The following is a 55,842-nucleotide window of genomic DNA, read 5'->3' on the forward strand; positions in this document are numbered from 1 at the left end:
CTGGCGCGCGTCTCCAACCAACGCTCAACCGAGACCCAGCGCCGCGCGGGCATGCTGTGCGCCGAGCTGCAATTTGGCCGGGTCGAGGACATTCTGGATAGCGGCCTGCACCAATACCTGGACCATTTCCTGGACCGCATCAACGATTTGGGCAACCGGATCAGCCAGGACTTCCTGGTCCCGCTGTCGGCATAACACGGAGACAGCCCCATGAAACAGTTCATCACGCACATCACGCATTACCGCTACACGGCGCCGGTTACCTACAGCATCCAGACGCTGCGCATGACCCCGCGCGACGACGAACACCAGCGCGTGCTGCGGTGGCACATCGAAGCGCCCGGCGCGTTGGAAAAGCAGGTGGACGCGTACGGCAACATCACCCACACGCTGACCTTGAACCGCCCGCACACCGATATCGAACTGCGTGTGGTCGGGCAGGTGCAGGTGGCGCCGCTGACGCGGGGCCTTTTAGGTAGCGAAGACAGCCGCCTGCCCGTGCACGCCTATTGCGTGCAGACGCCGTTGACCCAGGCGGACGACACCATTCTGGCCTTCGTGCGCGGCGTGCTGCCCAATGGCCTGGGCACCCAGGACGACATCCTGGCGCTGGCCAACGCCATCAGCGACCGCGTGGCGTACGAACCCGGCACCACCGACGTGACCACGGCCGCCAACCAGGTGCTGGCGATGGGCCACGGCGTCTGCCAGGACCACGCCCACCTGTTCCTGGCCTGCGTGCGCGGGTTGGGCGTGCCCGCGCGCTACGTCAGCGGCTACGTGCACACCACCACCGAACACTCGGCCAGCCACGCCTGGGCCGACGTGTTTTTGCCCGACATCGGCTGGACCAGTATCGACGTCACCAACCGCCAATTCGCGTCCGACAGCCATTGCCGCCTGGCCGTGGCGCGGGATTACGATTCCGCCTCGCCCGTGCGCGGCGTGCGCAGCGGCGGGGGTGAAGAATCCATGGAGATCAGCGTGCAGGTGCAGACGTCCGGCCAGCAATAACCGCCGCGCCCACGCCGCAATACAATGCGGCGTGGTTTCTTTGAATGATCGATCATGACCTATTGCGTAGCCGCCCGCCTTGATGCCGGCCTGGTTTTCCTTTCTGACTCCCGCACGAACGCCGGCGTCGACCAGATCAGCGTCTTCCGAAAAATGACCGTGTTCGAGCGCCCGGGCGAGCGCGTCATGGTGCTGATGAGCTCGGGCAACCTGGCCGTCAGCCAGGCGGTGCTGCATGCGCTGGCGCGCCAGCACGACGAAGGCGGCGACACCATCTGGAACGCGCCCGACCTGTTCGAGGCCACCCGCTGCGTGGGCGCGGCGGTGCGCGAGGTCTACCGCCGCGAGGCGCCCGCGTTGCAGGAACAGGGCGTGGAGTTCAACGTCAGCCTGATTTTCGGGGGACAGATCGGCACGGAAGGCTGCCGGCTGTTCCAGGTCTACGCGGCCGGCAACTTCATCGAAGCCAGCCAGGAATGCCCGTACTTCCAGATCGGCGAAGCCAAGTACGGCAAGCCCATCCTGGACCGCGTGCTGCGCCCGGACACGTCGCTGGACGAGGCCGCCAAGTGCGCGCTGATCTCCATGGACTCGACCTTGCGGTCAAACATCTCAGTGGGCCTGCCGCTGGACCTGCTGGTCTACGACACCGACACGCTGCGCGTGACCCACTTTGCCAGCATCGACGAACGCAACGAATATTTCCGCATGATCCGGGGCACCTGGGGCGAGCGCCTGCGCCAGGTCTTTGCCGAAATCCCGGACCCGCTGTGGACCAACCCCAATGACCCCGGTTCGCTGGTGCCACCCAGCCGCGTGCACCAGCCGCTGCGTGTTGAACCCGTCAATGCGCCCCCGGCCAGCAGCTACCCCGCGCCGCAAGTGCTGGCCGAGGACCCGGGCAAGGATCAGGCCAGTTAAGCGGCAAGCGGCAAGCGGCAAGCGGCAAGCGGCAATCCCCGTTACATCACCCGCAATCCGCGCCAGCCGAGCGGCAATCCGCGTTAACCCGCCTTTCCGCCCGCTGAAACCTGGCTTGAAAAACGGCGAATTCTCATCCTTGTTCCGACGGGCCACACTGGGGTCCATCAAAAAACCACAAGGAGCGAGACATGCCCCATCATTTCGCGCGCGTGGCCGATCGCGTGGCCGATCGCGCCTCCGTTCGCGCCTCCCTTCGCGCGACCATTCGCGCCTCTATTCGCGCCTCTATTCGCGCCGCCTGGCCGGCACTGGCCCTGTCCTGCCTTGCCTGGGGCTCCGCCAGTGCGCAAGGCGCTTACCCGAACCACCCCATTTCGCTGGTCGTGCCGTTCGCCGCCGGCGGGCCGACGGATGTCGTGGCGCGCAGCCTGGGCGCGTCCATGGCCAAGACGCTTGGGCAAAGCGTCATCATCGAAAACCGCACCGGCGCGGGCGGCACGCTGGCCTCGCAGCATGTGGCGCGCGCGGCGCCGGACGGCTACACGTTCCTGATCCACCACAACGGCATGGCGACTGCCCCGGCCCTGTATCGCAAGCTGTCGTTCAACCCGCTGACCGACTTCGCTTACGTCGGCCAGGTGGCGGACGTGCCCATGACGCTGCTGGGCCGCAAGGACTTGCCGGCCGACGGCATGGCGGGCTTTATCAAATACGCGCGTGAAAACGGCAACAAGATCAACCTGGCCAACGCGGGCCTGGGCGCGGTGTCGCAGCTGTGCGGCATGCTGTTGCAGGAATCGCTGGGCGTGCAGTTCACCACCGTGCCCTATGCCGGCACGGCGCCCGCGATGACGGCGCTGCTGGGCGGCCAGGTAGACGTGCTGTGCGACCAGACCACACAGACCATCCCGCAGATCAAGGCCGACCGCGTCAAGCTGTTCGGTGTCACCACACTGGACCGCATCAAGACGCTGCCGGACGCGCCGACGCTACAGGAAGGCGGCTTGAAGGGCTTTGAGGTGAAGGTGTGGCACGGCGTCTATGCGCCCAAGGGCACGCCGCCAGAAGCCATCAACAAGTTCAACGCGGCGTTGCGCGCGGCGCTGAAGGACCCGGCGTTCTCGCAAAAGATGGCAGAGCTGGGCGCCGAGATCGTGCCGGAATCCAAGCAGACACCCGAAGGCTTGCAAACCTGGCTGCAAGCCGAGGTGGACAAGTGGGGCACCGTCATCCGCAAGGTAGGGGTGTACGCGGATTAAAAAAAAGGGGGGCATTTCTGCCCCCCCTTCTGCTTGCCGGATACCGCTTAGCGCTTAGCGCTTAGCGCTTAGCGCTTAGCGCTTAGCGCTTAGCGCTTAGCGTTTACCGTTTACCGCTTACAGCGCCAGTTCCTTCCACACCGCCAGCGGGGCTTCCGCGTGGTTCAAGGTGTAGAAGTGCAGTCCGGGCGCGCCGTTGTCCAGCAGGGTCTGGCACAACTCGGTCACCACATCCACGCCAAAAGCGCGGATGGATGCCTTGTCGTCGCCAAACTCGGCCAGGCGCAGGCGGATCCAGCGCGGCACTTCGGCGCCGCACATTTCCGAGAAACGCAGCAGCTGGGTGTGGTTCGTGATGGGCATGATGCCCGGCACGATCGGCACCTTCACGCCCTTGGCCTGGGCCCGGTCGACAAAGTCGAAATAGGCGTCGGCGTTGAAGAAGTACTGCGTGATGGCCGCATCCGCGCCCGCGTTTACCTTGGCCACGAAATGGTCCAGGTCAAGCGACGGGTTGGCGGCCTGCGGGTGCATTTCGGGATAGGCCGCGACTTCAATGTGGAACCAGTCGCCCGTTTCCTCGCGGATGAACGACACCAGTTCGTTGGCGTAGCGCAGTTCGCCCGCATCGCCGCCCATGCCCGAAGGCAGGTCGCCACGCAGCGCCACCACGCGCCGCACGCCTTCGTTCTTGTAGGTTTGCAGAATGTCGCGCAGATCCTGCCGCGTGGCGCCCACGCAAGACAGGTGGGGCGCGGCATCGCAGCCCAGGTTACGCAGCGTGCGCACGGCGTCGGCCGTGCCGGCGCGCGTGGAACCACCCGCGCCGAAGGTCACGCTGACGTACTTGGGCTGGATGGCCAGCATCTGCTTGGCCGCGCGAACCAGCCGTTCCTGACCAGCCAGGTCACGCGGCGGAAAGAACTCCAGGCTGAAAGCAGGGGAAGTCGAGTCAGACATTAGGGGATCAGTTTGGTAAGCAGGCCAGAGATGATGCTGTACAGAATGGCACCGCCCACGGCCCACCAGAACCCGTTGACCTGGAAGCCCTTCAGCACGGAGCCGACGAACCAGAACAACAAGGCGTTGATGACGATAAGGAAGAGCCCAAGGGTGACGATCGTGATGGGCAGCGTCAGCAGCACCAGCACCGGCTTGACCAGCATGTTCACCAGACCCAGCACCAGCGCGGCGATCAGCGCAGACCCGAAACTGGCCACGGCAATGCCGGGCAAGAGGTAAGCAACAGCCAGCAGGGCCACCGCGTTCAGAATCCAGACGAGTATCAATGTCACCATGTTCGAACTCCTGTATTGACGCTCCGCGGCCCTGGCTTCGACAGACAAAAACAGGGAAATCCGCGGTTCGGAAAACCCGCGCCAACATGGCGCGGGTCTTTCCTATTGTGCTTTCAACCCATCAATAACGGTAGTGCTCGGGCTTGAAGGGGCCTTCGACCGGCACGTTGATGTAGTCGGCCTGATCCTTGCGCAGCGTCGTCAGCTTCACACCCAGCTTCTTCAGGTGCAGGCGGGCAACCTTTTCGTCCAGGTGCTTGGGCAGCACATAGACTTCGCCCGACTTGTAGGCTTCGTTGCGCGTGAACAGTTCGATCTGGGCGATGGTCTGGTTGGCGAACGAAGACGACATCACGAACGACGGGTGGCCGGTGGCGCAACCCAGGTTCACCAGGCGGCCCTGGGCCAGCAGGATGATGCGCTTGCCGTCCGGGAAGATCACGTGATCGACTTGCGGCTTGATCTCTTCCCACTGGCAATCGGCCAGGCCGGCAACGTCGATTTCGTTATCGAAGTGGCCGATGTTGCAGACGATCGCCTGGTCCTTCATGGCGTTCATGTGCTCACGCGTGATGACGTGGTAGTTGCCGGTGGCGGTGACAAAGATGTCGCCATGCGCGGCGGCCTCGTCCATCGTCACGACCTTGAAGCCTTCCATCGCGGCTTGCAGGGCGCAGATCGGGTCGATTTCGGTGACCCAGACCTGCGCGCGCAGCGCGACCAGCGCCTGGGCGCAGCCCTTGCCCACGTCGCCGTAGCCGGCCACGACGGCGATCTTGCCGGCAACCATCACGTCGGTGGCGCGCTTGATGCCGTCAACCAGCGATTCGCGGCAGCCGTACAGGTTGTCGAACTTGGACTTGGTGACCGAGTCGTTGACGTTGATGGCGGCAAAGGCCAGCTCGCCCTTTTGCGACATCTGGTACAGGCGATGCACGCCCGTGGTCGTTTCCTCAGTCACGCCCTTGATCTGCGCCAGGCGGGTGGAATACCACTTCGGATCACGCTTGAGCGTTTCCTTGATGGCGGCAAACAGGATGCGTTCTTCGTCGCTGCCCGGGTTGGCCAGCACCGACAGGTCTTTCTCGGCCTTGGTGCCCAGGTGCAGCATCAACGTGGCGTCGCCGCCATCGTCCAGGATCATGTTGGCGTGCTGGCCATTGGGCCATTCGAAGATCTTGTGGGTGTACTGCCAGTACTCTTCCAGCGTTTCGCCCTTGACGGCGAAGACCGGCGTGCCCGACGCGGCGATGGCGGCGGCGGCGTGGTCTTGCGTGGAGAAGATGTTGCACGAGGCCCAGCGCACTTCGGCGCCCAGGGCCACCAGCGTTTCGATCAACACGCCGGTCTGGATGGTCATGTGCAGGCTGCCCGCGATGCGCGCGCCCTTGAGCGGCTGCGCGGCGGCGAACTCTTCGCGGATGGCCATCAGGCCGGGCATTTCGGTTTCGGCGATGGCCAGTTCACGACGGCCCCAGCCTGCCAGCGACAGGTCGGCAACCAGGTAATCGGAGAAGGATTTATCAGTTACAGCGTTCATGGTGTGTAGGCTCCACGTGAATTTCGAACGGCGCACGATATGGCCGGACAACGCGAATACACCACGACAGTCGAGTGCTCGCCTTTCCCGCCATATGCGACAAAGGTGAGCGCCGTTGCTGTAGCGACGCGCAAGGCGCGGCGCTTGAACAAGGATTCCTGAGCCTGGCGAGCCGGGTTCCGCGTAGATGTGCACGATGTGCCGTGCAAGGCGGTAACCACGGGGTCGTCGCAACGCTCCTCAGGATTGCCGGGGATTGTACCGGTTTGGCCGGGGGTGCGGAAACCCGTCCCTGAAAAAAAACGCGCGTCATCCCGCCTGCGCGGGCGTGGGCCGGGAGGTCGATGCCGGCGGCAGCGGCTTCAATGGCACCAGGGCATCCAGCAACGAGGTCGCCACGGCATCCCAGCTGCGGGTCAACGCGTGCGCGCGCACGGCGTGGCGGTCCAGCGGCAAGGCGGCGCGGCAAGCATGCGCCAGGTCGTCGTCCAGGCAGCCGGTCACGCCGGGCGTCACCACCGCCAGCGGCGCCTCGCTGCGAAAGGCCGCCACGGGCGTGCCGCAAGCCATCGCTTCCAGCATCACCAGGCCAAACGTGTCGGTCAAACTGGGAAAGACGAACACGTCGGCGGCGCCATACAACGAAGGCAGCGCATCGTCCTGTTGCATCCCCAGGAATACCGCATCAGGAAAGCGTTTTTTCAGCCGAGCCTCATCCGGGCCGGCGCCCACCACGACCTTGCTGCCCGGCAGGTCCAGCGCGAGGAACGCGTCCAGGTTCTTTTCCCGCGCGACGCGGCCCACGCTCAGGAAAACCGGGCGGGGCAGATGGGCGAAAGCCTGGCTGGCGCTGGGTTGGAATTTGCGCGGGTCCACGCCGCGCGACCAGACGCGCAAGTTGCTCAAGCCGCGCCGCACCAGCACATCGCGCACCGTGGGCGTGGGCACCAGCACGCATCGCGACGGCCGGTGAAACCAGCGCAGATACCGCCACGGCAAGGCGGCGGGTATGCCCATGCGCGCTTGCAGGTAGTCGGGGAACATGGTGTGGAACGACGTGGTGAACGCCCAGCCGCGCGACAGGGCCATGCGTCGCGCCGCCAGCCCCAGCGGGCCTTCGGTGGCGATGTGCAGGGCGTCGGGGATGGTGTCGCCCAGGATGCGGCGCAGTTGCCGCCCGGGTTGCAGGCAGAGCCGCAGATCCGGCTCGGATGGCGCCGGCACGGTGCGGCTGCCTTCCGGGCTGACCACGATCAGTTCGTGACCCCATTCCTGCAGGATCTGCCGCATGGTCGTCCAGGTGCGGACGACGCCGTTGACTTGCGGATGCCAGGCATCCGTGACCAGGACGATGCGCATGATAGGGCCGGAAGTGGGCGATACCGCGATTTAGCCCGCTTCATGTGACATGACCAAGACGGCGGCGATGATCGGCCGCTGGGCGCGGTCACCCGCGCCGCAATACGCGTTTCAGTTATTGCGCCGGGGATACCCCTGCGCCTTGATGCGCACCCAGACGTCGCGCTTTTCCTCTTCCGTCATGAACACCCAGTTGGCCACTTCCATGGCCGTGCGGCCGCAACCCCGGCAGATGTCATCGAACAGCGTCGAGCACACGGCCACGCAGGGGGAGTCGGTTGCCTTGAAGACGCGTTGCGCGTCGTCGGGGTCGGGTAGTTCGGAAAGGTTGGCGAAGTGGCGATTCATGGGGCGAAGGTTACCACCAGGGTTGTGTCCCTTTTTGGATAGCCCTATCGCCCGCCAAGGCTTGGTTGACGCCTGCCGCCTACCGCCATCCGAAGAAGGCGCCGGCCTCTTGCAGCAGCGCGTCGGGGCACTCTTCCGCCAGGTAATGCGCCCCCGGCAAGGGGCCGCCCGACACGTCATCGGCGATGGCGCGCCATAGCGCCAGCACGTCAAAATTCTTGCCCACCGCGCCGCGTTCGCCCCACAGCGCCCGCACGGGCATGCGCAGCCTTTCGCCGTTGGCGCGGCCGGCGCGGTCATGGTCCAGGTCCACCGTGGCGGATGCGCGATAGTCTTCGCAAAGACCGGTGGCCCAGCCCGGCAGGCGCGCCGCGCGTTCGTATTCCGCCATTGCCTCGGCGGAAAAATGCGCCAGCCCACCGGGTCGGCCGCCCATCACCGACCGCAGATAGAACACCGGGTCATGCTCGATCATCGTCTCCGGCCCGGGCGCGGGCTGAATCAGCCAGAACCAATGGAAGTACGCCTGAGCGAACGCGCGCGTCGTGCCCTCGTACATGTCCAGCGTCGGCGCGATATCCAGCAGCATCATGCGCGACACGGCCTCGGCATGGTCCAGGCCCATCCGGTGCGCCACGCGCGCGCCGCGGTCGTGCGCCAGCACGTCGAAGCGCGCATGGCCCACCGCTTGCATCAGCCCAACCATGTCGGCCGCCATCTCGCGCTTTGAATGCGCAATGTGGCCGGGCGAGGCCGCAGGCTTGGTGCTGTCGCCATAACCCCGCAAATCGGCCGCCACGCAGGTGCGATGCCGCGTCAAGGCCGGCCACACGCGGTGCCAGATGGCGCTCGTTTGCGGGTGGCCGTGCAGCAGCAGCAACGGCGGGCCCGCCCCGTCGATGCGCGCGGCGATCTCAACGCCATTGGTCTGGATACGGCGCACCGGCAAGTCGAAGAATGCGGTCATGGATACTGCCTCCTTGTGGATTTATCGTGCTGCCCGGTCCAGGCGGTCGCGCACGGTGCGCGCCACATCCTTCATCCACGGATGCCGCGCCCAATGGGCCGCCTCAAACCGTTCAACATCGGGCAATTGCAGCAGCGACGCGCCCACCATGTCCTGGCCTTGCGCGTACATGCGGCGATGGCGTTCGGGCAGCGCAAAGCCTGCCGTCCAGCCATCCGCCGCGCGCACCTGCCCCGCCATGACGTCGATGGTCACGCGGTTGCCGCCCGATTCCTGCGTATTGGACACCCGCGCGAGCAAGGCGTCGACTTCCAGGGCGGGCAGGCTGACCAGCAGCAAGCCGTTGTTGACCGCGTTGAAGTAGAAGATCTCGCCAAAGCTGGGCGCGATCACGGCGCGGATGCCAAATTGCTGCAAGCCCCACACCGCGTGTTCGCGGCTGGAGCCACAGCCAAAGTTGGGTCCGGCCACCAGCACCGACGTGCCCGCGTAGGCGTCCTGGTTCAGCACAAAGTCCGCGCGCGGTGCGCCATGCTCGTCAAAGCGCAGGTCGTACAGCAGGCCACGGTCCAGCCCCGCCTTGTCGATGATGCGCAAAAACTGCTTGGGCATGATCTGGTCGGTGTCCAGATTGGAAAACGGCAGCGGCGCGGCCACGCCTTCGATCAACGGGTTCATTTGGCAAGGCTCCATTCACGGACATCGACAATGCGGCCGGCCAGCGCGGCGGCGGCGGCCATGGCGGGGCTCATCAGGTGCGTGCGCCCTGCCCGCCCCTGGCGGCCTTCGAAATTACGGTTGGTGGTGGACGCGCAGCGCTCGCCGGGCCGCAGCACATCGTCGTTCATGGCCAGGCACATCGAACAGCCGGGTTGCCGCCATTCGAAGCCCGCTTCGATCAGCACCGCCGCGAGTCCTTCGGCCTCGGCTTGCGCGCGCACCGCGCCCGAGCCCGGCACGACCATGGCGCGCACGCCATCGGCCACTTTTCTGCCGCGCGCCAGGTCGGCCACGACACGCAGGTCTTCGATGCGCCCGTTGGTGCAGGACCCGATGAAGACGCGGTCCACCGGCACGCCCGCAATCGGCGCCCCCGCTGCCAGGCCGATGTAGTCCATCGCCTTTTCCAGCGCCAGCCTTGCCAGCTGATCGGGTTCGGCTTGCGGGTCAGGCACGTGGCCCGTGATCGGCAGCGCCTGGTCGGGGCTGGTGCCCCACGTGACAAACGGCGCGATGTCGGCGGCGTTGAACGTGTGTTCCACATCAAAGGCCGCATCCGAGTCGCTGCGCAAGGTGGCCCAGTACGCACGCGCCTGCGTCAGCAGGTCGCCATGCAGTTGCGGCGCGTGCGCCGTCACGTAGGCGTCGGTGGTGGCGTCCGGCGCGATCAGCGCGGCGCGCGCGCCGGCCTCCACCGTCATGTTGCACAAGGTCATGCGGGCCTCGGCGGACAGCGCCTCGATAGCCTGGCCGCTAAATTCCACCGCGTGCCCGCGCGCGCCTTGCGCCCCGATCCGATGCACCAGATAAATGACCAGGTCCTTGGCGGACACGCCCACGCCCAGCGTGCCGTCCACGCGGATGCGCAGGTTGCGCGCCACGCGGTACACCAGCGTCTGCGTGGCCAGGATGTGTTCAACCTCGGACGTGCCGATACCAAAGCCCAGCGCCCCCAGCGCGCCGTAGGTGGTCGTGTGGCTGTCCCCGCACAACACCACCATGCCGGGCAGGATCATGCCGTGCTCGGGCGCGATCACGTGTTCGATGCCCTGCAACGGGTCGGTCGTATCGAACAGCGCAATGTGCTGCGCATCGCAATTGCGCTTCAAGTTCACGGCCTGGCGCGACGAGGCTTCATCGGCAATCACGCGCAACGCCGACGGCACGGGATGCGTGGGGATGATGTGGTCCACCACCGCCATCTGCTGCCCTGGCCGCAACACGGCCCTGCCGCGCGCGGCCAGTCCGCTGAAGGCTTGCGGGCTGGTGTATTCGTTCATGATGTGCAGATCGACGTACAGCAGGATGTGCTCGTCGTCGATGCGGGCCACCTCATGGCTGGCCACCAGTTTGTCGTACAGCGTCATGCCGGGCATGTCTTGCTTCCTTATGTCTTGCTTGATTGCTTGATTGCTTGATTGCTTGATTGCTTGATTGCCTGAAGCGGGGCGCCCGCCTTGCCAACGGGCGGGTCTTGCTGCGTCTTGCTGTGTCTTCTGTGTTTTCTGGGCCGGCTCAGTCGGCCGGCTCAGTCAGCCGACTCAATTCGCCTGGATGCCGGCGTCCTTTACCACCCCTGCCCAGCGCGTCATCTCGGCGGCCACCATGTCGTCCGTCTTGGCGGGCGTGGAGACCAGCGGGTCAAAGCCTTCGCGCTGCATGCGCGCCTTGAGCTCCGGCGATTGCAGCGCCTGGGCCAGCTTTGCGTTCAAGGTGTCGATCACCGGCTGCGGCGTACCGGCCGGCGCGCTGATGACGAACCAAGTGTTGAACTCATACCCGGGCAAGCCGGATTCCGCGATGGTCGGCACATCGGGCAACAGCGGCGAACGCGTGGTGCCCGTCACGCCAAGCGCACGCAACTTCTTGCCGTCCACCTGCGGCTTGGCGGCCGACAGCACCGGAAAGCTCATCTGCACTTGCCCGCTGATGGTGTCGACCATGGCCGGCCCGCCGCCCTTGTACGGCACGTGCAGAATCTGCGTCTTGGACACCGACTTGAACAGCTCCGCCGCCATGTGGAAGGTGCTGCCCGTGCCCGCCGAGCCAAAGCTCAGATCGTTGGCGGGCCGCGCGCGCACATAGGTCAGCAGTTCACCGACGTTCTTCACGGGCAGGGCGTTGGTCACCGTCAGCACATGTTGCGACGTACCCACCGTGCCCACCGAATGCAGATCCTTCTTCGTATCGAACGGCATGTCCTTGAACAGCGCCGGGTTGATGGCCAGCGACATCGTGTTGATGGCCAGCGTGTAGCCGTTGGGCTGCGCGCGCGCCACGGCGGCCATGCCGATGTTGCCCGACGCGCCCGCGCGGTTTTCAACGATCACGCTTTGCCCCAGCGCGCGCGCCCACGCGTCCGAGATCAGCCGCGCGGCGATATCGACGCTGCCGCCGGGCGCAAAAGGCACAACCAGCGTCACGGCGCGGTCGGGAAATGCGTCGGCGGCGGCAGCCGGCAGGCTCCAACAGGCGCCAGCAACTAGCGCCGCGCACCAGGCGCGGGTGGTCGGTTTGATCTTCATGCGTTGTCTCCTCGATTGGCCGCGTTGATGGGAGGTCCCGTGCGGCTCTGCTTGGGTGAGGCCAGTGTATAAGCGGGGTCGATTCTTATAATTCGCGGTAAAACGAATTCTTTATTAAATTGAATTTATAAATAGCCCCACGCGCCTGCCCGCGCTGCCTGCCATGGACGCCCTTTCCGATCTCGCTTTCTTTTCGTTGGTGGTCAAACACGGCAACCTGTCCGCCACCGCGCGCGAACTGGGCCTGACCCCGCCCGCCGTCAGCGCGCGGCTGGCCAGGCTGGAACAGCGGCTGGGCGTACGCCTGCTGAACCGCACCACACGCCGCGTCAGCGTCACGCAAGAAGGCGAGCTATATCTGGCCGAGGGCGGCCGCATCCTGGCCGACCTCGAAGCGCTGGAACGCTCGGTATCCAGCGCCCGCGCCCAACCCCAAGGCCTGCTGCGGCTGAACGCCACCTTTGGCTTCGGCCGCGCCCACATCGTGCCCGCCGTATCCGACTTCGCGCGGCAGTACCCCGACGTGGAAGTGTTGATGCGGCTGACGGACCGGCCGCTGAACCTGATCGAAGAAGGGTTCGACGTTGCCGTGCGCTTCGGCGACCTGCCCGACGCCCGCCTGACGGCCCGCAAGATCGCCTCCAACCGCCGGCTGCTGTGCGCCTCGCCGCGCTACCTGGACACCTACGGCGAACCCCGCACGCCGGGCGACCTGCAACGCCACCGCTGCATCGTCGTCCGCGAAAACGACGTCGCCTACGGCACCTGGCGCCTGCAAGCCGGCCAACGCACCGAAACCGTAAAGGTGCGCGGCCCGGTCAGCTCCAACGACGGCCAAAGCGCGCTGGAATGGGCACTGGACGGCCACGGCATCGTCATGCGCTCCGAATGGGAAACCGCCGCCTACCTGCGCGACGGCCGGCTACGCGAAGTGCTGGCCGACTGGCGCACTCCCCCCGCCGACATTCACGCGCTATACCCGGAACGCCTGAACCTGCCGGCCAAGACGGTGGCGTTCGTGGACTTTCTGGCCCAACGATTTGCGCGCTATCTGAAGGCGCCGGGCGGGGCGGGAGGAGCGTGGTGATGCAGGCCGCCGACACGGTCGATTTGTAGCCCCGGAGCCACAAAACGCCCTGTCGTGGGCAGATTTTGTAGCCGGCGGGCCACATGAAGCCTGCACTATGCGTGGCATCTGCTCGCGAACTATGTGGTCCGTAACGCGGATTGCCATGCCAAGAACATCGCGCTGTATTACACGTCACGCGACGATGTGGCTTACACGCCGATCTATGACGTCGTCACCACTCAGGCCTATCCCCAGTTCAGCAACAGCGCCCCTGCGCTATCTGTGGACGGGCGCAAGACGTGGGCGCCGGGAAACACGCTGGCCAAGTTCATGCTGGCCCGGCTGGGCATCGCTTCCAGGCAGTACCACGCCATGGTCGAACAACTATGTGAATCGGCCGTGGAGGTGGGCAATGAAGTCATCGAAGCGGCAAAGAACGAGCCGCAATGGCGTTGGATCGCCAAGCAAATGGTGCACGCCTGGAACGACGGCATGTGCGCATTGCGCAGTCCAAAGCTCGGTCAACAATATCGTGGCCTTGAAGACGCGATCGCCAATGCCGGCTATGAGGCCGCGGACACGCCGTTAAATACCGCGCGGGTCTTCGGACGGTCCGACGGGCTGGCCGCGCCACGGCGAGCGTAGCCGCCCCCCTCAAATTTCATCAATCGCCGTACTTGCCGTTGTTCCCGCCGGGGCTTCCCCCGCGCCGATGGCGTAGCGGTCGCGGGTGGTGACGTAGAAGCTGGCGCCGAAGCGGCCTACCGGGAAGTAGTCTTGCAAGCGCACGCGCCAGGTGTCCGTGTCGATCAGGCCGTCGCGGGCGTGCAGCCAGCGGACCTGGCCGATGAAGATCTGGCGGCTGGCGGTTTCCATGGTTTCGTACAGCGTGCATTCGAAGGCGACGGGCGCCTGCACGATGCGCGGCGGCTTGACGTGGTGGCTGGGCGCGGCGTCCAGGCCCGCGTGGGCAAGCTCGCTGACGTCGGCAGGCAGGCGGTCGCCGCAGCGGTGCATTTTTTCGGCCATGGCTTCGTCGGTCAGGTGCACCACGAATTCCTTGTCGCGGGCGATGTTGCGCGCCGTGTCCTTCAGGCCGCCGTCTTCCAGCCGGTTGATGCTGACCATGACGATGGGCGGATCTTCGCCCAGCATGTTGAACATGCTGAACGGCGCGGCGTTGACCACGCCGGTTTCCGACAAGGTGGTGATCAGCGCAATCGGCCGGGGCACGATCAGGCTGGCCATCAGCTTGTAGCGCTGGTATTCGGTGATAGCGTCGAAGTCGATTTCCATATCAGGCCAGTCCCAGCATCTGGGCAAGGGTTTGCGCGGGCTGCGGGCGCTCAAGGCTGATGCGCCGCTCCAGGTCCGCCAGGTGGTTGTCGTTGATCTTCACGGCCTCGGCCACGTCGCCGCGTTCCATCAGGTCCACGATCAGCACGTGTTCGCCGTGTTCGCACGCGGCATTGCCGGGCGGTTCGTACAGGGCCACGATGAGCGAGCAGCGCGACACCAGTTCCGCCAGGTAGCCGTGCAGGATGGCGTTGCCGGAAAGCTCGCCCAGGCGCACGTGAAAAGCGCTGGCCTGGCGTGCCCAGGCGGGCTGGCCGGCGCGGTGCAAGAGCGCGTGCTCATCGCGCAGCTGCTTGCGCAGCGATGCGTAGTCGGCCTTGGTGGCGCGCGCGACGGCAAGCGGCAACAGCGCGGCCTCCAGCGCGCGGCGCGCCTGAAAGATCTGGCGCGTGTCTTCGGGCGTGGGCTCGGCCACCACGGCGCCCCGGTTGTGGTGCAGGTCCACCACATGCTCGTGCGCCAGCCGCTGCAAGGCCTTGCGCGCCACCGAGCGCGACACGCCGAACAATTCGCAGATGGCCGCTTCGGGCAGCTTCGTGCCGGGCGTCAGCCGCTGGCTCATCACGCTTTCATAGACGGCTTCGCAGATGCGGCGCTCCATGTCGCTGTCGGGCGCTCCTTCGGGAACGACGGCACCTGGGTCGGGCATGGCGCCGATGTTGTCACGGGCGGCGGGCTTGGCGCGGGGTTTGGCGGATGGTCGGGTTGGCATGCTGGACTCGGGCAATGGACTCGGGCAATGAAAGGGCAAGACGGGCAAGACAGGCGGACGGACAAGCGTACGGACAAGCGGGGCGAGGGATGGCGCAATCGGTGGCCGCGCTGGATGGCTGCTTTAGATAGCCCCTCATGATGGCTGCTCTGGATGGCTGCTCAAAGCGCCGCGATCACCCCCGGTGGCAGGCCGTCCACATGGCGGCAGATTTCACCGGGCGTGGTGAACCAGATCTCGCCGCGATCGCGCGCGGCGGCCAGCGGTTCCAGTGCCCGCCGCAGATGACGCAAGCGGTACGGCTGCCCGACGATATAGGGATGCAGCGCAATGCCCATCACGAGCGGCTGGCGGGCGGACTGTGCGCGCATCTCTTCGAACTGGTCAAGAATCATATCGGCAAAGTCGCGCGCGTCCATCTTGCGGCCCATGATCATCGGGATGTCGTTGAGCTCTTGCGGATAAGGAATGGCCCACAGGTCGCCCGCGCGGGTGCGCATGCGCATGGGCTGATCGTCATGGCACCAGTTCAACGTATAGCGATAGCCGGCCTCGGCCAGCAGGTCGGGCGTGGCGTGGCTTTCGGATATCCACGGCGACAACCAGCCCGCCGGCGCCTGCCCGACATGCTGCTCGATGCGATCGCGGCAATGCGCCAGCAGCGCGCTTTCCTCTTCTTCCGGCAAGCCGCCCTGGCGATGCGCGTTGCTGTAGCCGTGGCCGATCAGTTCGTCGCCACGCGCGCGAAACGCCTCGACCAGTTCGGGGCAATGGTCATACAGCGCGGTGTTGATCAGCACGCCGGCCGGCAAGCGCAGTTGGTCGAACAGATCCAGGCAGCGCCACGCGCCGACGCGGTTGCCGTATTCACGCCAGGCGTAGTTCAGCACGTCAGGATGCGGCGATGCGGGCCCCAATTCGGCTCCCAGCCCCTCGCCAAAGGCAAAGTGTTCGATGTTGAAGCCCAGGTACACGGCCAGCCGCGCGCCGTTCGGCCAGGTGTAGTCGGGCCGGTCCGCGATGCCCTGATAGGCGAAACGGCCATGGCAGGCCAACGCGGCGGGCGTCCACGCATTGGCGTCGTCACGCCCCGGATTAGTGCTTGCGAGCAAGGTTGGATTCATTTTGGTGCAAATCCTGATGCATGATTGTTAACAAAATTCCAGAAGCTTTGGAAACAAAACTCGGCTCTGACGCAGACAAACCACGTTCAAAGACGCTGCTTGCCCCTCGTGGCGCAGTGATCAACACCCCCGGCGACCAGGTCGGCACAGATGGCATGGATCTTGCATGGCTACGCAAGCAGCACTTATCCCCATGCAAGATCCGTTCCACTTTTTCAGGAGTGCCCCGATGGTCCCGACCCGCCGTTCCTTCCTGCTTCGCGCCACCGCCGCCGCCCTCTTCACGGCCGGCCTCGCCCTGCAACCGGCGCTTGCCGCCGACCCCATCAAGATCGGCCTGATCACCGCGCTGTCGGGTGAATCGGCGCGCGCCGGCGAAGCGCTCACGCGTGGCATGACCATCGCCATCGACGAGATCAACGCCAAGGGCGGCTTGCTGGGCGGACGCCAGATCGTGCTGGTGCGGCGCGATGACGAAGGCAATCCCGCCAAGGGCATGGCCGCCGCGCGCGAGCTGATCTTCAAGGAAAAGGTGGCCGTGCTGTTTGGCGGCCTGGACACGCCGGTGTCGATGGCCATCGTGCCCATCGTGAATCAGGAAAAGGTGCCGTTCATGGGCCCGTGGGCCGCCGGCACCGCCATCACGCAGAACAAGGGCAACCCGAACTTTGTGTTCCGCGTGTCGGCCATGGACGAAATCGTCGACAGCGCCATGCTTCAGTACGCGCAAAAGACGTTTCAGACGGCCAAGCCCGGCCTGATCCTGGTGAACAACCCGTGGGGCGAATCGAATGAAAAAGGCCTGAACGCGGCCATGGCCGCCGCCAAGGTCACGCCGGCCGGCACTGAAAAATTCCAGCCGAATGATCTGGACGTCGTGCCGCAACTGAGCCGTCTGAAGGCCGCGGGCGCCGACACGCTGTTCCTGGTGGGCAACGTGGGCCCGTCGGCGCAAGTGGTGAAGTCGCTGGACCGCATGGGCTGGAAGGTGCCGATCGTGTCCCACTGGGGCCCGGCCGGTGGCCGCTTCACGGAGTTGGCCGGCCCCAACGCCAAGAACGTGCACTTCGTGCAGACCTACAGCTTCTTTGGCAAGCAAGGGCCGGTGGGCGACAAGGTGATGCAGGCGCTCAAGACCAAGTATTCCGACATCAAGGGCCCGCAGGACATCACCCCCGCCGTGGGCGTGGCCAACGCGTACGACGGCATGCAGCTGGCGGCGCTGGCAATTACGCAGGCCGGCTCCACCGATGGCGATGCCGTCCGCCAGGGCTTCTACAAGATCGGCAAGTACGACGGCCTGATCAAGACCTACGAACAACCCTTCACGCCGACCTCGCACGACGCGCTGCGCGAGGACGACTACGTGTGGACGCAGTTCATCGACAACCGCATCCTGCCCGTCAAGGGCACGCAATAAGGCGGCGCGGCACGGCATCGCCGGCCGCCACGCAAACCAGCACTTGAATCACGCGGGAGACGCGCATGTTGTTGATGTCCGCCATAGTCAGCGGCCTGGGTCTGGGAAGCATGTATGGGCTGATGGCCCTGGGCTTCTACCTGACCTACGCCGTGTCGGGGACGGTGAATTTTGCCCAGGGCAGTTCCATGATGTTGGGCGCCGTGCTGACCTATACCTTTGCGCAGACGCTGGGCTGGCCGCTTGCGCCCGCGCTGTTGGTGGCGCTGGCCTTGTGCGGCGTGTATGGCCTGGTGGTCGAACGCCTGGCGGTGCGGCCGTTCGCCAGCCGGGGTTCCAACGCGTGGCTGATGTCGACGGTGGCGCTGGGCATCGTGCTGGACAACGTGGTGATGTTCACCTTCGGCAAAGAGCCGCGCAGCCTGCCGTCTCCGCTGGCCCAGGCCCCGCTTGAAATCGGTGGCCTGGGGCTGGGCATCTATCCGCTGCAATTGCTGATCCCGCTGGTCGGGCTGGCGCTGGCGGCCGCGCTGCATACGCTGTCGCGTCGCACGCGCTGGGGCGTGGCATTGCTGGCCGTGGTGCAGAACCCGAACGCCGCGCGCCTGATGGGCATCCCGGTGCGCCACGCCATCATGGCCGCGTTTGCCGTGTCCACGCTGTTCGCGGGCGTGGCCGGCGCACTGGTCGCGCCGCTGTTCAACGTGCAGGCGGACATGGGCACGCTGTTCGGGCTGAAGGCGTATGTGGTCGCCATCCTGGGCGGCATCACCAGCGCCTGGGGCGTGATGATCGCGGGCCTGTTGTTCGGCGTGGTCGAAGCGCTGATCACCGTGGCGCTGGGCTCCGGATACACCCAGATCATCAGCTTCACGCTGGTGATCGTCATGCTGGCCGTGCGTCCCAACGGACTCTTCGGCCGCGCCGATGTCAGGAAGGTCTGATGAATAAGCAACTTGCATCGCGCTGGCTACCGCTGGCGCTGTACGCCGTGCTGGCCGTGGTGGCGCTGGCGCTGGCGGCCACGGTCAACGGCTACTACGTCTTCGTGCTGGGCAACGTGGCGCTGCTGGCGCTGGCCGGCATCGGCCTGAACGTATTGCTGGGCCTGACCGGCCAGATGTCATTCGGACACGCGGGCTTTTACGCCATCGGCGCCTACACCGTGGCCATCCTGACCGGCCAGGCGGGCTGGAGCTTCTGGTTGGCCTGGCCGGCCGCAGCGGTGGTGGCGGGCGCCTTTGGCCTGCTGCTGGCGCTGCCGGCGTTGCGCGTCAAAGGGCCGTACCTGGCGATGATCACCATCGCCTTCGGCTTCATCGTGGAACACGCGCTGATCGAAGGCGGCGACATCACGGGTGGGCAGAACGGATTGATGGGCATCGTGCAGCCCTCGCTTGCCGGTATCGGTGGCGACCGGGGCGTGGCGATGTTGGCCATCGTTGCCGTCTTCGTGGCGTTGGCGGCTTATGCGCTGCTATCGCGCGGGACTTGGGGCGCGGCGATGCGGGCCGTCAAGGACAGCGAGACGGCCAGCGAATCCATCGGCATCAACCCCTTGATGGTCAAGACCGTGGCGTTCATGGTGTCGGCCGCCGTGGTCGGCCTGGCGGGCGGGCTGGTTGCGCCGCAAGCCGGCATGATTACCCCGCACAACTTCAACTTCATGCAGTCGATCCTGTTCGTGCTGGCGGTAACGCTGGGCGGCGCGGGCTCGTTGGCCGGCCCCTTGTTGGGCGCGGTGGTGGTGGGCCTGCTGCCCGAACTGCTGTCCAGCCTGGAGGAATACCGGCTGCTGTTCTTCGGCGCGTTCCTGTTGGTGGTGTTGTGGGCCGCGCCGGATGGCGTCGCGGGCTTGCTGTCACGCTGGCGGCGGCGCGCGGCGAACCACGCGCTGGCGCCGCGCCAAGGTGGCGGCATGGCGGCCGCCGCGCGCGACCGGCGCGTGTTGCGCGCCGACGCGCTGACCATGACTTTTGGCGGCGTGCGCGCGGTGCAGTCCGTGTCGTTCGACGTACCTCCCGCCGCCGTCACCGCGTTGATCGGGCCCAACGGCGCGGGCAAGTCCACCGTCATCAACATGCTTAGCGGCTACTACCAACCGACCAGCGGCGCGGTGTCGCTGGGCGATGCGCCGCTGGCCGCGCTGCCCGCCTATCGCGTGGCGCGCAGCGGCATTGCGCGCACCTACCAGACGTCACAGCTGTTCGACACGTTGACGGTGGAAGACAACGTGGCGCTGGGCATGGTGCGTGGCCGACTGGGCGGCTTGCTGGCCTCGCGCCGCTACCTGGCAGCGGACGTGCGCGAACGCGCCCGCGCGCTGCTGGCCTTCTGCGGCTACGAAGGCGCGCTTGACGTGCCCGCCGCCGACCTGCCGCACGTGGATCGGCGGCTGGTCGAAATTGCGCGCGCGCTGGCCACCGACGCCGACATCCTGTTGATGGACGAGCCCGCTGCCGGCCTTTCGCGCGAAGACAAGACGCGCCTGGCGGGTCTGCTGCGACGCATCGCCGATGCGGGCGCCGGCGTGCTGCTGGTGGAACACGACATGGCGCTGGTGATGGGCGTGTCCGATCACATCGTGGCGATCGACGCCGGCCGTGAACTGGCCAAGGGCAACCCCGCGCAGATCCAGCAGTCGCCAGCCGTGCGTCAGGCGTATCTGGGCGATGAAAACGCCCGGCGTACGCCCGCCGCCCGGCAGCGCCCGGCCGGCGCCGCCATCGGGCCCGAAGTGCTGGGGGTGGGAAATCTGGTCACCGGCTACGGCGCCAACCCCGTGCTGCACGGCATCGACCTGCAAGTGCGGCAAGGCGAGATGGTGGCCTTGCTGGGCGCGAACGGCGCCGGCAAATCCACGCTGATGCGCACGCTGGCCGGGCTGCATCGGCCCGCCGAGGGCGGCATGCACCTGCAAGGCACCGAACTGAACGGCCTGGCCGCCGACCGCATCGTTGCGCGCGGGCTGGTGTTGGTGCCCGAGGGGCGGCAGGTGTTTCCCGGCCTGAGCGTGCTGGACAACATCCGGCTGGGCGCCTTCCTGCATCCGCAAGACCGCGAGGCGCGCGTCGAAGAAATGCTGACGCGCTTTCCGCGCCTGCGCGAACGCCTGCATCAACGCGCCGGCCTGTTGTCAGGCGGCGAACAACAGATGCTGGCGATTGCGCGCGGCTTGATGTCCAAGCCCGTGATCCTGCTGCTGGACGAACCATCGCTGGGCCTGGCGCCCAAGATCATCGACGAACTGTTCGAAGCGCTGGACCGCCTGCGCGCGGAATCCATGACGATTCTGCTGGTGGACCAGATGGCGGCGCTGGCGCTGTCATTGGCCGACCGGGCCTATGTGCTGGAATCGGGACGCGTGGCGGCGCATGGCACGGCAGCGGAAATTGCACAGGACGGCGCGCTGGCACGCGCGTATCTGGGCGCATAGCGGCGCATCAGGCCGCTTGTCGCACCGCCACGCTGCCCGGGTCCCAGCGGCGGCCAGGCACGGCGGCAAGCAGCGCTTGCGTGTACGGATGCGCGGGGTGTCTGAAGACGTCCGCGCAGCCCCCCTCCTCCACGATCTTTCCGTCTTTCATGACGGCCACGTGATCACAGACCTGCGCCGCCACCCGAAGATCGTGCGTAATGAACACGATGGACAAGCCCAGTTGCTGGCGCAGCCGCGCCAGCAACGCCAGCACTTGCGCCTGCACCGACACGTCCAGCGCCGAGACGGGTTCGTCCGCGATCAGCACGCGCGGCCGCATCGCCAGGGCGCGCGCCAAGCCCACGCGCTGCCGCTGTCCGCCCGAAAATTCGTGCGGATAGCGCTTAACCGCATCCGCCGACAGGCCGACCAGCTCAAACAGCTCTTGCGCCAGCGCCCACGCCTCGCGCCGGGGCATGCCGTGCACCATCGGGCCTTGCGCCACGATTTCACCCACGCGCTGGCGCGGGTTCAACGACCCATACGGATCCTGGAACACCATCTGCACGCGCCTGGCATGCGTGCGGCGCGCGGTGGCTCCCTTGAACGCCAGCGGCTCGCCCGCCAGCACGATGCTGCCCGCATTGGGCGCCTGCAAGCCCAGCAGCGTGCGCGCCAGCGTGGACTTGCCCGATCCGCTTTCGCCGACGATGCCCAACGTCTGGCCCTCTCGCAGCGTCAGGCCGACGTTGTCCAGCGCATGCGTCACGCGGTCCGGACGCCAGAACGCGCCGCGCTTGCGATACGTCTTGGACAGCGCCCGGGTCTGCAAGATGACCGGCGCATCGGCGTCCAGCGTCGCGCGCACGGCGGCCGGTTCCAACGGCGGCACCGCTGCAATCAGCGCGCGCGTGTACGGGTGCTGCGGGCGCTCCAGGACCTGCTCAGCGGAACCGCATTCGACCAACACCCCCTGCTGCATCACCGCCACCCGATCCGCAATCTCGGCGACCACGCCGAAGTCATGCGTGATGAACAATACCGCCGTGCCTTTGCGCCGTTGCAGGTCGTGTATCAAGTGCAGTATCTGCGACTGCGTGGTGACGTCCAGCGCGGTCGTCGGTTCATCCGCGATAAGCAGCGCCGGCTCCAGGGCAAGAGCCATGGCGATCATCGCGCGCTGGCGCTGGCCACCAGACAGTTCATGCGGATAGGCATGTACGGCCTGCTTGGGATTCGGCAGGCGGACCGACTCGAGCAGGTCCAGCGTGCGCCGCGCGATTTCAGCGTTCGGCAGACGGGTGTGGGTGCGAAAGACCTCGCCTATCTGATCGCCGATGGTGCGCAGCGGATTCAAAGCCGTCATGGGCTCTTGGAAGATCATGCCAATACGCCGGCCGCGCAAACGGCGCAAGGCCTCGGACGACATTTGCAGCAGGTCCTGGCCTTCCCAATGAATCTGTCCGCCGCTGGCCCGCACGCCCTGCGGCAACAGGCCCAGGACGGCGCCCGCCGTTAACGATTTTCCGGACCCGCTTTCGCCCACCACGCACACGATCTCGCCCGCCTTCACGCTAAGCGTCAGGTCTTTCAATGCGTGCGGTCGGTCGGCGCCCGGCGGAAGGTCCACCGTCAAATTCTGGATGTGAAGCAATTGGGTCATGTTGGTTCAAGCCTTGCGCCGCCTAGGTAGACCCGCACAGGCATGCCGGGCTTGCAAGGCGACGTGATGGTTCTGCCGGGGGGAAGCCGCCGATAGTAGGCCCGCGCCACACGCACGGCGAAATGCTGATTTCTCATTTGTTCATATTGGATCAGGCACGCAGCCCGTCGTACGCGACATGAAATGAAAACCAGATATCCACATGCGAATTCAATCGTTCAAGCGCGCCGCCACGTGCGACAGACTTCAGGTCTTCCCAACGCGAATCCAGGAATTCCATGTCTCTTCCCTCAGTCACCGGCCTAGACCACTACATCATCCGGGTCAACGATCTGCAGGCGGCGACGGACCGCTACGTGAAGCTGGGATTCAGCCTGGCCCCGCAAGGCAGGCACCATCGCGGCACGCGCAACCAGACCATCATTCTTGATGCGAACTATCTGGAACTGCTTTATTTCCCAGAAGAACTGAAAGCCGAGTCGCGCTTCAGCGGTTACGACGATGCCTACGAAGGCCCCGTCGCCACCGCGCTGCAAACCACCGACAGCACGGCCGTGCACCAGGAACTGGCGCGGTTGGGCATTACGGCTGACGATCCGCAAAGCGGCGGACGCCCCGTGCATCTGCCCGAAGGCAGTGAAGACGCGGCGTGGATCAACACGAATTTTCCGGCCGGCCTGTTGGGCGTGCCCGACTTCTTCACGTGCGGCCACTTGACGCGCCACCTGGTGTATCGCCCGCAATGGCAGGACCACGCCAATGGCGCTCGGCGCATCGAATCGCTGGTCGCCGTGCACCCCGATCCCGCCTCTTTGCGTGCGGGTTATGAGCGCGTGTTCGGCGCCATTGCCATCAGCGCGCTGCCCGACAACGGCCTGCAAGTGCGTCGCGGCAGCCTGCGCATCGACTTCCTCAGCCCTGCCGCGTTTGAACAGCGTTACCCCCGCGTTCGCATTCCGGCCGGCTTGCCGGCATCGGCGGGCGGCGGCTGGTTTGCCGGATCGGTCATCGGTGTGCGCGACCTGGCAAAAACGCGCGCGCTGTTCGACGCCAATCAGGTGAACTATCGCGCCAACGCCCAAGGCGAACTGGTGGTGCCGCCCGAGGCAGGCGCGGGTGCGCTGCAAGTTTTTGTGCAAGAGGCGGCCTGAAATGAGCGACGCCCTGCCCGATTATTGGGACTGCTTCAGCACCGACTACGCGGCGGCGCGCGACGCCTTTGTGGCGATAGCCCAAGCGCGTGGCGCGGTGCTGTCCCGCCATGAACATCCCACATTGAAAGACCCACACGGCCGCGCGCTGAGCGTGGATGTGGCCGTGCTGGGCCGCGTCGACGCGCCCCGCACGCATCTGGCGATCAGCGGCACGCACGGGCTGGAAGGCGCGGCGGGCTCCGCCGTGCAGATCGGCTGGCTGCGCGCCGATGGCGGCACGCCCTTGCCGGACGACGTCAACGTCGTGCTGGTGCACGCGTTGAACCCGTACGGCTACGCATATGACTCGCGCACGACTGAAAACAACGTCGACCTGAATCGCAACTTCATTGACCACACGCGCCCCACGCCGGCCAACCCGCACTACGCCACGCTGCATCCGCACCTGATCCCGGCCGCCTGGACGGAATCCAGCCTGGCGGCCGGCGCGCGCGAGGTCGAAAAATTTGGCGCGACCCACGGCGCCGACGTGCTGTTCAACACAACGGCCAGCGGCCAGTACACCCATCCGGACGGCCTGGTCTACGGCGGCAGCGGCCCCGAATGGTCCAACCGCATCTTGCGCCGCATCGTCGACGAACATCTGGCCGCCAGCCAGCGCGTGTCGTTTATCGACTGGCACACCGGCATCGGTGAATACGGGGAACCGTTCTTCCTGTGCTTCAACGACGAAGGCAGCGCAGAACAGGCGCGGGCCGCCCAATGGTGGGGCGCCGAACGCGTGCGCGACCAGCGCCCGCATGGCCTGGCGCGACCCGACTACCAGGGCCTTGTGTTTCGCGGCGTGCAGCAGGCGTTGGGCAGCCGCCCCCTGGCAGGCGCCGTCGTGGAGTTCGGCACGCGCGGCTTGCAGATGCGGGCCGCGCTCAGGCTGGACCAGTGGCTGCGTTTCAAGGCCCCGCTGGCACCCGACGCCGCGCGCGACAAGCAGTTGCGCGCCGACCTGGTCGACGCCTTCGTGCCGATATCCAGCGTGTGGCGGCGCAGCGCCCTTGCCCATGGTCTTGCCATCACCCGCCAGGCGATTGCCGGCGTGGCGTCCTGGTAAGCCGGCGTCCTATTTCTTCCTATTTTTTCCTATTTTTCCTATTCCTTTTTCCCTCAAGCATTCATGAAAGCAATCGTATTGCGTGAACACGGCGGCAACGACAAGCTCCGCCTGGAAACCGAATTCCCTGACCCCGTCGCCGGGCCGGATGACGTCGTCATTCGTGTGCGTGCGTCATCATTGAACTACCACGACGTATTCACGCGCCGTGGCATGCCCGGCATCAAGTTGCCCTTTCCCGTGATCATCGGCCTGGACGTGGCCGGCGAGGTCGTGCAGACCGGCCAAAACGTCCACGACTGGAAAGCCGGCGACCGCGTGCTGGTGGACCCGATCGACCGTGTGGACGGCGGGCTGGTGGGCGAGACCATCCATGGCGGTCTGGCCGAGCTTTGCCGCGTACCCGCGCACCAGCTGATTCGGCTGCCCGACGAGGTCAGCTTCGAACAGGCCGCGGCGTTGCCGGTGGCCTATGGCACCGCGCTGCGCATGATGAACCGCATCGGTCAGATCCAGGCTGGCGAAAAAGTCCTGATCCTGGGTGCCAGCGGCGGTGTGGGCGTATGTGCGGTGCAATTGGCCAAGCTGGCTGGCGCCGAAGTCATCGCTTGCGTGGGCACGCCGGAAAAAGGCGAGGCACTGCGCGCGCTGGGCGCCGACCACATCATCCTGTACACCGAGGAAGACTTCCTGAAGGCCGTGCAGGAACGCTTTGGCCGCCCTGCCCGCCGTCGCGGCGCCAAGTCGGGCGGCGTGGATGTCGTGGTGAATTTCACCGGTGGCGACACGTGGGTGAAATCGTTGCGCTGCCTGCGCCTGGGCGGCCGCCTGCTGACCTGCGGCGCCACGGCGGGGTTCGACCCCAAGGAAGACCTGCGATACATCTGGACGTTCGAACTTCAGATACGCGGCTCGAACGGCTGGGACCGCGACGACCTGCATGAGCTGCTGGAACTGGTGCGCAGCGGCAGGCTGCACGTGCAGGTGGACCGTACCTGGCCGCTGGCGCAAGGCGCTCAGGCATTGGCATCGCTGGAAGATCGCAAGATCGTCGGCAAAGTGCTGGTGACTTCATGAGCGCGGTGCTGAACGCCAGCCAGATACAGGCCAAATTCGACGATTCGCCCTTCATCGCATGGCTGGGCCTGTCTGTCAGCGCCGTGGATCACGAGCGCGGCGAACTGACCGTGCTGGCGCCGATGCGGCCGGAGTTCGAACGGGGTGCCGCCAGCGGCCAATGGCATGGCGGCCCGTTGGCCGCCGTGATCGACACGGTAGGCGATTTTGCCGTCGGCATGCTGCTGGGCCGTGGCCTGCCCACCATCAACTTTCGCGTCGACTACCTGCGGCCCGCCATCAACACCGGGCTGACCGCCGTGGCGCGCGTGCGCCGCAATGGTCGCAGCGTCGGCGTGGCGGATGTGGACCTCTACAACGATCAGGGCGCACTTGTCGCCATCGGCCGCGCCACCTACGCCACGCTCAGCCAAGGCTGACAGCGCAACACCATAAGGATGCCCATCATGACTCAAGCCCCGCGCCTCGGAAGGCGCGCCTTCCTGACCCGAACCGCCGCAAGCGGCCTGGCCGCCAGCGCGCTGGGCGCGGTGCCGCGCACGCTGCTCGCCGCCACCGCCCAAGCGGGTACGGACGCCGGCCCGCCGCGCAAGGGTGGCACGCTGGTCGCGAGCTGGGGCGGCCTGGAGCCGCAAGCGTTGTTCGTGCCCGGCGGCGGCGGATCCAGCCCTTTTCAGACGTCCACCAAGATTCTGGAACGGCTGCTCAAGCTGGATGCCGACTTGAAATTCCAACCGGCGTTGGCGCTAAGCGTGACCCCGGCGGCGGACTTTCGCAGCTACACCATCAAGCTGCGCGAAGGGGTCACCTGGCATGACGGCACGCCCTTCACATCCGCCGACGTGGTCTACAACGTGTTGCAGCACTGGAAGCCGATTTCCGCCGGCATCGCGCTGAAGTCGTTGGCGGACGCCACTGCCCCGGACGCGCACACGGTTGTGCTGACGTTCAACGCACCGGTGCCGGAGTTCTTTTTGAAGTCCACGTTGTCCGGCCAGTATCAGTTGCTGGTTCCCAAGCATTTGTATGACGGCAAGGACCTGATCACCAACCCACTGAACAACACGCCCGTTGGTACGGGCCCATGGAAATACGGCAAATGGGTGCGCGGCAGTCACGTGGAATACCTGCGCAACGACCAGTATTGGAAGCCGGGCGAACCGAATCTGGACAAGCTGATTATCCGCTGGTGGTCCGACCCGGCCTCGCGCGGCGCCGCGTTGGAAACGGGGGAGCTGGGCCTGGCCTATTCCAACCCCGTGCCGGCGCGCGACATCGACCGCCTGGTGAAAACCGGCAAGGTCGTGGTGGACACGCGGGGCTACCAGAACACCGCGTGGACCGTCACGGTGGAATTCAATCAGCGCCGCGACATCGTCAACCGACGCGACGTCCGCCAGGCCATTCTTCATGCCATCGATCGACAGTTCATCGTCGACACGATCTACTACGGCCGAGGCAAGCCCGCCATCGCCCCCGTCTTCAGCAGCAACCCGCTGTTCTACACCGAGGACGTGCCGCGCTACCCCTTCGATCCGAAGAAGGCCGCCGCCTTGCTGGACGCGGCGGGCCTGCCCGTCAAGGACGGCAAGCGCTTCACCGTGAACCTGGTGGCAGCCGCGTGGTTTGAAGAGAACGCCAAGCTGGGCCAGTACCTGAAGCAGGCGCTTGAAGACGTGGGCATTGCCGTGAAGCTGGATTCGGTGGACCGCGCCACGGCGCTCAAGCGCATTTATGGGGATTACGACTACGACATCGCGGTGGCCAACTTCACGTCGCCGCTGGAATTGGTGCCGACCGTGACGCAGTTCTTCACCACCGACGGCATTGTCAAAGGCGCCGCCTTCCGCAACGCCACGGGGTATTCGAACCCCGAGATGGACGCCGTGGTGGCCAAGCTGGCGGTCGAGACCGCGCCCGAGGCCCGCAAGGCGCTGGCCGCGCAATTCGCGCGCCTGGCCTCGACCGACGTGCCGCTTGTGCCGCTGGTTGAAATCCAGTCTTTCACGCTGGCCGGCAAGAACGTACGCAACTTCACCACCGGCGCCAACGTCCAGGGCGAAACCCTGGCCGATGTCTGGTTGCAAGCGTAAGAGGCCCGCCATGCCCTTGCGCCTGATCTTGCGCCGCCTGCTCCAGGCCGTACCGCTGCTGCTGGGCGTGGTGGTGCTTAACTTCGCCCTGATCCAATCCGTGCCCGGCACGTTCTTGGACGTGATGACGGCCGAGCAGCAGGTCACCGACCCGGCGCTGATCGAGCGGCTGCGCGTGACGTACGGACTGGACCAGCCGCCGACGGTGCAATTGCTGAAATACATCGGATCGGTTGCCAGCCTGGACTTCGGCTACTCGTACCGGCATAACCTGCCAGTGCTTGATGTGATCCTGGCGCACCTGCCGGCCACGCTGGTGCTGATGCTGGCCAGCATCGCCATCGCCGTGCTGGTGGGCATGGCGGCGGGCATCGTGTCCGCCATCAAGGTCAACACGTGGTGGGACAGTGCGGTCTCGGCGTTTGCCGTGCTGTGCTTTGCCGCGCCCAGCTTCTGGCTGGGCATCATGTTGATCATTCTGTTTTCCGTGAAGCTGGGCTGGTTTCCCGTGGGCGGCATGGTCACCATCGGCTTGGATGGCGGATGGTGGACGCAGGCGCTGGATGTGCTGCACCACCTGGCGCTACCCGCCATTGCACTGGGCCTGTTCTATTCGGCGGCGTATGCGCGCGTGATGCGGGCATCGATGCTGGAAGTCAGCCGCATGGACTACGTGCGCACCGCCCATGCCAAGGGCCTGACGCGTACGGCCGTGGTGCTTCGACACATTCTGCGCAACGCGATGCTGCCCATCGTTACGCTGCTGGGCCTGCAACTGGGTGCGGTGCTGGGCGGCAGCATCGTGGTCGAAGCTGTATTCAGTTGGCCGGGCATCGGCGGCGTACTGTTCGACAGCGTCATGAGCCGGAACTACCCGGTGGTGCTGGGCATTCTGGTGCTCAGTTCCTTCGTGGTGGTGGTTGCCAACATCATCGTCGACCTGCTTTACACGCGGATGGATCCGCGCATCAAGGCTGCCTGATATGTCCACATCCCCTGCATTTTCCGCCGTGCCCGCTACCCGGCTTGCGCCCCCGCCCGCATCGTTCGCCGCACGATTCGTGCGCAACCGCGGCGCGGTGGCCGGCGCGATCGTCTTGCTGCTGGTGGCACTGCTGGCCGCCGGCGCCGGCTGGCTGTTTCCGACCAATCCGCTGCGCATTGTGGGCGCGCCCGAGATCTGGCCTTTTGAATCCTGGCGTTACCCCCTGGGCACGGATTCGATGGGACGCGACATTGCCGCCCTGATCGCGCACGGCGCGCGCGCCACGCTGTTGATCGGTCTGGTCGCGGCCGCCGCCGCCACGCTGATCGGCGTGAGCATCGGCGCGGCGGCCGCCTGGTTCGGCGGCTGGATTGACGAAGCGCTGATGCGCGTCACCGAGCTGTTCCAGATCATTCCGAACGTGGTTTTCGTGCTGACGGTGGTATCGATTCTGGGACCGCATATCGAAGCCATCACGCTGGCGGTCGGGCTGGTGTCCTGGCCGCCCATTGCCCGGCTGACGCGTGCCGAATTCCTGTCATTCAAAGAGCGGGAATTCGTGCAGGCGTGCCGCGCGGTCGGCATGAACCCGTTGCGCATCGTGGCCGGCGAGATCCTGCCCAACGCGCTGCCCCCCGTCATCGTCATGTCGTCGCTGGTTGTGGCGGGCGCCATTCTGTATGAATCCGTCGTGTCGTTCCTGGGGCTGGGCGATCCCAACATTGCAAGCTGGGGCCGGCTGGTCGGCGAAGGCCGCAGCCTGATCCGATCTTCCTGGTACATCTGCGCCGTGCCGGGCGTGGCCATCATGCTTGCCGTGCTGTCGCTGAACCTGGTTGGCGACGGCCTGAACGACGCGCTTAACCCCAAGCTGCATAAGCAGTAAGCCCCCACCGCCGGAACATTTTCATGACGCATACCCTGAACAATCTGGGCGACCTGACGGACCCGAGCGTGCCCGCCGATCTGCCCGCCATCGTAGACCTGCGCATCCCCGATGCCCCCGTCCATTACTCGCACGGGCAGATACGCGAACGCGCCGGCGGCGTGGCCGCATGGCTGACGGCTCGCGGGCTGCCAGCGGGTTCGCGCATTGCCATCGCCGCGTTGAATCGCGCCGAGTACCTGATTGCGTATTTCGGCATCATGCGCGCCGGCTTCGTGGCCGTGCCGATCAACATCAAGCAGACGCAAGAGAACATCGATTACGTCATCCGTGACGCGGACATCGCGCTGGCGTTCGTCGATAGCGCACGCCGCGCATCGTTCGAGAACACCGTGCCCGTACTGGACTTCGACGACCCGGGGCCAGAGGGCTTTGCCGCCCAGATTCAGCCCGCGCACTTTGCCAGCGTGACGCCCGCTTCCGAAGACGTCGCGCAGATGCTTTACACGTCCGGTTCCACCGGCAAGCCCAAGGGCGTGCCGTTGACGCACGCGGGGCAGTTATGGGCGCTTGCCGCCACCTCGGGCGCCGCGCCCCGACGCGATCGTCAAGAGCGCTATCTTCTGGCACAACCCCTGTTTCACATGAATGGGCTCTTCATGGCCAAGCGCGCGTTCGCCAGCAACAGCCTGCTGGTGATCCAGCCCGCGTTCGACGTCAGCGCCTATGCCGACGCGCTGGAACGCTATCGCATCACCGTGCTGACGGCCGTGCCGACGATGTTCGCACGGCTGGTCAAAGAGCCCGGCTTGCTGCGTGACCGCGACTTGTCGGCGTTGGGGCGCGTCATGCTGGGATCCGCTCCCATGACCGTCGCGCTTTATCAGCGCATACAAGAAGCGTTGCCGCAGGCCACCATCACGCACGGCTACGGCACCACGGAAGCCGGACCCGCCGTGTTCGGCCCGCATCCCGCCGGCCTGCCCACGCCGCCGCTATCGGTGGGGCACCCCCTGGACCCTTCGCAAGTGCGGTTGGCGGACGGTCCGAGCGCCGATGAGGGCGTGCTGCTGATGAGCAATCCGGCGGTGTTGTCCGGCTATCACAACCTGCCTGAAAAAAGTGCGCAGGTGCTGCAAGACGGTTGGTATTACAGCGGCGACGTCATGCGCCGCGACGCGGACGGCTTCTATTATTTTGTCGGGCGCGCGGACGACATGTTCGTATGCGGCGGCGAGAACATCTATCCCGTTGAAGTGGAAAAGCTGCTTGAGTTGCATCCCGACGTGCGTCAAAGCTGCGTGGTGCCGTTGGCCGACGAGGAACGCGGCCAGATCCCGGTCGCCTTTGTCGTGCGCCGCGACGGCAGCGCGTTGGATGCCGACGGCCTGAAGCAACATGCCCTGGCCAATGGGCCCGCCTATCAACGCCCGCGCCGCATCCGATTCGTCAGCGAATTGCCGTGGGCCGGCACCAACAAGGTGGATCGCAACGCCTTGCTGTTGCAGGCGCGCCAGCTGGAAGCGCATCAGGCATGGACAAGCTACGAAACGGAGACCGCATGAGCCAGAACCAAACCCCGGACAGTCTTGTCGGCAAGACAGCGTTGGTCACGGGCGCCAGCCGTGGCATTGGCCGCGCCATTGCGTTGGCGCTGGGCAAGCGCGGCGCGCATGTTGCCGTCCACTACAACGCCGCGGGCGACGCTGCGATTGAAGTCGCCGGCCTGATCCAGCGCGAAGGCGGCCACGCGTGGACGCTGCAAGCCGATCTTTCCCAGGCGGACGGGGCCACCACGCTGGCGCGCGATCTGCGCCGCACTTTGCTGGAACGCAATGGCGTGGATGGGCTGGACATTCTGGTGAACAATGCGGGCGTGGGGCTGCGCGCGCTGCTTGCAGATGTCACGCCGCAAGACTTCGACCGCGTGCTGCAAGTGAATCTGAAGTCGCCCTTTTTTTTGATCCAGCAGACCCTGCCGTTCCTGCGCGACAACGGCCGCATCATCAATATTTCGTCGATGGGCACGCGGGCTGCCTACCCGGAAATGAGCGTCTATGCGCCTGCCAAGGCGGGGCTTGAAGCGTTGAGCCTGCTGCTGGCCCAGCAGTTGGGCGAGCGCGGCATTACGGTGAACGCGGTTTTGCCCGGCGCCACCAGCACGGATTTGAACCCACGTGCACGCGACCCGGAGCTTAGCCGCGTCATCGCCAAGAGCGTAGCGCTGGGCCGCGTGGGTCAGCCCGAGGATATCGCCGACATCGTGGCTTTCCTGGCGTCGGATCAAGGGCGCTGGATCACTGGTCAACGCATCGACGCCACCGGCGGGCAGCGGCTGTAAATCTGGCGAGCGCGCCGCGCTGCATCAATCCCCGCCGTCGCCGTTGCTGGCCAGGCGCGCCCCCGCGCGCACGATGCCGCAACGCTTGTGCGCCCGCATCACCACGCCGACTTCGCTGTTTAGCACGCCGTCCAGTTCGCCCAGCCGGCGTGTGGTCACTTCCCACAGATGCAGGCTGTCGCGGCACAGCACGTGCCAGAACAACTGCGACGCCCCGCTGGTGCCGAACAGGCAGCGGGTGTGCGGGTCCAGCGCCAGATGCGCCGCCATGGCGTCGACGGCTTGCGGCCGCACCTGCACCGAGATCACCGCCTCAACCGGAAAGCCCACCAACGCGGGCTCCACCTCGACGCGAAAGCTCAGTGCCCGGCGCTCGACCAGGTGGGAAAGCAGGCGCTGCGCGGTGGGTTCGCTGACGCCGGCCTGCTCGGCCAGTTCGGCCAGGCTGGCGCGGCCGTCGCGCATCAGATGCGCCACCATGCGCGACTCTGCATCGCTTAACGCGGCGGGCGGCTGGGCCTGCGGCGCGTCCGGCACGGCGTCCGGTTGCGCCTGGATGCGCCACTGCCCGGCACGACGAAATGGCCGCAGCACCAGCCTCGCTTCCACATGTTCGACGCCGTCGATCGACGGCAGCACGCGGGTGACCACGTCGGGCATGTCGGCCGCATCGGCCAGGGTCAGTTCGGCCATCAGATCGGCGGTGCCGGCCAGCGTGACGACCAGCTGGCTGATGTCCAGCCTCGCCAACTGTTCGGCCACCTCAGGCACGCGGCCAGACCGGCAGCGCACCCACGCGTGCAACACCACGCCTTGTCCCATGGCCAACGGGTCGGGTTCGGCAATGACGCGCAGCGCATCGGCGTCCATCAAGCGGCGGATGCGACGCGCCACGGTACGTTCGGCGATGCCGGTGGCCGCGCCCAGCTCGCGCCAGGACGCGCGGGGGTCTGCCTGCAACGCGATCAGGCAGGCCAGATCGGTGTCGTCCAGCGCCGGCATTAGGGGCTTACCCTTACTTGACGTGACCATATTCATTAATCTAACGTTCGCGCATTGATAAAAACACAAAATTAAACGGTCTTTTTGACTAAAAATAAATTCTTATGTTGAGGACGTCATGAGCAGCCCATCCGCGACCTTGCGCAGCAAGCAAGGGGTAAGCGCCGCGCCCGCCGCCGCGCTTGCCGCCGCGCCCATATCCCGGTCACGCACCATCCTGGCCGGTAGTGTAGGCAATGCGGTCGAATGGTTCGATTGGACCATCTACGCGTCGTTCGCCATCTTTTTTTCGGGCCAGTTCTTTCCGGAAGGCAATGAAACCACCGCGCTGCTTGCCACCTTCGGCATCTTCGCGGTGGGGTTTTTCATGCGACCGGTGGGCGGCTGGGTGCTGGGCATCTTTTCCGACCGCTACGGCCGCAAAGCCGCGCTGGGCCTGACGATTTTGATGATGGCGGGCGGTTCGCTCATCATCGCCATCACCCCCACCTACGCCACCATCGGCCTGGCTGCCCCGCTGCTGCTGACCGCCGCGCGCCTCTTGCAAGGCTTGTCGCTGGGCGGAGAGTATGCCTCGGCCACGACCTTTCTGGCTGAAATGGCGCCGCCTGAAAAGCGCGGTTTCTATTCCAGCTTTGTGTTTTTCAGCGCCGCCGTGGGCATCCTGGCCGCGTCCGCCGTGGGTTGGATCCTGACGTCCACGCTGACCAAGGCCGACATGGCCTCGTGGGGCTGGCGCATTCCATTCCTGATCGGCGCCTTCGGTGGGCTGGCCGGCATGTGGATCCGCCGTTCGGTACCGGAAACCGAAGCGTTTTCGCACGCCAAGAAGACCGGCATCGAAAAGCAGCCGCTGCGCACGCTGCTACGCGACCATCCGCGTGAAGTGCTGCGCATCGTGGGCTTCTCGGTGCTGACCACGTTTGCGTTCTACATCTTCGTGGCCTATGTGCCCACGTATGCCATCCGCCAGGTGGGCGCGGACCCCAAGACCGCGTTCGCCGCCAATACCGTGGCCTTGATCGTGTTCATGCTGGTGCAGCCGCTGTTCGGCATTTTGTCCGACCGCATCGGCCGCAAGCCGCAGCTGATCTTCTTTGCGGCCGGCTACCTGGTGTTCTTCTACCCACTGATGACGACGCTGGGCCCGTCGTTTGGCTCGATCCTGGCGGTGGAACTGTTCGGCCTGGTGCTGTACGCCATGTACACGGCGATTGCGCCTGCCATCATGTCGGAACAATTTCCCACCAGCGTGCGCGCCGTCGGTATCGGCACGCCGTACAACCTGGTGGTGGCGCTGCTGGGCGGCACCACGCCTTACCTGCTGACTTGGTTGCAAAGCCGTGGCATGGAACGATGGTTCTTCTATTACGTGCTGGCCGGCGCCGTGATCACGTTGATCACCTTCATCCGCATGCCTGAAACAAAGGGCCAGACGCTGAAATAGCCGCAACGCGCGCCCTGCAAACGCAATGGCTTTCCGGTCCGGACAGGACCGGAGAGCTTTTCCTTTTTGAAAGAGACCCATGCCCGCACAAGACCACACCGACCTGCATTTTCGAGACGCCCGCGAGCTGGCGCGGGCCATCCGTGAAGGCGAGCTGAGCGCCCGCCAGGTCACCACGCATTTCCTGGACCGCATCGAACGCGCCGCCCCGCTGGCCGCGTTTAGCGAAGTCACCGCCGAACGCGCGTTGGCGCAGGCCGACGCCGCCGACCGTCTGCGGGACGCCGGCCTGCTGCTCGGGCCATTGCATGGCGTTCCGGTGGCCGTCAAAGACAGCGTGCAGTGGCAGGGCATACCGACCACGGGCGGATCCGAAGCGCGGCGCGGCGTGATCAGCGGCGAAACGTCGACGGCGGTGCGCAAGCTGGCGGCCGAAGGCATGGTGATTCTGGGCAAGACGCGCATGACGGAATTCGCGTTCGGGCTGTCGGGGCAGAACCCCACCCAAGGCACGGCGCGCAACCCGTGGGACGCGAAGGTTGCGCGCGCGCCGGGCGGTTCGTCCAGCGGCGCGGGCGTGGCCATGGCGGCGGGGCTGACGGCCATTGCGCTGGGCGGGGACACCGGCGGCTCGGTGCGCGCGCCGGCTGCGCTGAACGGCGTGGTGGGCTTCAAGCCGTCTTCGGGCCTGATCAGCCGCGCGGGCTGCCTGCCGCTGTCGGACACGCTGGACGTGTTGGGGCCGCTCGCCCGCAGCGTGGCGGACGCGCGCCTGTTGACGCAATTGCTGGCCGGGCCGGATGTGGACGACGCCGCCACCTTGGCGCTGCCCGCGTCCTGCGTGACCGCGCTGCGCCACCCCGCGCCGCGCCGGCCCGCCGCCGTTGCCGTGCTGGCCCCGCAAGCGTGGCCCACGCCGCTGTCGGACGCCGGCCTGGATGCGTGGCATCGGGCCCAAGAGCGACTGGCGCAAGCGGGCATTGCGCCCACCGCCTGGCATCCGCCCGCGTCGCTGTCCTTTGCGCGCATGGCCGATGACAACTCGCTGGTGCTGGCGTACGAGGCCTATGCCTATTACGGCGCGCTGGCCGAAAACCCCGCCGCGCCGTTGTGGGACGTGGTGCGGGCCCGCATCGCGGCGGGGGGCCGCATTGCGCGGGCGGACTACGAAGCCGCGCTGACCCGGCGCCAGGCCGACATGGCCGCCTTCGCCGCCGCCATGCAGGGGCTGGACGGGCTGTTGATGCCCGCGTGCGATCAGGCGGCGCAAGCGCTGGACGCCGAAGACGTACGCCACGTGGGCTTGGGCAAGCTGCTGCGCCCCGCCAACTTCCTGGGCGCGGCAGCCATCGCGCTGCCGGCGGGTGCGGACTCTGAAGGCATGCCGATGGCCGTGCAGCTGCTGGCCCCGGCCGGTGGCGATGCCGCCTTGCTGGACTGCGCGGCGGTGCTGGAGCCGGTGCTGTCGCCGACCCGGCGCACGCCGGACCTGTCGGCGTGGGGGCTGTAGGATCACGGGGCGCGCGCGTAACGTCGCGACGCAGCAACGCAGCAACGCAGCAACGCAGCAACGCAGCAACGCAGCAACGCAAAAAAATGCCCCCGCCGGAGTCCGGCGGGGGCATTTTTTGTTCAGGACCGGGCGTTGAAAGCCGGCTGGCTGAACGAAGGTAAAAGGAGGCGGCAGTTAACAGGCCCGCAATAGAAGCCCGCAGACTGGAGCCGACCGACAGCAGCCGGCCGACAGAAACCGCCCCGACTGCCGTCGCTTACAGCGCCTTCTTCAGTTCCTGGACCTTGTCCGTGGCTTCCCAAGAGAATTCCGGCTCGGAACGGCCAAAGTGGCCGTACGCGGCGGTCTTCGCGTAGATCGGGCGCAGCAGATCCAGCATGTTGACGATGCCCTTGGGACGCAAGTCGAAGTGTTCGCGCACCAGCTTGGCGATCTGGTCGTCGGGGATGACGCCCGTGCCTTCCGTGTAGACGGTGATGTTGATCGGTTCGGCCACGCCGATGGCGTAGCTGACCTGCACCTGGCACTGGCGCGCCAGGCCGGCGGCCACGATGTTCTTGGCCACATAGCGCGCGGCGTAGGCGGCCGAACGGTCAACCTTGGACGGATCCTTGCCCGAGAACGCGCCACCACCGTGCGGGCATGCGCCGCCGTAGGTGTCGACGATGATCTTGCGGCCGGTCAGGCCGCAATCGCCTTGCGGGCCGCCGATGACGAAGCGGCCGGTCGGGTTGACCAGGAACTTGGTTTGCGGCGTGATCAGGCCTTCGGGAAAGCTGGGCTTGATGATGTCTTCGATCACCGCTTCGCGGATGGTTTCTTGCGTGACTTCCGGCGCGTGCTGGGTCGACAGCACCACGGTATCGACTTCAGCCGGGCGGCCGTCGATATAACGGAACGTGACCTGCGACTTGGCGTCCGGGCGCAGCCACGGCAGGCGGCCGTCCTTGCGCAGTTCGCTCTGGCGCTGCACCAGGCGGTGCGCGTACCAGATCGGGGCCGGCATCAGGTCGGGCGTTTCATCGCAGGCATAGCCGAACATCAGGCCCTGGTCGCCCGCGCCCTGGTTCAGATAGTCTTCCGAGCTGCGGTCCACGCCCTGGGCGATGTCGGGCGATTGCTTGTCGTAAGCAACCAGCACGGCGCAACCCTTGTAGTCGATACCGTATTCGGTGTTGTCGTAGCCGATGCGGCGGATGGTGTCCCGGGCGACCTGGATGTAATCCACGTTGGCGGTGGTGGTGATTTCACCGGCCAGCACGACCAGGCCCGTGTTGCACAGCGTTTCGGCTGCGACACGCGCGTTCGGGTCTTGCGTGAAGATGGCGTCCAGGATCGAATCGGAAATCTGGTCGGCAACCTTGTCGGGATGCCCTTCGGAGACGGATTCGGAAGTGAAGAGAAAATCGTTATTGGCCACAGATGCGTCCTTGGTGTCCGGCGTTGCCGGCGCATAGGTTCATGAGGCGCGTTGCACCCCGGACCGCATGAAATACGCTATCTGGGCGCGACGCTTTAGCGGATTTGGCAAAGGGCGCGCCATGCGCTGCACCCTTGCCGTCGCCCCGCAAGTTGTCGGTTAACTCGGCGACTGAGCGGATTTTAAGCGAAAATGCCGTTCTTATGCTCGCGGCGGGGGTGTAAACATATTCCCGAATACCGGCATAACCCTGCCCGACCTTTCCTATTTGCTGAATGCTGCTCGCCCTGTTCCGACTCTTTGCCGCCTTGCCGCTACCGGTTGCGCACGCCCTTGGGCGCGCCGCGGGGCTGGCCGTGTACGCCTGGCCCGGCAAGTATCGGCGCCGCCTTCAGGCCAATGCCGCCCAGGCCGGCTACCCCGGCGCGGCCTTCGCGCGCCGTGCCGCCGCCGAAACCGGCGCCATGATTCTTGAGAACCCCCGCGTGTGGTTCAAGAACGAACAAAGCCTGGCGCAGGTGGTTTCCGACGACAACGCCGTGGTGGACACGGCGCGCGCCGAGGGGCGCGGCATCCTGTTCCTGACCCCGCACCTGGGCTGCTTCGAAATCACCGCCCGCTATCTGGCCCGACAGATGCCCATGACGGTGATGTTCCGCCCGCCGCGCAAAGACGTGCTGGCCCCGCTGCTGGAGACCGCGCGCAACAGTTCCGCCGTCAATGCCGTGCCGGCCACCATGCAGGGCGTGCGGGAATTCGTGCGGGCGCTGCGGCGCGGTGAATCGGTGGGCATGCTGCCTGACCAGGCGCCCAGCGTGGGCGATGGGGTGTGGGCGCCGTTCTTCGGGCGCCTGGCCTACACAATGACGCTGCCCAGCAAACTGGCCACGCAGACCAACGTCCCCATCATCCTGACGGCGGGCGAACGCCTGCCCCACGGCCGGGGCTGGCGCATTCACTATGTGCGCGTGCCCGAGCCGCTGCCGGCCGATGCCACGGCGCAGGCCGCGCTGATCAACGCCGCGATGGAAACCCTGATCCGGCGCTGCCCCCAGCAATACCTCTGGAGCTACAACCGCTACAAGACCCCGCGCGGCGCGCCCCCGGCGCCCGACGCCGCCCCGTCGGCTCGCTGACGTTTTCTGGTTTCCGCCGCCCGGTCCACCCCCGACACGATGAAAGATTCAAAGACGCGTACGCTGGTTTCCCTGTTGAAATGGTTCGGCCGCATCCAGCCGTCGACGCGCTTGCGCATCGGCGCCGTGCTGGGTTGGCTGGCGCCACGGCTGGCTAAATCCCGGGCGCGCATCGTGCGGCGCAATCTGGAATTGTGCTTTCCCGATCAGCCCGAGTCGGTGCGCGAGCAATGGGTGGCGGAACACTTCCGGGCGCTGGCGCAATCCATCGTTGATCGCGGCGTGCTGTGGTACGGCACGCCCCAGGCCATCAAGGACATGGTCACGCAAAGCGGGGCCGAGCGCATCAATGAACTGATCGCGCAAGGCCGTTCGGTGATATTGCTGGCGCCGCACTTCATCGCGCTGGATGCCGCCGCCACCCGCCTGACCATGGAAGTGCCCAGCGCTGCCACCATGTACACCCCGCAAAGCGATCCGCACATCGACGCGGTCGTGGCCGCCGGACGCGCGCGCTTCAACGAGGTTTTCCTGGTCAGCCGCAAGGACGGCGTGCGCGACCTGATCCGCCACCTGCGCGCCCCGCGTCCCGTCTACTACCTGCCCGACATGGATTTCGGCCGCCAAGGGTCGGTGTTCGTGCCGTTCTTCGGCGTGCAGGCCGCCACGCTGCTGGCCACCGCGCAACTGGCCCAGAAATGGAACGCGGCGGTGCTGCCCATCGTGGGCTTCTGGAACCCCGACACCGGCCGCTACCATGTGGACGTGCTGCCCGCCCTGGCGGACTTTCCCGGCGACGCGTCCCTGGAAGAGGCCACCGCCCGGCTGAACCGCGAGCTGGAAACCTGGGTGCGCCGCTGCCCCAGCCAGTACTACTGGGTCCACCGCCGCTTCAAGACCCGTCCGCCCGGCGAAGCCAAGCTCTATTGATCTCGGCCGGCTGTCCGCGCCCGAATAATGGGCGATAATCGCCCGATGAACTGGAACTTCACCAAAATGCATGGCGCGGGCAACGACTTTGTCGTGCTCGACGGGGTCCGCCAGACCATCGAAATGACGCCCGAGCGTGCCCGAGCGCTGGGCGATCGGCACTTCGGCATCGGCGCCGACCAGATCCTGCTGGTCGAGCGGGCCACCCGCCCCGACGCGGATTTCCGCTATCGCATTTTCAATTCCGACGGCAGCGAAGTCGAACACTGCGGCAACGGCGCGCGCTGTTTTGTGCGCTTCGTGCACGAACAAGGGCTGTCCGACCGTAACCCGCTGCGCGCGGAAATCGCCACCGGCATCCTGGTGCTGGACGAAGGCGACGACGAACAAGTCACGGTAGATATGGGCAGCACCCGGTTCGAACCCGAGGCCCTGCCATTCGACACCGCCGGCCTGCCTTCAACGCGCGAAGGCGAAGACACCCTCTGGGAACTTGAACTGGACGCCCCCGCTGGCGTGCCCAACAAAGTGTGGCTGTCGGCCGTGGCCATCTCGAACCCGCACGCGGTTCAGGTGGTGGATAACGTCGACACCGCGCCCGTTTCCGTTCAAGGCCCGCTGATCGAAACCCACCCGCGCTTTGCCCGCCGCGTGAATGCGGGCTTTCTGCAAGTCATGGACCGCCACAACGTCCGCCTGCGCGTTTTCGAGCGCGGCGCGGGCGAAACGCTGGCCTGCGGCACGGGCGCCTGCGCCGCCGTGGCAGCCGGCATCCGCCGTGGCCTGCTGGAATCGCCGGTGCGCGTGCAAACGCGCGGCGGCGTACTGACCGTGGCCTGGAATGGCGACCAACTGCGCATGACCGGCCCGGCCGAATCCGTGTTCACGGGGCAAGTCGACATCGACAAGCTCGTCTTCTCCATGGCGCTGAACCGCTGACCCTATGACTGATACCGCTTTCACCGCCCAAGACATCGCCGCCTTCCTGCAAGACCACCCCGGCTTCTTTGACGAACACGCCGACGTGTTCGCCACCATGCAGGTGCCGCACCCGCATGGCTCGCGCGCCATCTCGCTGGGCGAACGCCAGATCCTGACCCTGCGCGAACGCAACCGCGAACTGGAATGGCGCTTGAACGAACTGGTGCGCAACGCCACCGCCAACGAAAGCATCGGCACGCATGTGGCCAAGTGGTGCAGCCGCCTGCTGTCTGAAAACGACGCGCAGCGCGTGCCCGGCGAAATCGCGCTGGGCCTGGCCGAACAATTCGACCTGAACCATGTGGCCCTGCGCCTGTGGGATTTGTCCGAGTTGGCGCCCACCGGTTATGGCGAGCCCGTCTCGCAAGATGTGCGCACGTTCACCGACAGCCTGAAGACGCCGTACTGCGGCACCGACACCGATTTCGAAGCGGTGGGCTGGCTGGACAGCAAGCCCAAGTCGCTGGCCCTGGTGCCCTTGCGTCTGGAAGCCGACGGCCCGGCCGTGGGCCTGTTGGTGCTGGGCTCCGACGACCCGGAACGCTTTACGCCCGAGATGGGCACGGCATTTCTGGAATCCGTCGGCCAACTGGCATCGGCCGCGCTGCATCGCTTGAACCCGGCCTCGCCCAAGGCCTAGCGCAACGCGACGGCGGGCGGACATGGACCAGAACTCGCACAACGCGCCCCCGCCCGGCAGTGCCCAGGACGGCGCCGATGCTGCGCCCGCGTCCGACAGCAAACGGTCCACCGTCGGCACCGTGCCTTTGCCCGACGGAGCAAGGGCAACCGCCGGCCCCTCGCAGCCCGACGCCGGCGACCAGGCGCTGCCCGAACCGATGCGCGCGTGGTTGCGCCATCTGGAAACCAACCGCCGCTATTCCGTGCACACGCTGAGCGGCTATCAGCGTGAGCTGCACTTTCTGCACCAACTGGCCGACCGCGCCGGCCTGCCGCTGGACAAGATCGCCAACGGCCATATCCGCCAATTTGTCGCACGCCTGCATGCCCAGGGCCGCGGGCCACGCAGCCTGGCGCGCACGCTGGCCGCCTGGCGCGGCTTCTACCAATGGTGGGCCCCCGCCGTCGACCTGGCCGGGAACCCCGTGGCCGGGGTACGCGCGCCCAAAGCGCCGCGTGGCCTGCCCAAAGCCTTGTCCGTAGAACAAACCCAAGCCCTGCTAGACCGCGCGCCCGCCAAAGTGGCCAACGAGCCCGTCGCGCTGCGCGACCAAGCCATGCTTGAACTGCTGTATTCCAGCGGGCTGCGCTTGTCAGAGCTGGTTGGGTTGGACTTGCGCTACACGCGCACCCCCGATTACGAATCCGCCGGCTGGTTGAAGCTGGAAGAAGCCGAGGTCGAAGTGCTGGGCAAAGGCGGCAAGCGCCGCTCGGTGCCGGTGGGGCAGGCAGCGATTGCCGCCTTGCAGAAATGGATTGCCGTGCGCCCGCAGCTGTCGCCCCCCCACACGCTTATTCAGGACGCCTGCGCCTTGTTCCTGGGCGCGCGCGGCAAGCGCATTTCTCCCCGCGTCGTGCAACTGCAACTGGCGCAGATCGCCCAAACAGCGGGCCTGCCCACGCATGTGCATCCGCACGTGCTGCGCCACAGTTTCGCCAGCCATGTGCTGCAATCGGCGCAAGACCTGCGCGCCGTGCAGGAAATGCTGGGCCACGCCAATATCTCGACCACGCAGGTCTACACGCGCCTGGATTTCCAGCATCTGGCCAAGGCCTACGACCAGGCGCATCCGCGCGCGGGCCGCAAATCCTGAACGGGCGGGGCTTACCCGCCGCCCGCCAACATGCCGCCCAGCAGCATGACACCCAACAACAACACCGCCATCGCGGCCAGTGCCTCTACGCTGTAGCGCAATCGCGCCGCGCCCTTGCTGGACAAGCGCTGGCCGACGCGCGTGGCCGCGCCGCCGGCGGCTACCGCCAGGCAGGCCAGCGCCGCCACCGTCAAACCGGTGCCGGCGCCCATGGCCAGTGCCGACGCCACGCCGGCCATAAAAAAGCCTTGCGACAACGCGAACACCAGCACGATCAACGCACCGCTGCACGGTCGCAGTCCAACGGCCAGAATGGCGGATGCGGCGCGACGCCAGCTCAAGCTGCCCGCCACCTGCTCAGGCGCGGGCACATGCGCATGTCCGCAACCGCAGTCGTCGTGATGATGATGGTGATGGTGATGCGGCAACCCCACCGTCACTGACGCAGCGGACGCATACACCGGGATCGCATTCAACGCCGCAGCGCCCTTTGGCGAGGCGCCCTTTGGCGAGGCGCCCTTTGGCGAGGCGCCCTTTGGCGGAGCGCCCTTCGGCGAGGCGCCCTTTGGCGGGGCGCCCTCCGGCGGGGCGCCCCTCGGCGGCGATGCACCCGTCGTCAATCCGGCACCCGCCATTGGCACAGCGTGCGTGGACGCGGTGGCCGGAACCGTTCCTGCCACCGCCCCTTGGCGCCTGCCTGGCAGCAGCGGCCGAATCGCCTTGACCCAGACCAGCCACGCGCCCAGCAACGTCACCAGCGCATACGACGCCAGCTCCAGCCAACGCGTCGCCTGGTTCATCGTGGCGGCGGTGGCGTTGAACACCAGCGCCAACACCGCGACCAACACAATCGCCACCAGCGCCTGGATCATTGCGGACGCCAGCGCCAGCAGCGCGCCGTTGCGCGCCGTCTGCCGATTGGCCAGCACGTAGGAAGAAATCACGGCTTTGCCGTGACCGGGGCCCAGCGCGTGGAACACGCCGTAGGCAAACGACAGGCCGATCAACGTCCAGGCCGCGCCGCCATCGGCCTGCCAGGCGCGCACCGCACCCGTCAGTTGACGGTAGAAATGGCTTTGCCAGACAGACACCTGACCGAAGAAATTGGCCAGCCAGCCCGGGCCGCCCATGCCCGCCCCACTTTCCGGCACGCCGAAAGGATGCGCGCCCTGCGCCGCCGCCGCGCTCATGCCGCCAAGCAGCAGCAACAACGCGAACCCCAGCACAGCGCCGCCACGGGACACCGCTAGGGGCATCGCACCTCGATGCGGTGCGTCAGCCCTTTGGTGATGGCAAAAAGTTCGTCCGGCAGCGCCTCCGGATCGGCCGGGATTGCGGCCAATTGCTGCATGGTCTTCCAATCCAGTTCCTTGGGCTTGCGATAGTCGGATGTGCAGGCGGACGCCTTCGGGCCGGCCAGCGACACCGCGCCTTTCTCGTCGAACGCATAGGCGACGAAATAGGTAGGGTCGTAAATGTCCACTTGCGCGCCCTCGGGGCCGATGGGCATCGGGCTCGCCAGCGGCAAGGTGAACGACAGCGTCAGGCGCGTCGTCTTCGGGTTCCAGTCAACACGCGCATCGCGCGGCGCCGCGAACGTAGCGGTCTGCCCGCCCACCGTGACGCGAGTGAAGTAGTGCGAGATCGGTTCACCCAAGGACCTCATCCAGTCATCGGCCATGCCCTTCAAGGTGGCGGCGGGCAAGGCGCCGCCCTTGCCCTTGGCCATGCCCTGCGTGGCGTAAGCGCCGAACATTTCGTCAAACAGCCATACCTGGCGCACGGCGGTAACGCGCTGCTGCGCGTCGATGTCGACCACCGCCCGCGCATCGATCCACATGTGCGGATGCGCGCTGGCGGAGCCGGCCACCAGCATGGCCGTCGCGGCGGTCAGGGCTGCAAGGCCGCGGCAAGCTGACGTACGTTCCATTCAAACATTTCCATATAGGTCGCGCCGGGCTGTCCGGGCTTGGACAGGGCGTCGGAATAAAGCGTACCACCCACCTTGGCACCGGTTTCCCGCGCAATCTGCTGCACAAGTTTGGGGCTGGAGATGTTCTCGACGAACACCGCGGGGACCTTGTCGCGCTTGACCTGTTCGATGATGCGGGCCACTTCGCCGGCCGACGGTTCGGCGTCCGGCGACACCCCCATCGCGGGGATAAACGACACGCCGTAGGCGTCGCCAAAATACCCGAACGCGTCATGCGACGTCACCACCTTGCGGCGGTCGGCGGCAATGGCGGCGAAGGTCTTTTTGGCCGAGGCGTCCAGCGCTTGCAGGCGGGCGATATAGGCGGCCGCGCGCTGACGATAGGCGTCGGCATGGGCGGGGTCGGCGGCGGCCAGGCCGTCGGCCACGTTGCGCGCATAGATCACGCCGTTGGCCAGGCTTTGCCATGCATGCGGATCGGCGTCGCCATGATGATGGTGGCCATCGCCATCGCCATCGCCGTGGTCGTGGTCATGATCGTGGTCGTGCTCATGGTCATGATCGTGTTCAGCGTGCTTATGGTCGCCGCCCACCCGCGCGAACTTGCGCGGCGTGACGCCCTGTGAGGCCACGACCGTCTTGCCGGCAAAGCCCGACGCCTTCGTCAACTTCGGCAGCCAGGTCTCGAAATCCAGCCCGTTCACAAACAGCACCTGCGCAGCGGACAGCTTTTTTGCGTCGCCCGGCGTGGGTTCATATTCGTGCGCATCGCCGTCAGGCCCCACCAATGTCGTCAAGCTGACATCGTCGCCCCCTACTTCGCGAACGATGTCGCCCAGGATGGAAAAGCTGGCCACGGCCTTAAGCGGTTCCGCGGCGTGCGCTGCGCCAAGGACAGCCGACAGGCACAGGCCCGCGACAGTCAACAGGGCGCGGCGGCGCGACGGCAGAATGGAACGCATGGCGAATCTCCTTGTGAACTCAGGCTTGGCGCGTACGGCGCGGTGCCCGCAGCAGCCCGCCTTGCGGGCCGCCAACGATGGAAAGCAGATAACAGGCGCCCGCCGCCAGGATGATCGACGGCGAGGCGGGTACGTTGAAGTGGTAGGACACGAGCAAACCGCTGATCGAGGCCAGCACGCCGAAGCCGGCTGCCAGCGGAATCTGCCGGGCAGCCGAGCGCACCCAGAATCGGGCGGCGGCGGCGGGCAGCATCATGATGCCGACGACCATCAAGGTGCCCAGCACCTGGAAACCCGCCACCAGATTCACCACCACCAGCACCAGGAACCCCATATGGACCCAGCCACCCCCGCCGCCACTGGCGCGCAGGAACCCGGGGTCCAGGCATTCGGCCACCAGCAGGCGGTAGATGGCGGCCAGCACCAGCAAGGTCACGCTGGCCGTGATGGTCACCAGCAGCAGCGAGGCATCGTCCAGCCCCAGCACCGTGCCGAACAGCACGTGCAGCAAGTCCATGTTCGAGCCGCGCAGGGACACCAGCAGTACGCCCAGCCCCAGCGATATCAAATAGAAAGCGGCAAAGCTGGCGTCTTCACGCAGCGGAGTCAGGCGCGCCACCAGGCCCGCCAGCAAGGCGACGGCCAGGCCGGTGACGATGCCGCCCAGCATCATGGCGCCCAGCGACAAGCCGGACAGCAGAAAGCCCGCCGCCACCCCCGGCAGGATCGCGTGCGACATCGCGTCGCCCATCAGGCTCATGCGCCGCAGCACCAGGAACACGCCCAAAGGCGCGGCCCCCAGCGACAAGGCGCACGCCCCCGCCAGCGCGCGCCGCATGAATCCATAATCCATGAAGGGCGAAAGCACCCATTGCGCCAGACTCATTGGTAGGCCCTCGCGTGCCACTGGCGCGCCATTTTCAGATTTGCGTCGCTTAGCGCGGTCGCGGTGTCGCCCCACGAGACCACAGAGCCCGACAGCAGCAAGGATTCCGGGAAGTGGCCGCGCACCAGATCCAGGTCATGCAGCACCGCGATAACCGTGCGGCCCTGGCCATGCAGCCCGCACAGCAGAGCCATCAGGTCGTCGGCGGTATGGCTGTCGACAGCGGCGAAGGGTTCGTCCAGCAGCAGCACGGGCGCATCCTGCACCAGCATCCGCGCAAACAAGGTGCGCTGCATCTGCCCGCCCGACAAAGTGTCCACGCCGCGCCCGGCCGCATCGGCCAGACCGACGGTTTCCAGCGCGTGCATGCAGCGGTCAAGCTCGTCGGCGGGAAAGCGCCGCCACGCGCCGACCCGGCGCCATGCGCCCATGGCCACCAGGTCCAGCACCGTCACGGGAAACGCCCGGTCCAGTTCGGCCGCCTGCGGCAACCACGCCAGTTCGGAACGCCCGGCCCCGCTGATGCGCACGCTGCCCGTCATGGGACGCAGCACACCCATGATTCCCTTGATCAGCGTCGACTTGCCGGCGCCGTTGGGTCCGACCACCGCCGTCATCCCGCCGGCGGCGAAGCGGCCCGACACGGCCTTCAGCGCGGGATGCCCGTGCCAGCCGAAGGACGCCTCGGACAGTTCGATCGTGACCGGCGCCACGCTCATCGCGGCCACCAATCCAGCGCCCAGCCCGTCAACACCCACAGCAAGGTTGCAGCCACCAACGCGGCCGCCATGCGGCGCCAGGCCGACACCAGGAATGCAGAGCGAGGAGGGTTGCCGTGCCGCGGCGCGGTGCCGGACCGTGCGGGCAGAAGCGTGAAGTGAGACATGGGAAAGCGCAAACACCACAAAGGACAAGCCGAAATCAAAGCAAGGCGCCGCGAGATGCGGCGCGTGCGATTTTTACAATGTTATATCATAACTAAATCTGCTTGATTCCGGCGGGGCTGCCCGCATATACGACTTTTCTGCTACCTTCCAGGCATCTCGCGCGCGTCGCGCGCGTCTTTCATTCAGATAAAGTCCGCCATGCCCGCTCCGCCCCGCCCCCCCCGCAGCGACACCGTAGGCGCCCAGCTCAGCGTCGCCGAGACGCTGTGCGAGCAGCGCGGACGCCGCCTGACGCCCATCCGCCGCAAGGTGCTGGAACTGCTGCTGCGCCATGGGCGCAGCCTGAAGGCGTACGAGCTGCTGGACGCGATGCGCGAAGTGCACCCCGGCGCCGCGCCCCCCACCGTGTACCGCGCGCTGGACTTCCTGATGGATGAAGGGCTGATCCACCGGCTCGACGCAGTCAACGCCTGGAGCGCCTGCCACGACGCCGGCGGCGCGCCCCACGACCTGCTGGTGGTGTGCACCGGTTGCGGCGCGGTGGCCGAAGTGTCCGACCCCGCCATGAGCCGCCAACTGGCCGAACGCGTCGCCCAAACGGGCTACGCCCTGGCCACACAAGAAACCGAGATCCGGGCGCTCTGTCCCCAATGCCAGCAAAAGCAACCCGCTGACGCCGGCCATCATCACCACCACCATTGAACCGGCTGCGGCGCGGCGCCCGCGCTGCCTGCCGCGCTGCCCACGTCTGCCCGCCCGTGTCCGTGTCGACGTTGCCAGGCCCCCGCTTGCCGCAACGCCAATTTGCCAGGCACCGGACCAGGGCTGGTCGCGACCAAGTCGCACCGACTCTTGAAATCCGGAAAACCGCCCCAAAATAGTGATATCGCCGGATACTTTCCAGGCTACAGACGCGATCCGGCGGGCTTCGGCCCCTGGGTTGACCCGGGGTTTGCCCCCTGCCCCCGACTGTGCTGTAATCCTGCGTCCGGCCGCTGTTGGCGGCCCACGCAGCCTGTGGCAAACACCATCCTGCACGGGGCAAAACACCCTGTCAGGGCCTGTGTTGAATGCCTAGACTTCAGCCTTGACTTCACGCTAGCAGCTTCGCCATGAACACCCCGCGCAGTTTGGACAAAATGGTTCCCGTCACCATCCTCACCGGCTTTCTCGGTGCGGGCAAGACCACCCTGCTCAAACGCATCCTGACCGAATTTCACGGCCGCCGCGTGGCGGTCATCGAAAACGAATTCGGACCGGAAAGCATCGACAACGACCTGCTCGTGCAAGACAGCGATGAAGAAATCATCGAACTGTCCAACGGCTGCGTCTGCTGCACGGTGCGTGGCGACCTGATGCGTACGCTGTCCGAGCTGCGCGTCAAGCGCGAAGCCGGCGAACTGACATTCGAACGCGTCATCCTGGAAACCACCGGCATGGCCAACCCCGGCCCCGTGTGCCAGACGTTCTTCATGGACGACGACATCGCCGAGTACTACCGCCTGGACGCGGTGGTAACCGTGGTGGATGCCAAGCACGGCATGTCCACGCTGGACGAGCAACCCGAAGCCCAGAAGCAAGTCGGTTTCGCCGACCGCATCCTGATCTCCAAGCGCGACCTGGTCAACGAAGTCGACTACGAAGCGCTGCGCCACCGCCTGGTTCACATGAACCCGCGCGCGCCGATCACGCCGGTCAATTTTGGCGAAGTCGACCTGAAGTCGATCATCGACATCAGCGGCTTCAACCTGAATTCCATTCTGGACATCGACCCGGAATTCCTGGCCGATGAGCACCCCGACGCCGCCCACAGCCACGCCCACGACCACGGGCATGACCACGGGCACGATCATGGCCATGGTCACGACCATGACCACGATCACGAAGGCGACTGCGGGGCACATTGCGATCACGCCCACCATCACCACCCCAAGCACGACGACGAAATCGGCGCGTTTGTTTTCCGTTCCAACAAGCCGTTCGATCCCGCGCGCCTTGAGGAATTCCTGGGTGGCGTGGTGCAGGTCTATGGCCCCGACCTGATGCGCTACAAGGGCATCCTGTACATGAAGGGCATCAACCGCCGCATGTTGTTCCAGGGTGTGCACATGATGATGGGCGCCGAACCCGGCAAGCCGTGGACCGCGGCCGAAAAACCGTCCACCAAGATGGTATTCATTGGACGTAAGCTGCCCCAGGAGATTTTCACCCGGGGCTTGGAGCAGTGCCTGGCGGGGTAATCCCCCTTCCCGACGTGACGCGATGCGACGAAGGCAGTACTGTGAGGTACGAGTAACGTAGTCAGCAAGCAGCACCAACCGGGAAAGGACGCCCGCGCCAGGATCGATTCATAGTGGAGTGTTTTCATGGCTACCAAGGCAGCAACTAAAAAATCAAGCAAGTCGACGAGCGATACGGCGATTGATCTGCCCAGCGAGAAGGAATTGCTGGCCATGCCCGAGTCCGACTATATGAACGAACGCCAGTTGGCTTTCTTCAAGGAACGGCTCAAACAACTCGAACAGGACATCCTGGCCAACGCCGGCGAGACCACTGAGCACCTGCGCGAAACGCAGTTCGTGCCCGACCCCGCCGACCGCGCCACCATCGAGGAAGAACACGCACTTGAGCTGCGCACCCGCGATCGCGAGCGCAAGCTGCTGAAAAAGGTGCAACAGTCCATCGCCCGCATCGACAGCGGCGAATACGGCTGGTGTGAAGAAACCGGCGAACCGATCGGCGTCCCGCGCCTGTTGGCCCGCCCCACGGCCACCCTGTCGCTGGAAGCGCAGGAACGCCGCGAGATGCGCCAAAAGCTGTACGGCGACTGATCCGTCCCGTTTTCACGCCATGCCCTGAAAGGCTATGCTGGTTTCCAGCATGGCCTTTTTTATTGGCCGTCGCGCACCGCGCTTGATTTCCTTGGAACCGCCCCCAGCTAGTCCTTTCAAAGGAAGGAACGCATGGAACAATTTCACGCCACCACCATCGTGTGCGTGCGCCGCGGCAACCGCGTCGCACTGGGCGGCGATGGCCAGGTCACCCTGGGCAACATCGTCGTCAAGGGCACGGCCCGCAAGATCCGCCGCCTGTATCACGACAAAATCCTCGCTGGCTTTGCCGGCGCCACCGCCGACGCATTCACGCTTCAGGAACGCTTCGAGGCCAAGCTGGAAAAGCATCAGGGCAACCTGATGCGCGCCGCCGTCGAGCTGACCCGCGACTGGCGCACGGACCGCGTCCTGCGCCGTCTTGAAGCCATGCTGATCGTGGCCGACACCGAGCACACGCTGGTGCTGACCGGTAACGGCGACGTGCTTGAACCCGAACATGGCCTGGCGGCCATCGGATCGGGCGGCGCCTACGCGCAATCGGCCGCGCTTGCCCTGCTGCGCAACACCGAATTGTCGCCCGAGGCCGTCGTCAAGCAATCGCTGGAAATCGCCGGCGACCTCTGCATCTACACCAACCAGAACCACGTCATCGAAACGCTGGGCGACTGACGCCGCCACACGGCGCTTGGGGTGTTCCCCGCGCCGTGGCCGCTTCCCCAGCCCGCCTCAAGCTTCAAGGATTCGCCCTCATGTCCGCATCCAACATGACGCCCGGAGAGATCGTCTCCGAACTCGACAAATACATCGTCGGCCAGAACCGCGCCAAGCGCGCGGTGGCCGTCGCCCTGCGCAACCGCTGGCGCCGCCAGCAGGTGGCTGAACCCCTGCGCCACGAAATCCACCCCAAGAACATCCTGATGATCGGCCCCACCGGCGTGGGCAAGACCGAAATCGCGCGCCGCCTGGCCAAGTTGGCCAACGCGCCCTTCATCAAGATCGAAGCCACCAAGTTCACGGAAGTGGGCTATGTCGGCCGCGACGTCGACACCATCATCCGCGACCTGACCGAATACTCGATCAAGCAAACGCGCGAACTCGAAATGCGCCGCGTGCGCACCCAGGCCGAAGACGCCGCCGAAGACCGCATCCTGGACGCCCTGGTGCCGCCCGCCCGCGGCGCCTCCGGCGAGCCGGAGCGCGGTGAAGACAACAGCGCCCGCCAGACCTTCAGAAAGCGCCTGCGCGAAGGCAAGATCGACGATCTGGAAATCGAGATCGAGGTCGCCCAGGCCGTGCCGCAAATGGACGTCATGACGCCCCCCGGCATGGAAGAAATGGCCGAGCAATTGCGCGGCATGTTCGCCGGCATGGCCCGCGACAAGAAAAAGCCGAAGAAGATGAAGGTGCGCGAAGCCTTCAAGTTGATCGTCGACGAAGAAGCCGCCAAGCGCGTCAACGAAGAAGACCTGCGCACCGTGGCCATCAATAACGTTGAGCAGAACGGCATCGTCTTCCTGGACGAGATCGACAAGATCGCCGCGCGCCAGGAATCGGGCGGCGCCGACGTGTCGCGCCAAGGCGTGCAGCGCGACCTGCTGCCGCTGGTTGAAGGCACCACCGTCAACACGCGCTACGGCATGGTCCGCACCGACCACATCCTGTTCATTGCGTCCGGCGCGTTCCACCTGGCACGCCCGTCGGATCTGATCCCCGAGCTGCAAGGCCGTTTCCCGATCCGTGTCGAACTGGAATCGCTGACCGCCGAAGACTTCGTGCGCATCCTGTCCGACACGGACGCGTCGCTGACCAAGCAGTACACCGCCTTGATGGCGACGGAAGACGTGCAGCTGGAATTCACGGATGAAGGCGTACGCCGTTTGGCCGAACTGGCTTACGAGGTCAACGAAACCACCGAGAACATCGGCGCCCGCCGTCTGTACACGGTGATGGAAAAGCTGCTGGACGAGTTGTCGTTCGACGCGACGTCAAGCCAGGACAAGCACGTGAAGATCGACGCCGCCTACGTCAACTCGCAACTGGCCGAAGCCGCCAGCAGCCAGGATCTGGCTCGCTACGTGCTGTAAATCGGGGGCTTTGGGGTTGGCGACACGTTCGCGCCCCTGGCCTTGCCAGCAAAAAAGCCGCTTGCCGCCTGATGGCGGAAGCGGCTTTTTCTTTGGGCTCCGTGGATTGCGAGCTGCGGGCCGCGAGGTCCGGAGTTCGGGGTCCTGAGTACGGAGTTCGCGGTCCAGGCTTGGGCTTCGAACCGAGGTCGTGGATACCCGAGCTGGCTCAGTGCCCACTAGGCAAACTTCAGTTCGTGATCGCCGTCACGACGTATTTGCCATCCTTGCGGGTCGCCGTGAAGCGCACCTTGTCGCCCGCCTTGATCTTGGCCAGCAGCGCCGGGTCCGCGTCATACACCAGCGTCATTGCCGGCAAGTCCAACGCCTTGATTTCGTCGTGCTTGATCGTCACCTTGCCCGCGGCCGGGTCCACCCGCCGCACTTCGCCGCTGGCGTCGGCCTGCTGAGCGAACGCCAGCGGCGTCGCCAGCGATACAACAGCCATCGCGGTCGCGACAGCCATGGGCATTGCATATTTGCGGTCAAAAGCCATACAGGCATCCTCCATTGACAGCGAAAGCTGCTCCGGCGGCACAGCGCCCGACCAACTTTCCACAGTGCTAGGATACCGCCGTTAAGAAACAGTTCCTGCGGCAGAACGCAACAATCCTGACGGTTGATTGCCGGCCCCCGCGCCACCGGGCGCGCGCTTATCGCCGCACGCAACGCCTACTTTCTCTTTAGCCCATTCAGGAACCTTCATGGCCAACCGCTTATCCGTCATCGCCACCCGCACCGGCGACGACGGCACCACCGGACTGGGGGACGGATCCCGCACCCCCAAAGACGCGCCGCGCATCGCCGCATTGGGCGACGTAGATGAATTGAACAGCGTCATCGGTGTATTGTTGGGCGAAGCCATCCCGGCAGAAATCGCCGCCGACCTGCTCGCCATCCAGCACGACCTTTTCGACATGGGCGCCGAGCTCTGCATCCCGGGACACACGGCGGTGAAGGACGAACAGGTCGCGCGACTGGACGAGCGGCTGACGCACTACAACGGCACCCTGACCCCGCTGCGGGAATTCATCTTGCCGGGCGGCGCGCGAGCGGCAGCACAGGCGCATGTTGCGCGGACGGTGTGCCGTAGGGCGGAACGGGCGGTAGTGGCGTTGGCGGGAGTGGAAGCGGTCAACCCGCCGGTTCGCCAATATTTGAATCGGTTGTCGGATCTGTTGTTTGTGTTGGCACGCTGTATCAATAAGGCGGAAGGAAAAGGGGACGTGTTCTGGACGAGTCCTCAAGCGCGTAAGGCGACGTAACTGGTGAGAAGAATTGCAAGGCCAGTTAAGGCCTTTGTATGGGCGCTACCGTTGTAACCTCGCTGTTTCACACCCCAGATTTGTTTCATTTATTAGGTCTCGCTAAAGCACTTGCGGCATAATTGCGGGTTAATCAGCGGGTTCGCGTCGACGCTTAACGCTTAAGGGCTATATAAGAATGAGTATTATTGTTACCGGCGGAGCGGGATTTATCGGCTCCAATTTCGTTCTCGACTGGTTCCAGGAAAGCACCGAACCCGTCGTGACGTTGGACAAGCTCACCTACGCGGGCAACCCCGAAAACCTGGCGTCGCTGAAAGGCAATGCAGCACATAAGCTCGTGCAGGGCGACATTGGCGACTTCGATCTCGTCAGCCGCCTGCTGGCCGAGCACAAGCCGCGTGCCGTCCTGAACTTCGCGGCCGAGTCGCACGTAGACCGCTCTATCCATGGCCCGGGCGAATTTATCCAGACCAACATTGTCGGCACGTTTCACCTGCTGGAAGCCGTGCGAGCGTACTGGAACGCCCTACCCGACGACGAACGCGCTGCATTCCGCTTTTTGCACGTGTCCACCGATGAAGTCTACGGGTCCCTGGAAAAGGACGATCCCGCCTTCAGCGAGACCAATCGCTACGAGCCCAACAGCCCGTACTCGGCCAGCAAGGCAGCCAGCGACCACTTGGTGCGTGCTTATCACCACACCTATGGTCTGCCGGTTCTCACGACCAATTGCTCGAACAACTACGGGCCATATCACTTCCCAGAGAAGCTGATTCCGCTGGTGATACACAACGCGCTGGCTGGCAAGCCGCTGCCGATCTACGGCGACGGGCAGCAGATTCGAGACTGGCTGTATGTCTCCGATCATTGCAGCGCCATCCGTCGAGTTCTCGCGGAGGGGAAAATAGGTGAGACCTACAACGTCGGCGGCTGGAACGAGAAGGCCAATCTGGAGGTGGTGCAAGCCCTCTGCGCATTGCTGGACGAACTAAGCCCGAGGCCGGACGGCCGGTCGTACACTGATCAAATAGCCTTCGTGCAGGATCGTCCAGGGCACGATCGCCGCTACGCGATTGATGCGAGTCGCTTGCAACGCGAACTGGGATGGACGCCGTCCGAAACGTTCGATAGTGGTATTCGGAAGACGGTTCTCTGGTATTTACGCAACCAGCAATGGATAGACAACGTCACCAGCGGCGCCTATCGCGACTGGGTGAGCCAACAATACAGGGCATAAATACCGCATCGCGCTCAGCATTCACACGGCGCAAAGCCCCTATTTGACGCCGTGATCGCGCGCGCCCTCCGGCCTGCAAATCAACAGAGCTTCCCTCGCAACGGCCCGGGTAACCCTAATGCTAGATACTTATTTAGACGAGTTGTCGTGAGCGAAAGAATTGCCATCCTTCTCTGCACTTACCAAGGTGAGAAATACTTGGCTAGCCAATTGGATTCATTCGCGGCCCAAACCCACACCGACTGGGTGCTGGCCGTGTCCGACGACGGATCCGTCGATAGGACTCGCGCAATGCTCGCGGACTACAGGCTGAAATGGGGTGCATCGAAACTTAACCTGTATGAGGGACCTCGACGCGGCTTTGTGGGAAATTTCTTGTCATTGACCTGCAACGCCCAGGTCCAGGCTGATTATTACTCGTTTTCGGATCAGGACGATATTTGGCATGCCGAAAAACTCGAGCATGCGATGGAATGGCTGAGAACCGTGCCTTCTGATACGCCAGCGTTATATTGCACCCGCACACTACTGGTCAATGAAGAGAACCGGCCAATTGGCCTTTCGCCATTATTCCAACGGCGACCGGCCTTTGAAAACGCGCTTGCCCAGAATATCGCTGGGGGCAACACCATGGTCTTTAATAACGCGGCGCGTCAACTCCTATTGCGAGCCGGCCCCCTCGTCGATGTGGCTGCACATGACTGGTGGGTTTACCTTGCAGTGACGGCCTGCGGGGGCCAAGTGAAATATGATTCTCGCCCCTCCCTCCGCTATCGCCAACATAATAGCAATCTGATAGGTGCCAATCGTGGACTTCTAGCGAGACTGACGCGAATCCGGATGCTTTTCAAAGGCCACTTGAAAGAATGGAACGCGCGCAACATAGAAGCACTGGGGCAGTTGCGGAGCCTGATGACGCCTCCGAACGTCACTCTGCTGAGTGACTTCATTCGTGCGCGTGACAGCGCCTTATTCGGGCGAATTCGAAAATTCAGATCTACCGGTATCTACCGTCAAACTGCTTTAGGCAATTTCGGCATGTTGCTGGCCGTCATATTTAACAAGCTGTGAGGTTCTCGTGAAAATTCTTCTCCTCGGCAAAGATGGCCAGGTGGGTCGGGAATTGCAACGTACCCTGCTCCCCTTGG

At 65.4% G+C, this 55,842-nt stretch carries 56 protein-coding genes, 1 pseudogene and 1 riboswitch (2 of these 58 cut by a window edge); of the genes and pseudogenes, 34 read left to right on the forward strand and 23 right to left on the reverse strand.

The features are described 5' to 3' along the window. The 4 genes from KYT87_RS28420 to KYT87_RS28435 form a co-directional block, all read left to right on the forward strand. Nucleotides 1–195: the 3' end of an alpha-E domain-containing protein gene (locus KYT87_RS28420; protein ID WP_046803024.1), read on the forward strand. 780 nt of this gene lie to the left of the window's left edge; only the last 195 of its 975 coding nucleotides appear in the window; its start codon lies off the left edge, out of view; its stop codon occupies nt 193–195. 15 nt (nt 196–210) lie between these two features. Further along, nucleotides 211–1,014 carry a transglutaminase family protein gene (locus KYT87_RS28425; protein WP_219991376.1) on the forward strand — a complete coding sequence of 268 codons (804 nt, stop codon included), beginning with the start codon at nt 211–213 and terminating at the stop codon, nt 1,012–1,014. A 54-nt stretch (nt 1,015–1,068) separates the two neighbouring features. Next, nucleotides 1,069–1,935, forward strand: coding sequence for a proteasome-type protease (locus KYT87_RS28430; RefSeq protein WP_046803022.1), 867 nt, complete (start codon nt 1,069–1,071; stop codon nt 1,933–1,935). Between the two features lie 191 nt (nt 1,936–2,126). Next, nucleotides 2,127–3,197, forward strand: a complete 1,071-nt coding sequence (locus KYT87_RS28435; RefSeq protein ID WP_255593676.1) for a tripartite tricarboxylate transporter substrate-binding protein — start codon at nt 2,127–2,129, stop codon at nt 3,195–3,197. Between the two features lie 117 nt (nt 3,198–3,314). Here KYT87_RS28435 and metF read toward each other — a convergent pair whose 3' ends face one another. The 9 genes from metF to KYT87_RS28480 form a co-directional block, all read right to left on the reverse strand. Then, on the reverse strand, nt 3,315–4,157 hold the full coding sequence (metF, locus tag KYT87_RS28440; RefSeq protein ID WP_046803021.1) for a methylenetetrahydrofolate reductase [NAD(P)H]: 843 nt from the start codon (nt 4,155–4,157) through the stop codon (nt 3,315–3,317). Then, entirely contained in the window at nt 4,157–4,492 is a 336-nt protein-coding gene (locus tag KYT87_RS28445; protein WP_006224804.1) for a phage holin family protein, read from the reverse strand. The genes metF and KYT87_RS28445 overlap by 1 nt, the downstream gene beginning before the upstream one ends. A gap of 124 nt (nt 4,493–4,616) precedes the next feature. Beyond that, nucleotides 4,617–6,035, reverse strand: a complete 1,419-nt coding sequence (gene ahcY, locus KYT87_RS28450; protein WP_046803020.1) for an adenosylhomocysteinase — start codon at nt 6,033–6,035, stop codon at nt 4,617–4,619. 100 nt (nt 6,036–6,135) lie between these two features. Beyond that, nucleotides 6,136–6,283: riboswitch (S-adenosyl-L-homocysteine riboswitch) on the reverse strand. Between the two features lie 61 nt (nt 6,284–6,344). Continuing rightward, entirely contained in the window at nt 6,345–7,394 is a 1,050-nt protein-coding gene (locus KYT87_RS28455) for a glycosyltransferase family 1 protein (RefSeq protein WP_219991377.1), read from the reverse strand. A 111-nt stretch (nt 7,395–7,505) separates the two neighbouring features. Next, nucleotides 7,506–7,742 carry a DUF1289 domain-containing protein gene (locus KYT87_RS28460; RefSeq protein ID WP_046803018.1) on the reverse strand — a complete coding sequence of 79 codons (237 nt, stop codon included), beginning with the start codon at nt 7,740–7,742 and terminating at the stop codon, nt 7,506–7,508. A 79-nt stretch (nt 7,743–7,821) separates the two neighbouring features. Next, on the reverse strand, nt 7,822–8,709 hold the full coding sequence (locus KYT87_RS28465; RefSeq protein ID WP_219991378.1) for an alpha/beta fold hydrolase: 888 nt from the start codon (nt 8,707–8,709) through the stop codon (nt 7,822–7,824). A 21-nt stretch (nt 8,710–8,730) separates the two neighbouring features. Then, the gene (leuD, locus tag KYT87_RS28470; RefSeq protein WP_219991379.1) at nt 8,731–9,387 is read right to left on the reverse strand and encodes a 3-isopropylmalate dehydratase small subunit; all 657 of its coding nucleotides are present in this window, start codon (nt 9,385–9,387) and stop codon (nt 8,731–8,733) included. Continuing rightward, nucleotides 9,384–10,805 carry a 3-isopropylmalate dehydratase large subunit gene (leuC, locus tag KYT87_RS28475; protein WP_219991380.1) on the reverse strand — a complete coding sequence of 474 codons (1,422 nt, stop codon included), beginning with the start codon at nt 10,803–10,805 and terminating at the stop codon, nt 9,384–9,386. The genes leuD and leuC overlap by 4 nt, the downstream gene beginning before the upstream one ends. Before the next feature lie 165 nt (nt 10,806–10,970). Then, nucleotides 10,971–11,954 (reverse strand): tripartite tricarboxylate transporter substrate binding protein, encoded by a 984-nt coding sequence (locus KYT87_RS28480; RefSeq protein WP_219991381.1) that lies wholly within the window; start codon nt 11,952–11,954, stop codon nt 10,971–10,973. A gap of 163 nt (nt 11,955–12,117) precedes the next feature. On the opposite strand from KYT87_RS28480, the gene KYT87_RS28485 reads away from it, so the two are divergent. Then, nucleotides 12,118–13,041, forward strand: coding sequence for a LysR family transcriptional regulator (locus KYT87_RS28485; RefSeq protein ID WP_219991382.1), 924 nt, complete (start codon nt 12,118–12,120; stop codon nt 13,039–13,041). A gap of 96 nt (nt 13,042–13,137) precedes the next feature. Next, nucleotides 13,138–13,668, forward strand: a pseudogene (locus KYT87_RS28490) (HipA domain-containing protein); the annotation flags it as partial. Nucleotides 13,669–13,677: 9 nt separating this feature from the next. Here KYT87_RS28490 and KYT87_RS28495 read toward each other — a convergent pair. From KYT87_RS28495 to KYT87_RS28505, 3 genes are all read right to left on the reverse strand, one after another. Beyond that, nucleotides 13,678–14,319 (reverse strand): flavin reductase family protein, encoded by a 642-nt coding sequence (locus KYT87_RS28495; RefSeq protein WP_046803011.1) that lies wholly within the window; start codon nt 14,317–14,319, stop codon nt 13,678–13,680. A gap of 1 nt (nt 14,320) precedes the next feature. Continuing rightward, the gene (locus tag KYT87_RS28500; RefSeq protein WP_219991383.1) at nt 14,321–15,091 is read right to left on the reverse strand and encodes a GntR family transcriptional regulator; all 771 of its coding nucleotides are present in this window, start codon (nt 15,089–15,091) and stop codon (nt 14,321–14,323) included. A 161-nt stretch (nt 15,092–15,252) separates the two neighbouring features. Beyond that, nucleotides 15,253–16,215, reverse strand: a complete 963-nt coding sequence (locus KYT87_RS28505) for a polysaccharide deacetylase family protein (protein ID WP_219991384.1) — start codon at nt 16,213–16,215, stop codon at nt 15,253–15,255. A gap of 229 nt (nt 16,216–16,444) precedes the next feature. Here KYT87_RS28505 and KYT87_RS28510 point away from each other — a divergent pair, with 229 nt between their 5' ends. The 3 genes from KYT87_RS28510 to KYT87_RS28520 all read left to right on the forward strand — a co-directional run bounded on the left by KYT87_RS28510 (nt 16,445) and on the right by KYT87_RS28520 (nt 21,071). Continuing rightward, nucleotides 16,445–17,635 carry an ABC transporter substrate-binding protein gene (locus KYT87_RS28510; protein ID WP_104142591.1) on the forward strand — a complete coding sequence of 397 codons (1,191 nt, stop codon included), beginning with the start codon at nt 16,445–16,447 and terminating at the stop codon, nt 17,633–17,635. A 65-nt stretch (nt 17,636–17,700) separates the two neighbouring features. Then, entirely contained in the window at nt 17,701–18,579 is an 879-nt protein-coding gene (locus KYT87_RS28515) for a branched-chain amino acid ABC transporter permease (RefSeq protein ID WP_046803008.1), read from the forward strand. Next, the gene (locus KYT87_RS28520; protein ID WP_219991385.1) at nt 18,579–21,071 is read left to right on the forward strand and encodes a branched-chain amino acid ABC transporter ATP-binding protein/permease; all 2,493 of its coding nucleotides are present in this window, start codon (nt 18,579–18,581) and stop codon (nt 21,069–21,071) included. The genes KYT87_RS28515 and KYT87_RS28520 overlap by 1 nt, the downstream gene beginning before the upstream one ends. A 7-nt stretch (nt 21,072–21,078) precedes the next feature. Here KYT87_RS28520 and KYT87_RS28525 read toward each other — a convergent pair whose 3' ends face one another. Together KYT87_RS28525 and KYT87_RS29945 are read right to left on the reverse strand one after the other, a co-directional pair. Further along, nucleotides 21,079–22,716, reverse strand: coding sequence for an ABC transporter ATP-binding protein (locus KYT87_RS28525; protein ID WP_219991386.1), 1,638 nt, complete (start codon nt 22,714–22,716; stop codon nt 21,079–21,081). Between the two features lie 151 nt (nt 22,717–22,867). Further along, nucleotides 22,868–22,996: a hypothetical protein gene (locus KYT87_RS29945; protein WP_255444113.1), complete on the reverse strand. Its 129-nt coding sequence runs from the start codon at nt 22,994–22,996 to the stop codon at nt 22,868–22,870. On the opposite strand from KYT87_RS29945, the gene KYT87_RS28530 reads away from it, so the two are divergent. The 9 genes from KYT87_RS28530 to KYT87_RS28570 all read left to right on the forward strand — a co-directional run bounded on the left by KYT87_RS28530 (nt 22,995) and on the right by KYT87_RS28570 (nt 32,360). After that, nucleotides 22,995–23,867 (forward strand): VOC family protein, encoded by an 873-nt coding sequence (locus tag KYT87_RS28530; RefSeq protein ID WP_120157242.1) that lies wholly within the window; start codon nt 22,995–22,997, stop codon nt 23,865–23,867. The genes KYT87_RS29945 and KYT87_RS28530 overlap by 2 nt on opposite strands. Before the next feature lies 1 nt (nt 23,868). Next, a complete protein-coding gene (locus KYT87_RS28535; protein WP_219991387.1) occupies nt 23,869–24,978 on the forward strand; it encodes a M14 family metallopeptidase in 1,110 nt (369 codons plus the stop codon). 63 nt (nt 24,979–25,041) lie between these two features. Then, nucleotides 25,042–26,055 (forward strand): zinc-binding dehydrogenase, encoded by a 1,014-nt coding sequence (locus KYT87_RS28540; protein WP_046803003.1) that lies wholly within the window; start codon nt 25,042–25,044, stop codon nt 26,053–26,055. After that, nucleotides 26,052–26,474, forward strand: a complete 423-nt coding sequence (locus KYT87_RS28545) for a PaaI family thioesterase (protein ID WP_046803002.1) — start codon at nt 26,052–26,054, stop codon at nt 26,472–26,474. The genes KYT87_RS28540 and KYT87_RS28545 overlap by 4 nt, the downstream gene beginning before the upstream one ends. Nucleotides 26,475–26,501: 27 nt before the next feature. Beyond that, nucleotides 26,502–28,148 (forward strand): ABC transporter substrate-binding protein, encoded by a 1,647-nt coding sequence (locus KYT87_RS28550; protein WP_219991388.1) that lies wholly within the window; start codon nt 26,502–26,504, stop codon nt 28,146–28,148. A 10-nt stretch (nt 28,149–28,158) separates the two neighbouring features. After that, nucleotides 28,159–29,130, forward strand: a complete 972-nt coding sequence (locus KYT87_RS28555) for an ABC transporter permease (protein WP_104142585.1) — start codon at nt 28,159–28,161, stop codon at nt 29,128–29,130. Between the two features lies 1 nt (nt 29,131). After that, a complete protein-coding gene (locus tag KYT87_RS28560; RefSeq protein ID WP_219991389.1) occupies nt 29,132–30,019 on the forward strand; it encodes an ABC transporter permease in 888 nt (295 codons plus the stop codon). A gap of 23 nt (nt 30,020–30,042) precedes the next feature. Next, a complete protein-coding gene (locus KYT87_RS28565) occupies nt 30,043–31,584 on the forward strand; it encodes a class I adenylate-forming enzyme family protein (RefSeq protein ID WP_219991390.1) in 1,542 nt (513 codons plus the stop codon). Beyond that, nucleotides 31,581–32,360 (forward strand): SDR family oxidoreductase, encoded by a 780-nt coding sequence (locus KYT87_RS28570; RefSeq protein ID WP_219991391.1) that lies wholly within the window; start codon nt 31,581–31,583, stop codon nt 32,358–32,360. Before KYT87_RS28565 ends, KYT87_RS28570 begins: the two co-directional genes overlap by 4 nt. 24 nt (nt 32,361–32,384) lie before the next feature. Here the strand turns inward: KYT87_RS28570 and KYT87_RS28575 are convergent, their stop codons facing one another. Further along, a complete protein-coding gene (locus KYT87_RS28575) occupies nt 32,385–33,398 on the reverse strand; it encodes an Lrp/AsnC family transcriptional regulator (protein WP_046802997.1) in 1,014 nt (337 codons plus the stop codon). A gap of 82 nt (nt 33,399–33,480) precedes the next feature. On the opposite strand from KYT87_RS28575, the gene KYT87_RS28580 reads away from it, so the two are divergent. Beyond that, the gene (locus tag KYT87_RS28580; protein ID WP_120157248.1) at nt 33,481–34,809 is read left to right on the forward strand and encodes an MFS transporter; all 1,329 of its coding nucleotides are present in this window, start codon (nt 33,481–33,483) and stop codon (nt 34,807–34,809) included. Nucleotides 34,810–34,888: 79 nt separating this feature from the next. Beyond that, nucleotides 34,889–36,319 (forward strand): amidase, encoded by a 1,431-nt coding sequence (locus KYT87_RS28585; RefSeq protein ID WP_219991392.1) that lies wholly within the window; start codon nt 34,889–34,891, stop codon nt 36,317–36,319. A gap of 259 nt (nt 36,320–36,578) precedes the next feature. On the opposite strand, the gene metK is transcribed toward KYT87_RS28585, so the two are convergent. Further along, nucleotides 36,579–37,742: a methionine adenosyltransferase gene (gene metK, locus KYT87_RS28590; RefSeq protein WP_046802994.1), complete on the reverse strand. Its 1,164-nt coding sequence runs from the start codon at nt 37,740–37,742 to the stop codon at nt 36,579–36,581. Nucleotides 37,743–38,017: 275 nt separating this feature from the next. Here metK and KYT87_RS28595 point away from each other — a divergent pair, with 275 nt between their 5' ends. The 5 genes from KYT87_RS28595 to xerC all read left to right on the forward strand — a co-directional run bounded on the left by KYT87_RS28595 (nt 38,018) and on the right by xerC (nt 42,564). Continuing rightward, the gene (locus tag KYT87_RS28595) at nt 38,018–38,878 is read left to right on the forward strand and encodes a lysophospholipid acyltransferase family protein (protein WP_046802993.1); all 861 of its coding nucleotides are present in this window, start codon (nt 38,018–38,020) and stop codon (nt 38,876–38,878) included. Between the two features lie 39 nt (nt 38,879–38,917). Then, nucleotides 38,918–39,808 (forward strand): lysophospholipid acyltransferase family protein, encoded by an 891-nt coding sequence (locus tag KYT87_RS28600; RefSeq protein WP_104142577.1) that lies wholly within the window; start codon nt 38,918–38,920, stop codon nt 39,806–39,808. A gap of 27 nt (nt 39,809–39,835) precedes the next feature. Further along, nucleotides 39,836–40,747 (forward strand): diaminopimelate epimerase, encoded by a 912-nt coding sequence (gene dapF / locus KYT87_RS28605; RefSeq protein WP_120157251.1) that lies wholly within the window; start codon nt 39,836–39,838, stop codon nt 40,745–40,747. Between the two features lie 4 nt (nt 40,748–40,751). Beyond that, nucleotides 40,752–41,429 (forward strand): DUF484 family protein, encoded by a 678-nt coding sequence (locus KYT87_RS28610; RefSeq protein ID WP_046802990.1) that lies wholly within the window; start codon nt 40,752–40,754, stop codon nt 41,427–41,429. Between the two features lie 199 nt (nt 41,430–41,628). Further along, entirely contained in the window at nt 41,629–42,564 is a 936-nt protein-coding gene (xerC, locus tag KYT87_RS28615; RefSeq protein ID WP_219992796.1) for a tyrosine recombinase XerC, read from the forward strand. Between the two features lie 11 nt (nt 42,565–42,575). On the opposite strand, the gene KYT87_RS29950 is transcribed toward xerC, so the two are convergent. Genes KYT87_RS29950 through KYT87_RS28650 form a run of 6 tightly spaced genes read right to left on the reverse strand, consistent with a single transcriptional unit; the run spans nt 42,576 to nt 47,231 of the window. Continuing rightward, nucleotides 42,576–43,820, reverse strand: a complete 1,245-nt coding sequence (locus tag KYT87_RS29950; protein WP_255593683.1) for a nickel/cobalt transporter — start codon at nt 43,818–43,820, stop codon at nt 42,576–42,578. After that, entirely contained in the window at nt 43,811–44,404 is a 594-nt protein-coding gene (locus KYT87_RS28630; protein WP_255594217.1) for a DUF1007 family protein, read from the reverse strand. Before KYT87_RS28630 ends, KYT87_RS29950 begins: the two co-directional genes overlap by 10 nt. 50 nt (nt 44,405–44,454) lie before the next feature. Continuing rightward, nucleotides 44,455–45,459, reverse strand: a complete 1,005-nt coding sequence (locus tag KYT87_RS28635) for a metal ABC transporter substrate-binding protein (protein WP_219991394.1) — start codon at nt 45,457–45,459, stop codon at nt 44,455–44,457. A gap of 19 nt (nt 45,460–45,478) precedes the next feature. Further along, on the reverse strand, nt 45,479–46,345 hold the full coding sequence (locus KYT87_RS28640) for a metal ABC transporter permease (RefSeq protein ID WP_046802986.1): 867 nt from the start codon (nt 46,343–46,345) through the stop codon (nt 45,479–45,481). Then, nucleotides 46,342–47,064, reverse strand: coding sequence for a metal ABC transporter ATP-binding protein (locus KYT87_RS28645; protein WP_046802985.1), 723 nt, complete (start codon nt 47,062–47,064; stop codon nt 46,342–46,344). Before KYT87_RS28645 ends, KYT87_RS28640 begins: the two co-directional genes overlap by 4 nt. Continuing rightward, entirely contained in the window at nt 47,061–47,231 is a 171-nt protein-coding gene (locus KYT87_RS28650) for a hypothetical protein (protein WP_162941293.1), read from the reverse strand. The genes KYT87_RS28645 and KYT87_RS28650 overlap by 4 nt, the downstream gene beginning before the upstream one ends. A gap of 199 nt (nt 47,232–47,430) precedes the next feature. On the opposite strand from KYT87_RS28650, the gene KYT87_RS28655 reads away from it, so the two are divergent. The 5 genes from KYT87_RS28655 to hslU all read left to right on the forward strand — a co-directional run bounded on the left by KYT87_RS28655 (nt 47,431) and on the right by hslU (nt 52,150). After that, nucleotides 47,431–47,934 (forward strand): Fur family transcriptional regulator, encoded by a 504-nt coding sequence (locus KYT87_RS28655; protein ID WP_046802984.1) that lies wholly within the window; start codon nt 47,431–47,433, stop codon nt 47,932–47,934. 410 nt (nt 47,935–48,344) lie between these two features. Continuing rightward, nucleotides 48,345–49,472: a GTP-binding protein gene (locus KYT87_RS28660; protein WP_046802983.1), complete on the forward strand. Its 1,128-nt coding sequence runs from the start codon at nt 48,345–48,347 to the stop codon at nt 49,470–49,472. A 126-nt stretch (nt 49,473–49,598) separates the two neighbouring features. Next, the gene (dksA, locus tag KYT87_RS28665; RefSeq protein ID WP_006216410.1) at nt 49,599–50,063 is read left to right on the forward strand and encodes an RNA polymerase-binding protein DksA; all 465 of its coding nucleotides are present in this window, start codon (nt 49,599–49,601) and stop codon (nt 50,061–50,063) included. A gap of 132 nt (nt 50,064–50,195) precedes the next feature. After that, entirely contained in the window at nt 50,196–50,735 is a 540-nt protein-coding gene (hslV, locus tag KYT87_RS28670) for an ATP-dependent protease subunit HslV (RefSeq protein ID WP_006216412.1), read from the forward strand. Nucleotides 50,736–50,815: 80 nt separating this feature from the next. Next, nucleotides 50,816–52,150, forward strand: a complete 1,335-nt coding sequence (gene hslU, locus KYT87_RS28675) for an ATP-dependent protease ATPase subunit HslU (protein WP_104142571.1) — start codon at nt 50,816–50,818, stop codon at nt 52,148–52,150. 229 nt (nt 52,151–52,379) lie between these two features. Here the strand turns inward: hslU and KYT87_RS28680 are convergent, their stop codons facing one another. Next, entirely contained in the window at nt 52,380–52,685 is a 306-nt protein-coding gene (locus KYT87_RS28680) for a copper-binding protein (protein WP_006216414.1), read from the reverse strand. Between the two features lie 208 nt (nt 52,686–52,893). On the opposite strand from KYT87_RS28680, the gene KYT87_RS28685 reads away from it, so the two are divergent. From KYT87_RS28685 to rfbD, 4 genes are all read left to right on the forward strand, one after another. Continuing rightward, nucleotides 52,894–53,454 (forward strand): cob(I)yrinic acid a,c-diamide adenosyltransferase, encoded by a 561-nt coding sequence (locus KYT87_RS28685; protein WP_219991395.1) that lies wholly within the window; start codon nt 52,894–52,896, stop codon nt 53,452–53,454. A 178-nt stretch (nt 53,455–53,632) separates the two neighbouring features. Continuing rightward, the gene (rfbB, locus tag KYT87_RS28690) at nt 53,633–54,694 is read left to right on the forward strand and encodes a dTDP-glucose 4,6-dehydratase (protein ID WP_219991396.1); all 1,062 of its coding nucleotides are present in this window, start codon (nt 53,633–53,635) and stop codon (nt 54,692–54,694) included. A 147-nt stretch (nt 54,695–54,841) separates the two neighbouring features. Beyond that, entirely contained in the window at nt 54,842–55,765 is a 924-nt protein-coding gene (locus KYT87_RS28695) for a glycosyltransferase family 2 protein (protein ID WP_219991397.1), read from the forward strand. Nucleotides 55,766–55,772: 7 nt separating this feature from the next. After that, nucleotides 55,773–55,842: the 5' portion of a dTDP-4-dehydrorhamnose reductase gene (rfbD, locus tag KYT87_RS28700; RefSeq protein WP_219991398.1), read on the forward strand. 827 nt of this gene lie beyond the right edge of the window; only the first 70 of its 897 coding nucleotides appear in the window; its start codon is at nt 55,773–55,775; the stop codon falls past the right edge of the window.

The organism is Achromobacter sp. ES-001, from assembly GCF_019448355.1.
Classification (GTDB): Bacteria; Pseudomonadota; Gammaproteobacteria; order Burkholderiales; family Burkholderiaceae_B; genus Achromobacter; species Achromobacter spanius_B.

Bases quoted from the DNA above. Each gene is read 5' to 3' on its own strand.
- KYT87_RS28585 (WP_219991392.1), top strand. From the start codon at position 34,889: ATGCCCGCACAAGACCACACCGACCTGCATTTTCGAGACGCCCGCGAG.
- KYT87_RS28685 (WP_219991395.1), top strand. From the start codon at position 52,894: ATGGCCAACCGCTTATCCGTCATCGCCACCCGCACCGGCGACGACGGC.
- KYT87_RS28495 (WP_046803011.1), bottom strand. From the start codon at position 14,319: ATGGAAATCGACTTCGACGCTATCACCGAATACCAGCGCTACAAGCTG.
- KYT87_RS28530 (WP_120157242.1), top strand. From the start codon at position 22,995: ATGTCTCTTCCCTCAGTCACCGGCCTAGACCACTACATCATCCGGGTC.
- hslV (WP_006216412.1), top strand. From the start codon at position 50,196: ATGGAACAATTTCACGCCACCACCATCGTGTGCGTGCGCCGCGGCAAC.
- KYT87_RS28655 (WP_046802984.1), top strand. From the start codon at position 47,431: ATGCCCGCTCCGCCCCGCCCCCCCCGCAGCGACACCGTAGGCGCCCAG.
- KYT87_RS28640 (WP_046802986.1), bottom strand. From the start codon at position 46,345: ATGAGTCTGGCGCAATGGGTGCTTTCGCCCTTCATGGATTATGGATTC.
- KYT87_RS28460 (WP_046803018.1), bottom strand. From the start codon at position 7,742: ATGAATCGCCACTTCGCCAACCTTTCCGAACTACCCGACCCCGACGAC.
- KYT87_RS28580 (WP_120157248.1), top strand. From the start codon at position 33,481: ATGAGCAGCCCATCCGCGACCTTGCGCAGCAAGCAAGGGGTAAGCGCC.
- KYT87_RS28505 (WP_219991384.1), bottom strand. From the start codon at position 16,215: ATGAATCCAACCTTGCTCGCAAGCACTAATCCGGGGCGTGACGACGCC.
- KYT87_RS28520 (WP_219991385.1), top strand. From the start codon at position 18,579: ATGAATAAGCAACTTGCATCGCGCTGGCTACCGCTGGCGCTGTACGCC.
- KYT87_RS28660 (WP_046802983.1), top strand. From the start codon at position 48,345: ATGAACACCCCGCGCAGTTTGGACAAAATGGTTCCCGTCACCATCCTC.
- KYT87_RS28645 (WP_046802985.1), bottom strand. From the start codon at position 47,064: ATGAGCGTGGCGCCGGTCACGATCGAACTGTCCGAGGCGTCCTTCGGC.
- dksA (WP_006216410.1), top strand. From the start codon at position 49,599: ATGGCTACCAAGGCAGCAACTAAAAAATCAAGCAAGTCGACGAGCGAT.
- KYT87_RS28510 (WP_104142591.1), top strand. From the start codon at position 16,445: ATGGTCCCGACCCGCCGTTCCTTCCTGCTTCGCGCCACCGCCGCCGCC.
- rfbB (WP_219991396.1), top strand. From the start codon at position 53,633: ATGAGTATTATTGTTACCGGCGGAGCGGGATTTATCGGCTCCAATTTC.
- KYT87_RS28565 (WP_219991390.1), top strand. From the start codon at position 30,043: ATGACGCATACCCTGAACAATCTGGGCGACCTGACGGACCCGAGCGTG.
- KYT87_RS28545 (WP_046803002.1), top strand. From the start codon at position 26,052: ATGAGCGCGGTGCTGAACGCCAGCCAGATACAGGCCAAATTCGACGAT.
- leuC (WP_219991380.1), bottom strand. From the start codon at position 10,805: ATGCCCGGCATGACGCTGTACGACAAACTGGTGGCCAGCCATGAGGTG.
- KYT87_RS28465 (WP_219991378.1), bottom strand. From the start codon at position 8,709: ATGACCGCATTCTTCGACTTGCCGGTGCGCCGTATCCAGACCAATGGC.
- KYT87_RS28535 (WP_219991387.1), top strand. From the start codon at position 23,869: ATGAGCGACGCCCTGCCCGATTATTGGGACTGCTTCAGCACCGACTAC.
- KYT87_RS28455 (WP_219991377.1), bottom strand. From the start codon at position 7,394: ATGCGCATCGTCCTGGTCACGGATGCCTGGCATCCGCAAGTCAACGGC.
- KYT87_RS28635 (WP_219991394.1), bottom strand. From the start codon at position 45,459: ATGCGTTCCATTCTGCCGTCGCGCCGCCGCGCCCTGTTGACTGTCGCG.
- KYT87_RS28680 (WP_006216414.1), bottom strand. From the start codon at position 52,685: ATGGCTTTTGACCGCAAATATGCAATGCCCATGGCTGTCGCGACCGCG.
- KYT87_RS28555 (WP_104142585.1), top strand. From the start codon at position 28,159: ATGCCCTTGCGCCTGATCTTGCGCCGCCTGCTCCAGGCCGTACCGCTG.
- KYT87_RS28630 (WP_255594217.1), bottom strand. From the start codon at position 44,404: ATGTGGATCGATGCGCGGGCGGTGGTCGACATCGACGCGCAGCAGCGC.
- KYT87_RS28560 (WP_219991389.1), top strand. From the start codon at position 29,132: ATGTCCACATCCCCTGCATTTTCCGCCGTGCCCGCTACCCGGCTTGCG.
- KYT87_RS28430 (WP_046803022.1), top strand. From the start codon at position 1,069: ATGACCTATTGCGTAGCCGCCCGCCTTGATGCCGGCCTGGTTTTCCTT.
- KYT87_RS28480 (WP_219991381.1), bottom strand. From the start codon at position 11,954: ATGAAGATCAAACCGACCACCCGCGCCTGGTGCGCGGCGCTAGTTGCT.
- KYT87_RS28515 (WP_046803008.1), top strand. From the start codon at position 17,701: ATGTTGTTGATGTCCGCCATAGTCAGCGGCCTGGGTCTGGGAAGCATG.
- KYT87_RS28570 (WP_219991391.1), top strand. From the start codon at position 31,581: ATGAGCCAGAACCAAACCCCGGACAGTCTTGTCGGCAAGACAGCGTTG.
- KYT87_RS28650 (WP_162941293.1), bottom strand. From the start codon at position 47,231: ATGTCTCACTTCACGCTTCTGCCCGCACGGTCCGGCACCGCGCCGCGG.
- KYT87_RS28575 (WP_046802997.1), bottom strand. From the start codon at position 33,398: ATGAATATGGTCACGTCAAGTAAGGGTAAGCCCCTAATGCCGGCGCTG.
- dapF (WP_120157251.1), top strand. From the start codon at position 39,836: ATGGGCGATAATCGCCCGATGAACTGGAACTTCACCAAAATGCATGGC.
- KYT87_RS28525 (WP_219991386.1), bottom strand. From the start codon at position 22,716: ATGACCCAATTGCTTCACATCCAGAATTTGACGGTGGACCTTCCGCCG.
- xerC (WP_219992796.1), top strand. From the start codon at position 41,629: ATGCGCGCGTGGTTGCGCCATCTGGAAACCAACCGCCGCTATTCCGTG.
- KYT87_RS28595 (WP_046802993.1), top strand. From the start codon at position 38,018: ATGCTGCTCGCCCTGTTCCGACTCTTTGCCGCCTTGCCGCTACCGGTT.
- metF (WP_046803021.1), bottom strand. From the start codon at position 4,157: ATGTCTGACTCGACTTCCCCTGCTTTCAGCCTGGAGTTCTTTCCGCCG.
- KYT87_RS28435 (WP_255593676.1), top strand. From the start codon at position 2,127: ATGCCCCATCATTTCGCGCGCGTGGCCGATCGCGTGGCCGATCGCGCC.
- KYT87_RS28540 (WP_046803003.1), top strand. From the start codon at position 25,042: ATGAAAGCAATCGTATTGCGTGAACACGGCGGCAACGACAAGCTCCGC.
- ahcY (WP_046803020.1), bottom strand. From the start codon at position 6,035: ATGAACGCTGTAACTGATAAATCCTTCTCCGATTACCTGGTTGCCGAC.
- KYT87_RS28600 (WP_104142577.1), top strand. From the start codon at position 38,918: ATGAAAGATTCAAAGACGCGTACGCTGGTTTCCCTGTTGAAATGGTTC.
- KYT87_RS28500 (WP_219991383.1), bottom strand. From the start codon at position 15,091: ATGCCAACCCGACCATCCGCCAAACCCCGCGCCAAGCCCGCCGCCCGT.
- hslU (WP_104142571.1), top strand. From the start codon at position 50,816: ATGTCCGCATCCAACATGACGCCCGGAGAGATCGTCTCCGAACTCGAC.
- KYT87_RS28550 (WP_219991388.1), top strand. From the start codon at position 26,502: ATGACTCAAGCCCCGCGCCTCGGAAGGCGCGCCTTCCTGACCCGAACC.
- KYT87_RS29945 (WP_255444113.1), bottom strand. From the start codon at position 22,996: ATGGAATTCCTGGATTCGCGTTGGGAAGACCTGAAGTCTGTCGCACGT.
- KYT87_RS29950 (WP_255593683.1), bottom strand. From the start codon at position 43,820: ATGCCCCTAGCGGTGTCCCGTGGCGGCGCTGTGCTGGGGTTCGCGTTG.
- leuD (WP_219991379.1), bottom strand. From the start codon at position 9,387: ATGAACCCGTTGATCGAAGGCGTGGCCGCGCCGCTGCCGTTTTCCAAT.
- KYT87_RS28485 (WP_219991382.1), top strand. From the start codon at position 12,118: ATGGACGCCCTTTCCGATCTCGCTTTCTTTTCGTTGGTGGTCAAACAC.
- KYT87_RS28425 (WP_219991376.1), top strand. From the start codon at position 211: ATGAAACAGTTCATCACGCACATCACGCATTACCGCTACACGGCGCCG.
- KYT87_RS28610 (WP_046802990.1), top strand. From the start codon at position 40,752: ATGACTGATACCGCTTTCACCGCCCAAGACATCGCCGCCTTCCTGCAA.